The organism is Pseudomonas sp. ZS1P83, from assembly GCF_054897825.1.
In genome coordinates this window covers 4395814-4452208 of the sequence record NZ_CM142706.1, presented here as the reverse complement: position 1 = coordinate 4452208, position 56395 = coordinate 4395814, and the positions used below count along the sequence as shown (strand labels likewise).

The following is a 56395-nucleotide window of genomic DNA, read 5'->3' as shown; positions in this document are numbered from 1 at the left end:
ACGGCCCCAGGACAAAGTTGAACAGCAGGGAAACCGGAAAGAACGCCAACCAGATCGCCACGGCCTGTTTCCAGCGTGGTGGGCGCTGGCCGGCCGCACCGAACCAGCCTTCGATGCCGCTGACCCGATGTTCCGTTGGATGGGCGAACAAGTCGCTGCCGCGTCCGAGCCAAGCGGTGCGCGACACAGAATGCTCCCAAGCGTGCAGGGTCTGCTCATCGGCGAAGCGGAAGATAATCTGGAATTCGTCATCGTCGGGCGGCGGAGCAAGCACACCAGAGCCGAGATAGCCGGGAAAATCGGTAGCCAGTTGTTCGCCTTCGCGCAACCAGGCGATCAGGTCCTGATAGCGCCCATCGGCGACGCGGCGCGCAACCATGAGCGTGACGGGTGAGGTAGACATTGTGTATCTCCGTATTACAAACGCGTCGCTCCGGGTAGGAGTTTCGCCAGGCGCAGCGCCGGGGTGGTGGGCTGCGTCTCGGGACAAGCAAGGATTATTCCTGATTCTGCCTGATGAGTCAGTGACATTCGTCGCCATCAGCGTCTTGAATGGTATGGGGGCAGGAGAGGTAGAATGGGATCCAATTTATACATGGACGTAGACCTTCAAAATGCCTGTCTTGACTGACACTGTCCCTGTATTGCACCCCGGTCTTCCTCTCGAACAGGAAGAGCTGTTTCCGATTCGCGAAATGGCGCGCCTGACCCGGGTCAACCCGGTCACGCTACGCGCATGGGAACGCCGCTATGGGCTGATACAGCCTACGCGCACCGAAAGTGGGCACCGTCTGTATTCGATGGCCGATATCGATCGGGTCCGCAGCATCCTGGGCTGGATCGAACGCGGCGTTGCCGTCAGTAAAGTTGGCAAGATACTGGCCAGGACTGCACCGCTTCAAACGCTGTCGCACATCGTCCCCAATGAACTCGTGCAAGCTGACTACACGCAATGGCAGCAGCAAGTTCAGGCGGTGGTGAGTGCTTTTGATGAGGTTCAATTGGAGCAGGTCTATGGACAGATCTTTTCCAGTTACCCTCTGACTGTCGTGTTTCAGGACATCCTGCTTCCACTCTGGAAGCAATTGCTGCAGCGCCATGACGCGTTCGGTCAGACCAGCGAGTGGCTTTTCCTGGATGGTTTTCTGCGCTCTCGAGTGTTGCAGCGCCTACTGCTGGTGCGTGTCATGCAGCCGCGACAGGTGATTGTCTGTGCCCTGAACGATCAGTGTCGTGAACTCGAACTGCTGGTAACGGCGCTGTTTCTGAGCAGTGTCGATTCGGCCATTCAAGTGCTGGCTATCGGTCAGCCACTGGCTGAATTGACTCTGGTCTGCGAGAGGGTAAAGCCCCAGGCGATGGTGCTGGTTTCCAATCACGCGCCTGCGCTCGAGTTGCCACGGCGTTTGAATCGCCTGGCCTTGAGCCTGGATTGTCATTTGATGCTGGCGGGGGATGCGTCCGATCTGGTGCAGGAGAACCTGGCTGGATCGTCGATTGGATGTCTGGGTAACGAGGGAGTGGTCATGCGTCAGCGACTGAAACAGTTCCTGACAGGCAGCCTGGATACTTGAATCAGAGATGCATGGCCGGATGCGTCAGCCGATGCTGCTGAAGGATGTATTGGCGCAGACGCTCGGTTTCGTCCTTATCATCCTGATTCAACTGATAGGCATAGAAGCCGCTCTCGGTTTCTTTCTCGAAGGAGCCGCGCAACGCAATTCGCTCATAGCCTGACGGGCTGAACCACAAGGCGAAATGTTTGGGCGGTTTGGTCTTGTTGCGAACTTCCACCAAAACTCCTTTGAACGACACTTCGTGCACCCACAACGTCCCGGGTTGGCCACTGGCATTCTCCAGAGCAACCGGTTCTTCGAGTACCAGGCGCCATGGCCGGACCATCGGTCCGTCTTCATAGATGCTGGGGACGCCGAGGCGTAAATGCATCGCGTGAAACTCGTCTTCCACCAGGTGCAGCGGGAAGGTCATTTGCTGATTTTCGAAGTTGGCCTGGATGGTGACTTGCTCATGAGCGGCAAGACGCGTGAGCAAATCACGGATTTGTGAACCACCGTTGACGAGCAGGCTCGACGTCGCATCCCGCACATTGAGTTGCGGGTTGTGTTGCATGGTCTGGATAAAATCCAGCTCATCCTGAGTCAGGAGTGCGTCGCGTTGCATGATCTGCTCGACAGAAATAGTTACAAAGTCACTGGTGATTGTAGTTAATGACAATCAATTCTTCGTTTTGTTTTCGCCGTTCGTCGCTTTTAGTGCGGCAAGCTCGGCCTGGACCTCAGCCAATTGCGCCTCCAACTGCGCGACTCGCTGCTGCGCCTTGACCTGAACGGTGACGTCTTTCTGCACACCGACAAAATAAGTCTGCCCGTCGCTCGGGTTCTTCACCGTCGAAAGGGACAGCTCGTTCCAGAACAGCGTGCCGTCCTTGCGGTAATTCCTGAGGATTTCCCGGAAGGAACCGCCGCTGCTCAACGCCTCGCGAATCAATGGGAGAGCTTCCTGGTCGCGGTCTCCGGACTGAAGAAAACGGCAATCCTGGTAGAGGATTTCTTCGCTGGTGTAACCCGTCAGGCGTTCGAATGCCGGGTTGACGTAAATCAGGATGTTGTCCTGCTCGCCTTCCTTTTCGGCGATCACGATGCCGTCGTTGGAAGCGTTGATCACCATTTGCAGCAGTTGGGCGTTAATCATCGGAGAGTCCTTTCCAATCTGATTGTGGGGTGCATTCTAAAAGAAGCACTGTCTACTGACCATCAGCGTTAATTGAGAGTCAATCGCAGCTTTTTCGCCGTGGCTGTTAATATCCCGGTCTTTTTACTCAGCTTCAGGATCAGATTGATGAAAGTCGCCATCCTTTCCGGCTCGGTGTACGGCACGGCTGAAGAAGTCGCCCGCCACGCCGCGAGCGTTTTGAACGCCGCGGGTTTCGAAGCCTGGCACAACCCGCGTGCGAGCCTCGCCGATGTTCTGGCCTTTGGCCCCGAAGCCTTCCTGGCGGTGACCTCGACCACTGGTATGGGCGAGTTGCCGGACAACCTGCAGCCGTTGTATTTCGCAATTCGCAACCAGTTACCGGCAGCCTGGCGTGGCTTGCCGGGTGCAGTGATTGGTCTGGGCGATGCGAGTTACGGCGACACGTTTTGCGGCGGAGGTGAGCAGATGCGCGAATTGTTCGGCGAACTGGGCCTACGTGAAGTCCTGCCCATGCTGCGCCTGGACGCCAGTGAAAGCGTGACGCCGGAAACCGACGCCGAGCCTTGGCTGGCGGAGCTGGTCAGCGCTCTGCAGGGCTGACCGGACGCTCACGCAGCAAGACGAGCCAGGCTTGCGCGGCTTTAGAGGAGGGCTCGGCGCCGGGGTTAGTCATGGTTCTGACGGGGCTGCTGAACCTGTTCGCCGCACCGTTGTTGGCGGCAGTACTTTGACATGGATCCAGGTTCGTTGGCGTACTGACTCGCTAGGCCATCAAGCTGGCTGCCAATGCAACTACACGATTCCCGGGGCGTGACTAGACTGTTGAAACGCCGGTAAACAATAGAAACCCCAAGAATAAAAATTAGAGGTTCCTTGCCGTGAACGTAGCCCCCGTCCAATCACCACACAGTGTCAAAGACCAGGTCAGCGCCGCCGAATGGCATACCCGCGTCGACCTCGCTGCCTGCTATCGTCTGGTCGCCCTGCATGGCTGGGATGATCTGATTTTTACTCACATCTCGGCCAAGGTGCCCGGTACCGAAGACTTTCTGATCAACCCGTTCGGGTTGATGTTCCACGAGATCACCGCGTCGAGCCTGATCAAGGTCGATCAGGCCGGCAACAAGCTGATGGACAGCCCTTACGAGATCAACCCGGCGGGTTACACCATTCACAGCGCGGTGCACGAGGTTCGTCACGATGTCGTCTGCGTGCTGCACACCCATACCGCGGCGGGTGTCGCGGTATCGGCGCAGAAACAAGGCATTTTGCCGATCAGTCAACAGTCGTTGTTTGTCCTGTCCAGCCTGGCTTATCACGCCTACGAAGGTGTTGCGCTAAACCATGAAGAGAAGGCGCGACTGCAAGTCGACCTCGGCGAAAACAATTTCCTGATGCTGCACAACCATGGTCTGTTGACCTGTGGCGCGACCATCGCTGACACGTTCCTGATGATGTTTACCTTCCAGCGTGCCTGCGATATCCAGGTGCTGGCGCAGAATGGTGGCGCCGAACTGATCGCGATCGAACCGCAGATTCTGGCGGGCGCCAAGGCGATGATCGCTGGCGTCACCAAAAGCGCTCAAGGGATGGGCGGCGCACTGGCCTGGCCAGCGCTGCTGCGCAAACTCGATAAACAAGACCCGGGTTATAAACTCTAATGCCTCTCGCCGAGATCCCTCTGAGTGTCTGGCGCAAACGCGGCCAGACCTTCGTATTCCATGGCCAGATCATCCGTTACTGGACGGCGGGGCAGGGTGAGCCACTGTTGCTCATTCATGGCTTCCCCACCGCCAGTTGGGACTGGCATTTCCTGTGGCAGCCGCTCACCCAGCGCTACCGGGTGATTGCCTGCGACATGCTCGGCTTCGGTGATTCCGCCAAACCGGTGGACCACGAATACAGCCTGCTGGAGCAGGCCGATCTGCAACAGGCCTTGCTGGCCCACGTGAAAGTCGAGCAGCCGGTGCACCTGTTGGCCCACGATTATGGCGACAGCGTGGCCCAGGAATTGTTGGCTCGGCATTACGAGGCGCGCATTCATGTCGCCAGTTGTGTGTTCCTCAATGGTGGTCTCTTTCCCGAAACCCATCGCCCGATACTGATGCAAAAACTCCTGCTCAGCCCCTTGGGCTGGATGATCGGCCGGGCCTTTTCCCGTGACGGTCTGGTGAAGAGTTTCCGGCAGGTCTTCGGTCCGCAGAGCCGTCCCACCGAGAGCGAAATGGATGATTTCTGGAGCCTGATCGAGAGCAATCACGGGCCACGGATCATGCACAAATTGATCACCTACATCCCTGAGCGGCGTGCCCAGCGCGAGCGTTGGGTCAAAGCCATGCAGCGTGGTGAAGTGCAGTTGCGGGTGATCGATGGTGAAGTCGATCCGATCTCCGGCGCGCACATGGTCAAGCGCTATCGGGAACTGATCCCGAATCCGGACACGGTCTTGTTGCCCGGCATTGGCCATTACCCTCAGACCGAGGCGCCGGGGCAAGTGCTCAAGCACTATCTGGAGTTTCGGGATCAGCTGGTTTCACCGCCGCGCAGGGCCGCCTGCTCCTGATTATCCCCCTGCCTTATCGCGCACCATTCAGCTTCACCCCAGTTCATTGTGACCCGCATCGCCGTGCCTGACACTCGGACTCATTGTCCCCTGGCCTGCTGGAGTCCCCCAATGAATGAGTCTGTGCGCTTCGAAGATAAAGTGGTGATCATCACGGGTGCAGGCGGCGGCTTGGGCCGGGCCCACGCGCTGCTGTTCGCCAAACAGGGCGCCAAAGTGCTGGTCAACGATCTCGGCGGCTCGGCTCAGGGCGAAGGCGCAAACGCATCGTCGGCAGACCGAGTGGTGGCCGAAATTCGCGAGGCAGGTGGCATCGCCGAGGCCAACCATGACTCCGTCACCGACGGCGACAAAATCGTTCAGCACGCCCTCGACGCTTTTGGCCGTGTTGACGTGGTGGTCAACAACGCGGGGATCCTGCGGGACAAAACCTTCCACAAAATGGAAGACGGCGACTGGGACCTGGTTTACCGCGTCCACGTCGAAGGCGCCTACAAAGTCACCCGCGCCGCCTGGCCGCACCTGCGCGAGCAAAACTACGGCCGCGTCATCTTCACCGCTTCGACGTCGGGCATTTACGGCAACTTCGGCCAGTCCAACTACGGCATGGCCAAACTCGGCCTCTACGGCCTGACCCGCACACTGGCCATCGAAGGTCGCAAGAACAACATCCTGGTCAACGCCATCGCCCCCACCGGCGGCACTCGCATGACCGAAGGCCTGATCCCGCCGCAAGTCTTCGAACAACTCAAACCGGAATTGGTCAGCCCGCTGGTGGTGTACCTCGCCAGCGAGAACTGCGAGGAAACCTCTGGATTGTTTGAAGTCGGCGGCGGCTGGATGGGCAAGGTCCGCTGGGAACGAAGCCTGGGTGCCGGGTTCGATCCTCGGGTTGGTTTCTCCCCGGAAGAGGTGGCGGCGCATTGGCAGCAGATCTGCGATTTCGAAGGCGCGGTGCATCCGAAGGACAACATTGAGGCGCTGAAGGAAATGATGGGGAATTTGCAGAAGTATTCGGTTTAATGGGAATCAGCAAGGTCACCGTTCTTGACCTTGCTGGTACTTAATCTTCGGACCTGCAGTCTGGTTGGCAGCGGCGATCAAGGAAAATACTTGTGGACCAGTGCCGCCAGACTCGCTGCCGTTTGCGCATCCATGATCCCGTCGTACGTTTCCGGGCGAAAGTGCAACTGAAAGGCTCGAACAAGGTGTGTGAAGCCTTGTTCGGTTGACGCGCCGGAAACGTCATACCCATAAGTCTTGAACAGTTTGAGCAATTCGATTCGGGTTGGAATGCCGGTCTCGTTGTAGTGCTGCAGATAGGTGTCTCGGGTGGCATCGTCGAACCAGGCACCGACGCCTTTCGAGTAAAGGGCATGCCAGGGGAATTTCGGCCCTGGGTCACTCTTTCGTCCGACCGCAATATCAGAGTGGCCCAGAACATGGGTTGGGCTGATATCCGGGTAGCGTTCAAGGATGTTCAATGCCAACTCTTCAATGGCGGCAATTTGTTCTGGCTGATACGGCGGGAAACTGAAAACCCCTTGGCTAAACGTTGCAAGGTTGACGATTTCAACGCCGATAGATGTGTCGTTGAGATTGCTTCTGTTGCCCCAGTGACTGACGCCTGCATGCCACGCGCGCTTGGTTTCGTCGACGAGATTGAACACTTCCTGCCCGGTATAACCGGCTTTCAAGTAGCTCGGATCGGTGATGTCGGGAACCAGATAATGGGCGCTGACATTCGGGCCGGTCAGTGCATTGACCGAACTGGAGAAGTTACCTGCTGTGTAGTGGAAAATCAGAAAGCGTACTCGGCTGTTAAAACTTTTAGTGGCGCGGTATTTGTTGTAATCAATAGGTTTCATAAAAAGAATGCTCGCAATGAATTAGGTTGAAGTCGGCATGCATTTAAAGTGAGTGGCCTGACTTCTAATTAACCTTAATCGCTGGGGCGCTTCACGTGATTACAGAACTATGTAGTCGGTTTCCGAGAAGTGTGTAGGTGGAGGAAAGTCAGCATTGAATTTAGTAATGGGCCTTCATGCAATTCTTCGCCACCGTCACAAAACATCGCCCATAAAAAAGGCCGCTGCAACAGCAGCGGCCAAAGTAAGACGATTGATCAAGGAGCAATAAATCAACGTCAGTGAACACGGTGCGATGAGTCGAAAATCTTCAATTCATCTGAAATCTGTCGCCAATGGCAGGGACGGGGCACTTGCCATTGCTTCGGGCTTTCCGGCCGTTTGCCGTGAAAGCCCGGCAAGAATAAGGGCTTGAGGGCAAGGGAAAAATAGCGATTCCAGATATGCACTGTTGCAGTCTCGGCAACAGTTCTGTTCCTCCGTGTGTGATCACCTCTTGTAGCAGCTGCCGAAGGCTGCGTTCGGCTGCGGAGCAGTCGTAAAACCTGCATGCACGATCATCCTGAAATGCCGAGGTGGCTGATTTAACGATTGCTTCGCAGCCGAACGCAGCCTTCGGCAGCTGCTATGTATGGACTCGCCCCCACTGTCTACCCGCTTTTGAAAAACCGCCGCCCCGTTGCATCTATGTATTAGGCCTATTCGAGGAAGCCGTCTTCGGCTTCTGGCCAAAATTGGAAGAGCTCGTGGTATGCCGATTACAGTCAGGCCTCGAAGGCCAGTAGCAGCTAAGGCATCAATCCACGCCGGTCTTACCTGGGGTCAATTTTTTTTCAGCAAAGGGCCGGACAGTTAGTACCTCGGTGGCAGAACTCTGTCGCTCAGTGGCTCATCGTCGCTTGCTGGCCATCACCAGCCTGGCGACGATAAGTCTGGTCATTCTGTAGAAGCACCCAGACGATTCGCAGGTTGCGGTTGGCTAGCCTGACCGCAGCCTCCTTACGGCCCAGTCGGCTCATCCAGCGCAACAAGCGGCGGTCATCGGGTTGCTGGGAATCAGGTCGTAGTTGTTGCAGTACCGCATGGGCTCCCTGGATCATCAGGCTGCGTAAATAAACATCGCCTCGCTTGGTCATGTCCCCCAGCCGGACCGTCTGCCCGCTGCTGTGCTGGTCAGGCACCATGCCAAAGTACGCGGCAAACTTGCGGGCATTGGGAAATCGCTCAGGCTTGGTTTCCTTGGCCACCAGTGCCGTGGCAGTGACTGGGCCGATGCCGCGCACAGTCATCAGTCGCTTCGCCGTCATGTCGGCGCGGGCGGCCACCTCCAGGCGCCCCGTCAGCACGCTGATGCGTTCGCCCAAATGGCGCCACTCGGCCAACAGTTCGTCGATCAGTTCTCGCAGCAGGCCCGGCACCGGCTGGGTGGCATCTTCCAGTACCCGCGGAATTTTCTGGCTGATCGCAACATCGCCCTGCGCCAAGGCCACGCCGTGCTCGAGCAGCAGACCGCGCATCTGATTACTCACCGCCGTGCGTCGACGCACATAACCTTGGCGGGCGCGATGCAACGCCTGCATTGCCAGCGCCGCAACGCTTTTCACCGGCACTGCGTGGATCTTTTCATCGCGACCAGCCCGCAGAATCGCCAGCGCATCGTTGCGATCATTTTTAGGCCCGCTGCGATGTGTGGCCACCAAACCGGCTGGAAGAATCCGTGCCAGATTGCCTTGGTCTTGCAACTGCCGGGCCCAAGCTTGAGCACCCGGACCGGTCTCCATCAGAACCACGACATGAGGCGGCAACTGGCGGAGAAACTCATAAAACGCCTCGCGCGACTTGATCCGTTGCTCGTAGTGCACCTGGCCGAGGACGTCTTCACCGGCGACCTGAAAGACCTGCTTGGCCAGATCGACCGCCACGGTTGTGCAGGCCGACAAATCGGAAGAAGACAGGGATTGATCAATCGAAGTATGCTTTTTCATGGACTCGCCCTCGCTGTCGTTGGCTAATTAGACTGCCATCGTGGCGCATTGACGCCTCGGCTTGGGCGAGTCCATCCAATTACAGGTGTGCGTTCACAGTGCCCTATGCATCTGACTGATAACCCTCCATCCAGCCGATCCATACTCCGCGCAAATCCCTGTCCCATGCGGGCATTCACCCTTTGGAGGTACATCGCGAATACCTCCTTGGTGCGCTTATCGCTCCCGACGTGCGGCAGTAGGGTGGGGCCTTCTGTCACTCACCGGGGAAGACGCATGACAAAAACAACAATGCGCGCCATCTTCACACCGCAAGCGCTGGCCGCTGCGGTGGCCTTGGGTTGCTGTGCCCAGGCGCAGGCTGTTTCATTCAACATTGGCGAAATCGAGGGGACGTTTGACTCTTCGCTGTCCATTGGCGCGAGCTGGGGCATGCGTGATGCCGACAAATCCCTGGTGGGCACCGTCAATGGCGGGACCGGCCAGTCTTCGACCGGGGATGACGGGCGGCTGAACTTCAAGAAGGGCGAAACCTTCTCCAAGATCTTCAAGGGTATTCATGACCTCGAATTGAAGTACGGCGACACCGGGGTGTTTGTGCGAGGCAAGTACTGGTACGACTTCGAACTCAAGGACGAGGACCGCGAATTCAAGCCGATCAGTGACAGCGGCCGTAAAGAAGGCGCCAAATCCTCCGGTGCGCAGCTTCTCGACGCCTTCGTCTATCACAACTATTCCATCGCCGATCTGCCAGGCACTGTGCGCGCTGGCAAGCAGGTGGTCAGCTGGGGTGAAAGTACCTTCATCGGCAATTCGATCAACAGCATCAACCCGATCGACGTTTCAGCGTTTCGCCGTCCTGGTGCCGAAATCAAGGAAGGCCTGATTCCGGTGAACATGCTGTTCGCCTCCCAAAGCCTGACGGACCAACTCTCGGTGGAAGGTTTCTATCAACTGGAGTGGGATCAGACCGTTCTCGATAACTGCGGCACCTTCTTCGGCGTCGATGTGGCGGCCGACGGCTGCAACAAGAACTACACCGTTGGCAGCCCGGCGATCGCACCGTTGCAACCGATCGCTGCAGCGTTTGGCCAAGGCTTCGAGGTCAGCAGGGAAGGCGTGATCGTCCCGCGTGGTGGTGACCGCGATGCCCGCGACTCCGGACAGTGGGGGACGGCACTGCGCTGGCTCGGCGACGACACCGAGTACGGTCTGTACTTCATGAACTATCACAGCCGTACCCCGACGGTCGGCACTACCACTGCCGGCCTGACAACACTGGCACGGATTCCGGCCATCGTCGGTACCGCCAACAGGATCGCGCCGGGCACCGGTTCGGCCCTGGCCCAGAGCGTGATGCTCGGTCGCGGCCAGTATTACCTTGAATACCCGGAAGACATTCGTCTCTACGGCGCGAGCTTTTCCACCACCTTGCCTACCGGCACGGCGTGGACCGGCGAGATCAGCTATCGCCCCAACGCTCCGGTGCAAGTCAACACCAACGACCTGACCCTGGCGTTGCTCAACCCGATCGCAGGCGGCGCGGCATCGCCTATCGCTACCACGCCAGGTGGCGACAACAAAGGCTACCGGCGCAAGGAAGTGACCCAGATCCAGAGCACCCTGACGCACTTCTTCGACCAAGTACTGGGTGCCCAACGGCTGACCCTGGTCGGCGAAGCGGCGGTGGTGCGCGTCGGTGGTCTGGAGTCGCGAACCAAGTTGCGTTACGGCCGTGACTCGGTCTATGGCCAGTACGGTTTTGGCGGCGATACCGACGGTTTCGTCACCTCGACCTCCTGGGGCTACCGCGCCCGGGCGATCCTCGATTACACCAACGTGATCGGCGGGATCAACCTCAAACCCAACCTGTCCTGGTCCCACGACGTCGCCGGCTACGGCCCCAACGGGCTGTTCAACGAAGGCGCCAAAGCGGTCAGCGTCGGTGTCGATGCAGACTACCGCAACACCTATACCGCGAGCCTCAGTTACACCGATTTCTTCGGCGGTGACTACAACACCTTGGAAGACCGCGACTTCCTGGCACTGAGCTTCGGCGTGAACTTCTGATCTGGCTGAGAAGGATGAATGTGATGCGCAAGATTATTCTGCAATGCGGCGCCCTGGCCCTGAGCCTGTTGGCGACCAACGTGATGGCGGCGGTGTCGCCTGACGAAGCGAACAAACTGGGCACCAGCCTCACTCCGCTGGGCGCCGAGAAGGCCGGCAACGCCGACGGCTCGATCCCGGCCTGGACCGGTGGCATTCCGAAAAACGCCGGTGCGGTGGACAGCAAGGGCTTCCTGGCTGACCCGTTCGCCAGCGAAAAACCGCTGTTCGTCATCACCCCCGCCAACGTCGACAAGTACAAAGACAAGTTGTCGGAAGGTCAGGTGGCGATGTTCAAGCGCTACCCGCAAACCTACAAGATTCCTGTCTACCCGACCCATCGCACCGTGGCCGTGCCGCCGGAGATTTACGAATCGGCCAAGCGTTCCGCGCTGAACGTGAACAGTATCAACGAGGGTAACGGCCTGGCCAATTTCACCGGCAACCGCTACTACGCATTCCCGATTCCGAAGACCGGCGTCGAGGTGATCTGGAACCACGTCACCCGTTATCACGGCGGCAATTTGCGCCGCACCATCACCCAGGCGACCCCGCAGTCCAATGGCGATTTTACCGTGATCCGCTTCAAGGATGAGGTCGCGGTGCCTTCGCTGCTGGGGGATTTGAAACCGGGCAGCGACGAAAACGTCCTCAGCTATTTCAAGCAGGAAGTGACGGCGCCGGCGCGTCTGGCGGGCAACGTGCTGCTGGTTCACGAGACCCTCGACCAGGTCAAGGAACCACGCAAGGCCTGGATTTACAACGCCGGCCAGCGCCGCGTGCGGCGTGCGCCGCAAGTGGCCTATGACGGCGTCGGCACGTCGTCGGACGGATTGCGCACCACCGACAACTTCGACATGTTCTCCGGCGCGCCGGATCGCTACGACTGGAAGCTGATCGGAAAGAAGGAAATGTACATCCCTTACAACAGCTACAAACTCGACTCGCCCAACCTCAAATACACCGATGTGATCAAGGCCGGGCATATCAATCAAGACCTGACGCGCTACGAGTTGCACCGGGTATGGGAGGTCGTCGCCACGGTCAAGCCCAACGAGCGGCACGTGTACGCCAAGCGTCACATGTACATCGACGAAGACAGTTGGCAGGTGGCACTGGCCGATCATTACGACGGTCGCGGTCTGCTATGGCGTGTGGCCGAAGGTCACGCTCAGTTCTACTACGACCACCAGGTGCCGGCCTATACGGTCGAGGCGCTGTATGACGTGATCGCCGGTCGCTACATCGCACTGGGGATGAAGAACGAGGAGAAACGCAGCTTCGAATTCAACATTGACGCGAAAGCGGGGGACTACACGCCGGCAGCCCTGCGGAGTACGGGAGTGAGGTAATCGTCCTACAGGCTCCTACACACAAAGGTGACCCTCCGGTCACCTTTTTTATAGGCGCAAATCAGTGCGCTGAATACTTCTTCAACAAGCTGTGTGGAGAGGACTAGGGTGGCGCCACAACAATAAAAAGGCGCACCACTATGACCGCCATGACCCCGCGTCTGGACCGTCCTGGACTCTTGCCCCGTTTGTCTTGCCACCACCTGTCTCGCAAACGGTTGATCGAGCCGCTACTGACCTCGACCGCGCGGGTGAAATTGCTTTGTGCACCGGCCGGCAGTGGCAAGAGTGGGCTGCTCATCGAATGTCTGTTGCAGGCGCCCGATCAGTGTCAGGTCTGTTGGCTGCCGTTGGCAGGAGCGTCGATGAATGCTGCCGAATTCCGGCAGCGGCTGGCACACGCGTTGGGATTGGCCTCGGCGGACGAATCCGCATTGCTGGCCTCTCTGGCTCAATTGCAAACGCCGACCTGGTTGTGCCTCGATGATTATTGCCGGACGCCCAACCCGGAGCTCGACCTTTTGCTCGACCGGTTGCTGGCCGTCAGTAGTCCGATGGTCACGTGGTGGCTGAGCGGTCGGCGCCGTCCGCAATGCAATTGGCCGCGCCTGTTACTCGCCGATGAACTTTACGACTGCGAGCGCGCCACGCTGGCCTTCACTGAGGTTGAAATCGCACAGCTGTTGCATCACCTGGAGTCGGGGCAGGCGGCGAAACGTGCCCGCAGGATCATCGAACTTACCGGTGGCTGGTGCGCGGGCGTGAGGATTGCGCTGCTGCAAAAATGCGACTGGTCGCGCAACGAGCAACTTTACGGCCGTCCTGACACGTTGCACGCTTACCTCGAACACGAACTGTTTGGCATTCTGGCCCCGGAGCTGACGGAAGCCTGGCGGGTGCTGGCACATCTGCCGCGGTTCAATGCCCGGCTGTGCGATCACCTGTTCGGTGCCGGTGAGGGCGCCCAGTACCTGAGCACGTTGCAGGCGTTGGGCTGCTTCATCGAGCCCTGGCAGGACTCGACCGACTGGGTGCAGATTTTTGCACCCCTCACGCAGTTGATGCGCGAGGAACAATGGCCGGCAGGGCGATCCTGGCATCGTCGCGCCTGTCAGTGGTTCGCCGCCGAACAGGACTGGAAAGCCGCGTTTGAACAAGCCTTGCTGGCAGAAGAGTTTGAGGTCGCGGTCAGCCTGCTTCAGCATTTCAGTTTCGAGCACCTGTTCGAGGAGCAGACGGTGGTGCTCTTGTTGCGTCTGCATGAACAGCAGGGCGAGGCGCTGATGTTGGGCTCGCCGCAACTGGTGGGGCTGATCACCGCGGCGTTGTTGTTTGCCGGGCGGTTCGAGCAAGCAGGCGAATGCATTGAGCATTTATCGCGTTTCATCCCCCAGCCGTCGACGTTGCATCAACGGCAACTGATCGCGCGTTGGCAGGCACTGCAGGGCTGGCTGCTGCATTTGCAGGGGCGCATGGAACCGTCGCGAGCGCATTTTCTGGAGGCGCTCGACGAACTAGGTCCGGGACTCTGGACCGCCCGATTGATGTGTCTGTCCGGCCTGACTCAGCAATCTCTGCTGCGAGGTGAGCTTGACGTTGCGCAGGCCATCAACCGTGAGGCGTTGTGCCTGGCGCGCGCGCAAGGCTCGCTGGTGTTTGAAGGGCTATTGGAGCTTGATCATGCGCAATTGCTCGAGCAACGGGGGGCGCCCGGCAGGGCTGAACTCGTGCTGGCCAACATGCACGGCTTGCTCGTCCAGCAGCAACCGCTGGCCCAACCCTTGTTGGGACGGATTGCTTTGCATCGGGGGCGGTTGTGCCTGTGTCAGGGGCGGGATGCCCAGGCGGCTGAATATTTCGAGAGTGGCCTGCAAATCTGCCTGCGCAGCCAGGACAAACGGGTACTTTATGGATTCCTCGGTCTGGCGCAGTTGGCCGCCAATCGTCTCGACTACGCTCAGGCATTCGTCTTGCTGCGTGACGCCGAGCGGTTGATGCAACAGCGACGGATTCCAGACACGGTCTACCGCGGACTCCTGCTGCACGTCAGCAGCCATTTCTGGCTGCAGCAGGGCCGCCCGCAATTGGCTCATGAAGCCCTGACCCGGGTGCTGCGCCACTATCACGGCCCTCATGCACGTCAGGCGCCGCCGGCCACGCTGGAATTGATACCCGGCCTTGAATACCTGCTGGTACTGACCGAGGTGTACCTGAAACAGGCGCAAACACCAGTGCAACAGCTTGAGTCCCGACTGCAGTGGGCCAGGCAGCGAGGGATGTCGGGGCTGGAAGCGCAATTGCACCTGGCGTTGGCCGAAGTTGCCTGGCTGAGGGGGGATACGCCCATGGCTCGCCAGGCGTTGCAGCAAGGATTGGCCCTGATCGAGCGCTGCAACCTTCAACAAACCTTGCGCGATCTTCAGTTGCGCCAGCCTCGACTGCCGGACGCTATCGGGCGTGCCGAGTCTGGTCACTCTCCCCAGCCGATGGCATCACTGCAGAACAGGTTGAGCCAGCGTGAAATAGAAGTCCTTGAGTTAGTGGCTTTGGGCAATTCCAATCAACAAATAGCTGATCAGTTGTTCATATCGTTACATACCGTAAAAACCCACGCGCGGCGAATTAACGGGAAGTTGGGCGTGGAACGTCGAACACAAGCGGTGGCCAAGGCGAAAGTGTTGGGATTAGTTGTTTAAGGTGGAGGCGATCGTTTCGACGATTACGGCGTAGGCTCATGGCCCATCCGCCAACTCACGGCCCGCGTCGCCGCCAGCAACCGCTGCGCCGCCGGGCCGTTTTCGTCTGCGTGAAACAATGAGGCCGGACCAACAATGGTCATGACCGCCGCTACATTCCCGACCGCATTGAATACGGGAGCAGACAACGCATCGACCCCCGGCATCAGCAAACCATGCACGTGATGAAGACCGCGTTCGCGGATCTGTTCGCACAACGCTGCATAGGCTTGATCGTCCGCCAGCGCATGGGGCGAACTGCGTTGCAATTCCTGCTCGCGCAAGTCCACGGTTTCGCGTTTGGGCAGGTACGCGCCGAACACCAGACCTGTTGATGAACTGAGCAACGGCAACACCGAGCCCAGTTGCGTCACCACCGTCACCGCGCGGACCGCCGGTTCGATATGCACCACGGTTGCGCCCTGATTGCCCCACACCGCCAAAAAGCAGGTTTCGTTCAGTTCATCGCGCAGCTCGGCCAGGGGCAGGGCGCCGACTTTCAGCACGTCCATACTGTTGAGTGCGGCGAGACCGACGCGCAAGGCCTCGCGGCCCAGACCGTAATGGTTGGTGGCAGCATTCTGTTCAGCGAAACCGCTGGCAATCAACGCCTGTAAATAGCGATGAACCTTACTGGCCGGCATCTGTACGTGTTCGGCCAGGCGCGACAGTGAAGTCGATGGCGACAACTCGGCCAAGGCCTTGAGGATATCGGTGCCGACCTCGGCCGAGCGGACTTTCTGTTTATCGTTGCTGCGCGGCGTTTCCATGGAGGCGGTCTGATCCCGGGACGAATGGGCGTCTTTATAGCTTGACGGTCAATACCAATCAAATTACGTTATGCGTAATCGAATTACGATAAAAACAACCCGGGCGTGCCGAGACCTCTCAAGCGGAGCGACAGGCCATTGCCTACTCCCTGTTCAGGAGGCTCCATGAACCTCGATTCAACGGCGCCCGCGCTGGCTTATCAGTCCGGCTTCGGCAACGAATTCAGCAGCGAAGCGTTGCCCGGCGCACTGCCAGTCGGCCAGAACTCCCCGCAAAAGGCCCCGTACGGTCTCTACACCGAACTGTTCTCCGGCACGGCGTTCACCGTGCCTCGCAGCGAAGCGCGGCGCACCTGGATGTACCGCATTCAGCCATCGGCCAATCACCCTGCATTCGTCAAACTGGATCGGCAACTGGCTGGCGGCCCGTTGGGTGAAGTGACCCCCAATCGCCTGCGCTGGAACCCGCTGGATATTCCGAGCGAGCCCACCGATTTCATCGACGGGCTGGTAAGCATGGCCGCCAACTCGGGTGCGGAGAAACCGGCCGGGATCAGCATCTATAGCTACCGCGCCAACCGCTCCATGGAACGTGTGTTTTTCAACGCTGACGGCGAATTGTTGCTGGTGCCGGAACTGGGGCGTCTGCGCATCGCCACCGAATTGGGCGTGCTTGAATTGGAGCCGCTGGAAATCGCCGTGCTGCCACGCGGTCTGAAATTTCGCGTTGAACTGCTCGACCCGCAAGCCCGCGGCTACATCGCCGAAAACCACGGTGCGCCATTGCGCCTGCCGGACCTGGGGCCGATCGGCAGCAACGGCCTGGCCAACGCGCGGGACTTCCTGACGCCGGTCGCCCATTACGAAAACCTCAAACAACCGACCCCGCTGGTGCAGAAATTCCTCGGTCAGTTGTGGGGTTGCGAGCTCGATCATTCGCCGCTGAACGTGGTCGCCTGGCACGGCAATAACGTGCCGTACAAATATGATCTGCGTCGTTTCAACACCATTGGCACGGTCAGCTTCGATCACCCGGATCCGTCGATCTTCACCGTCCTGACCTCGCCAACCAGCGTCCACGGTCTGGCCAATCTGGACTTCGTGATCTTCCCGCCACGCTGGATGGTGGCCGAGAAAACCTTCCGTCCACCGTGGTTCCACCGCAACCTGATGAACGAATTCATGGGCCTGATCAAGGGCGAGTACGACGCCAAGGCTGAAGGCTTCTTGCCCGGCGGCGCGTCGTTGCACAGCTGCATGAGCGCCCACGGCCCGGACGGCGAAACCTGCACCAAGGCGATCAACGCCGAGCTTTCGCCTGCGAAAATCGACAACACCATGGCCTTCATGTTCGAGACCAGTCAGGTGCTGCGCCCAAGCCGTTTCGCGCTCGATTGCCCGCAACTGCAAAACAACTACGATGCCTGCTGGGCCACGCTGCCCGCCACTTTCGACCCGACCCGGAGATAACCCATGACTCAGACTTCCATCACTCGTAGCTGGGTTGCCTCTGCCAACGGCCATACCGATTTCCCGCTGCAAAACCTGCCGCTGGGCGTGTTCAGCGTGAAGGGCTCCGCACCCCGTAGCGGCGTGGCCATCGGCGAGCATATCTTTGATCTGGAAGCAGCACTGGACGCCGGTTTGTTCGACGGTGCGGCGAAAGCGGCAGTCGAGGCCACCCGTGGCGGTCAGCTGAATGCGTTTTTCGAACTGGGCCGCGAGGCTCGCGTTGCCTTGCGCGAACGCTTGCTCGAACTGTTCAAAGACGGCAGCACACTGCACGGCAAGATCGAAGCCCAAGGCGCAAAACTGCTGCCACTGGCGGCGAATTGCGAGATGCACTTGCCGGCGAAAATCAACGACTACACCGACTTCTACGTTGGCATCGAGCACGCGCAGAACGTCGGCAAACTGTTCCGTCCAGACAACCCGTTGCTGCCGAACTACAAATACGTGCCAATCGGTTATCACGGTCGTGCCTCGACCATTCGCCCGTCCGGCACTGGCGTTCGTCGTCCGAAAGGTCAGACCTTGCCGGCCGGTCAGATCGAGCCGACGTTTGGTCCGTGCGCACGCCTGGACTATGAGCTGGAACTGGGCATCTGGATCGGCCAGGGCAACGACATGGGCGACTCGATCGCCATCGGTGACGCTGCCGATCACATCGCCGGTTTCTGCCTGCTCAACGACTGGTCCGCGCGGGACATCCAGGCCTGGGAATACCAGCCGCTGGGGCCGTTCCTGTCGAAAAGCTTTATCACCAGCATCTCGCCGTGGGTAGTGACTGCCGAAGCGCTGGAGCCGTTCCGTCGTGCTCAACCGGCGCGTCCGGAAGGCGATCCGCAGCCGCTGCCGTACTTGTTCGACAAACGCGATCAGGCCGCTGGTGCCTTCGACATCGAACTGGAAGTGCTGTTGCTCACCGAAACCATGCGCGAGCGAAACCTGCCAGCCCATCGCCTGACCCTGAGCAACACCCAACACATGTACTGGACCGTGGCGCAAATGGTCGCGCACCACAGCGTCAACGGCTGCCAGTTGCAGGCCGGCGACCTGTTCGGTTCGGGCACTTTGTCGGGCCCGCAAAACGGTCAGTTCGGCAGCCTGCTGGAAATCAGCGAGGGTGGTAAAAAGCCGATTGAACTGGCGTCCGGCGAAGTGCGTAAATTCCTTGAGGACGGCGACGAAATCATCCTGCGCGCCCGTTGCATCCGCGACGGTTTTGCCTCCATCGGTTTTGGTGAATGCCGCGGCAAAATACTGCCGGCGCGCTAAGAGGATCGGGTCATGGAACTCTATACCTACTACCGTTCGACGTCGTCCTATCGGGTGCGTATCGCGCTGGCGCTCAAGGGGCTGGATTATCAGGCGCTGCCGATCAACCTGATCGCGCCGCCAGGTGGCGAGCATCGACAGCCGCCGTATCTCGCCGTTAACCCGCAAGGCCGGGTGCCGGCCTTGCGCACTGACGACGGTGAACTGCTTATTCAGTCGCCGGCGATCATCGAGTACTTGGAGGAACGTTATCCACAGGTGCCGCTGCTGTCCAAAGACCTCGCCACTCGCGCCCATGAGCGTGGCGTGGCGGCGGTGATTGGCTGCGACGTGCATCCGCTGCACAACGTCAGCGTGCTCAATAAGCTGCGGCAATTGGGGCACGATGAACTGCATGTGGTGGAGTGGATCGGGCACTGGATCAGCCAAGGTTTGGCGACGGTGGAGCAGTTGATCGGCGATGACGGGTATTGCTTTGGTCCGATGCCTGGGCTGGCAGACACCTACCTGATCCCGCAGTTGTATGCGGCAGAGCGCTTCAGCGTTTCACTTGAGGCGTATCCGCGGATTCGTCGAGTGGCGGCGTTGGCAGCCACACATCCGGCGTTCATCAAGGCGCATCCGGCCAACCAGCCAGACACTCCTTAACACCTCACACCGAGCCAATGTGGGAGCGAGCTCGCGAAAGCGGTATTTCAGCTGCATAGATGTTGACTGACACTCCCTCTTCGCGAGCAAGCTCGCTCCCACAATGAATCAAGGATCAGTGGACGATGGAGTTAGGCGGCAAATGCCCCAACCGCTCAGTCAGGCGAATTCGCTGGATCGGGTCGTCACTGAGCAGCAATGCGTGCTCCAGGTCAAAGCGCTCGGCGTTCGGGCAGTCCAGCCGTTGATAGAGACTGGCCCGGGCCAGGTAGTCGGCGGCGTTGGCGTTGCCCAGCTCCAGCACCCGTTCGGCGTCGATCAGGGCGCCGATGTAGTCATCGTGAGAAAGGTGTAACTGACGCAGATTGCGCGACAGCCGCTGCAGCATTTGCACCGGCTCGGCAGTGAGCAAATGCTCGGCGCTGAGCTTCATGTTCGGGCCGTACTGGCGTTGCAGCAATTCCCGGCAATCGTTAGGGTACAACCGGCGTCCACCGCAGGGATCAAGCAAGTGATCGGCCCCCGGAACTCGCAGCAGGAAATGCCCGGGGAAGTTGACCCCGACCAAGGGGATCTCCAGACCTTTGGCCAGTTCCAGGGCAATCAACCCCAGACTCAGCGGCTGCCCACGCCGGCGTTCCAGCACGTGATTGATCAGCGCGACTTGTGGACGCAATGGCGTAAAGTCGTCCTGGGCAAATCCCAGGTCATTCATACGACGTAACAACGGCTGGGCCAACTCGCTCACCGGCAGCATCGGCAAGCTATAGCTGACGCGCTGTTGCAGGTCCTTGAAGTCTTTCAGCACCGCCTCGGGATCTACCTCACTGTCGTGTTCGGCGGCAACCCACAGCGCCGCCTCGAATAGCGCGGACGGTGTTCGTTGCAAGCAGTCGAAGAAGCGTTGGCGCGGGGTCATCAAAATCTCCGGGGAATGCCTCGTTTTAGCCCCGTCTTGGGCATTCGTCCAGTGCCGCACACAGGTGCATTCAGGTTATGACCGAAAGTCTGCATGGCGACGACGCTTATTCCCGTGCGCTTCTGCAATTTTTGGGCGCAAGCCTATACTGGCGACTACAAGTCGTCATTCGGGAGCCCTGCGATGTTCGCTCTCATGCAAAGCACTCGCCTTGAATCGCTGCATCTGTGCGTCGACCCGGTCACCGGGTTGAAGGCGGTGATTGCCATTCATAACAGCCGTCTGGGGCCTGCCCTCGGTGGGTGTCGTTACCTTGCCTATCCCAGCGACGAGTCCGCCGTCGAGGACGCGGTACGCCTTGCCCAAGGCATGAGTTACAAGGCGGCGCTGGCCGGTCTGGCTCAGGGCGGCGGCGTTGCGGTGATTGTCCGCCCGATCCATGTGGAAAACCGTGGTGCACTGTTCGAAGCGTTCGGACGCTGCATCAATCAGCTTGACGGTCGCTACATCACCGCCATCGACAGTGGCACCTCCGTGGCGGACATGGATTGCATCGCCCAACAGACCCAATACGTCACCAGCACCACCTCGGCGGGCGACCCTGCGCCGCACGCGGCGATGGGGGTGTTTACCGGCATTCGCGCCACCGCCATGGCCCGCCTGGGCAGCGATAACCTCGAAGGCCTGCGCGTGGCAATTCAAGGGCTCGGCAACGTCGGCTTTGCCCTCGCCGAACAGCTGCACGCTGCCGGAGCCGAACTGCTGGTCAGTGACATCGATCACGGCAAAGTGCAACTGGCGATGGAGCAACTCGGCGCTCACCCGATTGCCAATGACGCACTGCTCAGTACGCCCTGCGACATCCTCGCGCCCTGCGGTTTGGGCGGTGTGCTCAACAGCCACAGCGTGACGCAACTGCGCTGTGCAGCGGTGGCCGGTTCGGCGAACAACCAATTGACCCATCTGGAAGTCGCCGATCAATTGGAGCGGCGAGGCATTCTGTATGCGCCGGATTACGTGATCAATTCCGGCGGGCTGATTTACGTTTCGCTCAAACACCGCGGCGAAGAGTTAACGACCATCACCGCACACCTGTCGAAAATCAGCTCGCGGCTGACCGAAGTCTTCGCCCATGCTCAGGCGGAAAAACGCTCGCCGGCCCGAGTGGCAGACGAATTGGCGGAGAAAGTGCTGTATCGATGAAGGAGTGAGGGCCTATCCGGCAGACTTGCTCCCAAGGCCTGGCGCCACACGCGTCAGGCTTGACTGACGCACGCTGACACGGCGTGCCAGGAGCCCCAGGGATGCTTCACAAGGTTGAGCTGCCTTACACCCGATTTTTATCCCCTGACGGCCAATTGCTCGGCGAACTTCCTGCCTGGGCCGACGATTTCAATTTGCTGACGCGCCTTTATCGGCAGATGGTCCTGACCCGTCTTTTTGATCAGAAAGCCGTCGCCCTGCAACGCACCGGGCGCATCGGCACTTATGCGCCAACGTTGGGCCAGGAAGCCATTGGCGTCGCCGTCGGCAGCGTGATGCACGCCGAAGACGTGCTGGTGCCGTATTACCGTGACACTGCCGTGCAGTTGATGCGTGGGGTGCGCATGGAAGAAATCCTCCTGTACTGGGGCGGCGACGAGCGCGGCAGCGACTTTGCCGAACCGGCGGCGGCCCAGGATTTCCCGATCTGTGTGCCGATTGCCACCCAGGCCTTGCATGCCTGCGGCGTCGCCAGCGCCTTTAAAATCCGCGGTGAGCATCGGGTCGCCGTCACCACCTGTGGCGACGGCGCCACCAGCAAAGGCGATTTCCTCGAAGCCCTCAACGTCGCGGGCGCCTGGCAGTTGCCGGTGGTGTTCGTGGTCAACAACAACCAATGGGCGATCTCGGTACCACGACGGATTCAGTGCGGCGCTCCGACCCTGGCGCAGAAAGCCATTGGCGCAGGGTTCCACGGCGAACAGGTCGACGGCAATGACATGCTCGCGGTTTACGACCGGGTACAAGCGGCCCTCGAACGGGCACGCCACGGTAAAGGCCCGGTGTTGCTGGAATGCCTGAGCTATCGCCTCGGCGACCACACCACCGCCGACGATGCCACGCGCTACCGGCCGGCGGACGAGGTCAAGCAGGCCTGGCTGGAAGAACCGGTCAAACGCCTGCAACGTTTCATGGTCGGGCAGAGCGTCTGGGACGAAGGCCGCGAGCAGGCCCTGATCAGCGAATGCCAGGGCCTGGTGCAGCGTGCTGTGGATAACTTCGAAGCAGCGGGAACTCAGGCACCCGAATCGGTCATGGATCACGTCTACGCCCAATGGCCGGAGCCCCTCGCCGGGCAGCGTGAAGAGTTGCTCGAAAGGGCGGCGCGCCGCGCGGGAGATTCGAGCCATGAGTAACGGCAAAGTCACGTTGCTGGAAGCGGTGAACCTGGCGCTGCATCGGGCGATGAGCGAAGACGAAAACGTCATCGTTCTCGGTGAAGACGTCGGGGTGAACGGCGGCGTGTTTCGCGCGACTCAAGGGCTGCGCGACAGCTTCGGCTTCAAGCGAGTGATTGACTCGCCGCTGGCTGAAACCATGCTCGGCGGACTGGTGGTGGGCATGGCCGCCCAAGGTCTGAAACCGGTGGTGGAAATCCAGTTCATGGGCTTCATCTACGCGGCCATGGAACATCTGGTGTCCCACGCCAGCCGCATGCGTAATCGCACTCGCGGGCGGATCACTTGCCCGATGGTCATGCGCACACCGATGGGCGCGGGGATTCGGGCGCCAGAACATCACAGCGAAAGCACTGAAGCATTGTTCGCGCACATTCCAGGTCTGCGGGTGGTGATTCCGTCATCGCCGGCCCGGGCCTATGGCTTGTTGCTGGCGGCCATCGATGACCCTGACCCGGTGGTGTTTCTCGAACCGACCCGGCTCTATCGCATGAACCCGCAACCGCTGTTGGACGATGGCAAGCGCCTGCCGCTGGACAGCTGTTTCACCCTGCGCGAAGGCAGCGACATCACGCTGATCAGCTGGGGCGCCTGTGTGATGGAAACCCTGCAAGCCGCCACCGCATTGGCCGAACGGGGCGTGTCGGCGGAAGTGATCGATGTCGCGACTATCAAGCCCCTGGACCTCGACACCCTGGAAGCTTCGGTGCGCAAGACCGGTCGCTGCGTGATCGTCCACGAGGCACCGCGCTCCTGTGGCGTCGGTGCGGAAATCGCCGCGAGTCTCTACGAACGGGTGTTGCTGGACCTGCAGGCACCCATTCAGCGAGTCACCGCGCCGGACATTCCGCCGCCGCTGTATCGACTGGAATCGCTCTACATGCCAAACGTCGAGGACATTCTTCAGGCCTGCGACAACGTACTGCTGCACTACCTCTAAAAAGACGCCTGAACCCAAGGAGGCCGCGATGAAATATTTCAAACTGTCGGATCTGGGCGAAGGTTTGCAGGAGGCGGAAATCGTCCGCTGGCACGTCAGCGTTGGCGATGCCGTCAAGGCCGATCAACTGCTGGTGTCGGTGGAAACGGCCAAGGCGCTGGTGGATATCCCCGCACCCTATGACGGCGTGGTGTCAAAACTCTACGGCGGCGAGGGCGACATCATTCATGTCGGTGAACCGCTGCTCGGTTACGAAGGCGAAGCAGACGCCGGCACCGTAGTGGGGCGACTCGAAGGTGGCGGCAGCAGTCAGGAGGACTCGTTTTTCATCGGTGCCGCACCTTCGACCCGCGAGCATCTGGCGACCCGTGCCACCCCGGCCGTGCGGCAACTGGCTCGGCAACTCGGCGTGGAGTTGAGCGGGTTAACGGGCTCCGGCCACGAGGGGCTGATCACCCGCACTGATGTGGAAAACGCGGCTCAAACTGAACGCGAGCGCTTCGGCGGCGAACGGTTGCGCGGTGTGCGGCGCAGCATGGCGCTGAACATGTCCCTGTCCCATGCCGAAGTCGTGCCGGTGACGATTTTCGGTGACGCCGACCTGCACCGCTGGGGTCAGGCACGCGAACCGCTGATTCGTCTCGCCAAGGCGATGGCGGCAGCGTGCGCCGTGGAACCGGTGCTCAACAGCGCCTTCGACGGCAAAAGCCTGTTGCTCAAACAGCACGAACGGCTCGACCTGGGCATCGCCGTTGACACCCCGGACGGCCTGTTTGTGCCAGTGCTACGCGATGTCGGTCATCGCACCTCGGCTGACTTGAAGGAAGGCGTCACGCGATTAAGAGCCGATGTGCAAGCGCGATCCATTCCGCCCAGGGAAATGATGGGGGCAACCCTGACGTTGTCGAATTTCGGCACCTTGTTCGGTCGCTACGCCAACCCGGTGGTGGTGCCGCCGCAAGTGGCAATCCTCGCCGCTGGCGCCATTCGTGATGAACCAGTGGCGGTCGACGGCGTTGTGGTGGTGCATCCGGTCCTGCCGCTGTCCCTGACTTTCGATCATCGCGTGGTGACGGGCGGCGAGGCGGCGCGTTTCTTCAAGGCGCTGGTCGAGGCGTTGGAACAACCCGACGCATAGGTTTTTTGCAGACATGAAAAAGGCCCTGAGTCATTTGACTCAGGGCCTATTCAATTCGGGTGTTGCTTACTTGGCAGCCTTGGGGGCTTTAGCTGGCTTGGTCGGCTCAGCGTCCGCCACTTCAACAGGTTCAGCGACTTCAGCAGGCGCATTGAGCAATTCGGACAAAGCATCCGGCTGACTCTTGAACGCCTTGGCGAACACATCGCGATTCTTCGCCATGTAGATCCCGGCTTCTTCCACTTGCTGTTCGGTCAGGGACGGAACGGCTTTTTGCAACACTTCAGCCAGCAATTCGGCCAGTTCGAGCATTTTGTCATGACGGTCAGCTTCGGCTTTATCCATGAACAAGCGCTCCAGATCTCGGCTGCTGCGGTATACCACTTCGACGGCCATTCACCACCTCACATGCCTTCACATTAAGTTGTCTTATTCGACTACTGTATTTATATACAGCGAAAAGGATAAGCGAATCCCTGCACTTTGGGTAGTGGCTTTTTAAAGTAGACCGAATTCAGCGTTTGTCAGTTAAACCGTGTCGCTCCATTCGCGGTCCGACTTGCCCGCGAAGGCGTCTGTTCAAACACCGCCGAAGTGTCTCATGTCACGCGGCCATCATCTCAATTCCCAGTCCCTGGCCTTTTTTCTGCATGCAGAACAACCGTCACGTCAAACCCGTATCATCCGCTCGAACCGAGCTAAGGAAGAAACATCGTGAAAATCAACTGGGCCGAGAACCTGCGGCAGAACGTGCATCAACTGGCTGAGTCCCTGGGTAACCTGTTCGTCGAGACCTTCCACTATATGGCGCTGTTCGCCATCGGTGCAGTCACCGCGTGGGCGGCGGTGATGGAGTTTTTGCAGATGATCGAGGCGGGGCACATCAAGATCGATGACATCTTGCTGCTGTTCATCTACCTGGAACTGGGGGCGATGGTCGGGATTTACTTCAAGACCAACCACATGCCGGTGCGTTTCCTGATCTACGTGGCGATCACCGCGCTGACGCGCCTGCTGATCTCCAACGTCTCGCACCACAATCCGCCGGACATCGGCATCATCTACCTGTGCGGCGGGATTCTGCTGTTGGCGTTTTCGATTCTGGTGGTGCGTTACGCGTCGTCGCAATTTCCTTCGGTGAAGATCGAGCACCCGCAGCGCAAGATCGGCGCGGGTTCCGGTGAGCATCCCGACGTCGAGAAGGGCGAGATTTAAAGCCTCATGGCTGGCCGGCTGTGGCCCTTGACGTGTGGCGGTGGCGGGGTGTGGTTGTCGCCGTCGGTCATGGCTTCAAGGATGGCCACGGCGCTGTGGCCCTGTTCGATGGCGATGCCGAATTGAATGCTTTGCACCATGCGTTTGAGGCGCAGGGGGTCGTTGCGTTGTTCGGCGCTGATCATCCGTTTGGCGACCACGCGGCCACTGTTGGAGAGGGTCAGCATGATGCTGCCATCCAGACCCTGAATGCTCAGGTTGATCTGATAATCCGGTGCAAAGGCATCGGTAATGAGCTGAAATGGGTTGTCCATGATGCGTCACCGCCTGATTGAACGTGCAGTTGTTGACCGGCCGTGATCGGGTTGGTTCGCAATACCAGACCATCGGCAGGCCGTTCGCTGAGATTTAAAAAATCCTTTTTGCCTCAGCAGTGACGTAGCAAGGGGCATGCCGAAAAAATTGTCGAACAATAGACTCGGCAAAAAAGAGGCGGGCACTGAGGCCCGCCTTCTTTTTGCCTGCCCGATTCAGGGCAGGAATGAATAGATGATCGCAGACAGTGCAATTAAACCGATCAGCACCACGAACACGTTCGAGGCCTGACCCGAATACTGGCGCAAGGCTTGCACCCGGCGGATGGCGTACATCGGCATCAGGAACAACAGGCACGCAATGATCGGCCCGCCAAGGGTTTCGATCATGCCGAGGATGCTCGGGTTGAAGGTCGCCACGGCCCAGCAGCTGAGGATCATGAACAGCGCGGTCACGCGGTTCAGCGAACGGGCAGACATTACCCGGCCACGGCCGCGCAGGCTTTTTACAATCAGGCCCTGAAAGCCTTCGCTGGCACCGATGTAATGGCCGAGGAAGCCGGGATCGCCAACCACAAGGTGTTGAAGAACAGCGGCATCGGCATCCCTTCACTGGCCGTGGCGAAGAACGCGCCGTTCCAGTTCGGGATCAGGCTGAAACCGAGCAGCAGCAACGCCGCGACGAACGGATAAACCAGCACGCTCATGCATTTGACGATGACGCCTTTGGCCGCAACGCACGATCGCCATCAGGCCGAGGATCAAACCCAGCGACAGCATCGCTCGCGGTGGTGGTGCGATGTGCAACTGATGCTCCATGAAGCTGCTCAAGGTGTTAGTCAGCGCCACGCTGTACACCAGCAGAATCGGGAAGATCGCGAAGAAATACAGCAGCGTGATCAGCTTGCCGGCGCCGATGCCGAAGTGTTCTTCCACCACTTCGGTGATGTCCCCGGAGCGCCCGGACAACACGAAACGGGTCAGGCCGCGGTGGGCGAAGAACGTCATCGCAAACGCCAGCATTGCGGACGGTCAAGGAATGCTCCTCAGCACTCCACCCAGCTCACCGCCAGGCCGCCCCGTGAAGTCTCTTTGTATTTGTCATGCATGTCGGCGCCGGTATCGCGCATGGTGCGGATCACCCGGTCCAGGGAAATGAAGTGTTTGCCGTCGCCGCGCAGGGCCATTTGCGTGGCATTGATCGCCTTCACGGCGGCGATCGCGTTGCGTTCGATACACGGCACTTGCACCAGCCCGCCGACCGGGTCGCAGGTCAGGCCGAGGTTGTGTTCCAGGCCGATTTCGGCGGCGTTTTCCAGTTGCTCCGGCGTGGCGCCGAGGACGTCGGCCAGCCCGGCGGCGGCCATCGCGCAGGCGGAACCGACCTCACCTTGGCAACCGACTTCGGCACCGGAGATTGAAGCATTTTTCTTGCAGAGAATGCCCACGGCCGCAGCGCCCAAAAAGAACGCCACGACGTCATCGTCCGACGCGTCCGGGTTAAATTTCATGTAGTAATGCAGCACCGCCGGAATGATCCCCGCCGCGCCGTTTGTAGGCGCGGTGACCATGCGCCCGCCCGCCGCATTTTCTTCGTTCACGGCGAGGGCGAACAGGTTCACCCACTCCATGGCTGACAGCGTGGAGGTGATGACATTTGGTTTGCCGATTTCCAACAGGCTGCGGTGCAATTTCGCGGCGCGGCGTGGAACATTCAGACCGCCCGGCAGGATGCCTTCGTGACGCAACCCTTGCTCGACGCACTCGCGCATCACTGACCAGATGTGCAGCAGGCCCTGGCGGATTTCGGCTTCGCTGCGCCAGGCCAATTCATTCGCCATCATCAACTCGGAAACGCGCAGGCCGTGCTGGTTGCAGAGCTTGAGTAATTCGGCGGCGCTGGAGAAGTCGTACGGCAGCACCACATCGCTGGTTGGCGCGATACCGGACTCGGCTTCGGCCGCTTCGATGATGAAACCACCGCCGATCGAGTAGTACGTTTGCTCCGACAACTCACCGGTTTCGCCAAAGGCTGTCAGGGACATGGCGTTGGGGTGGTAGGGGAGGCTCTCGTCGAGTAGCAGAAGATCGCTCTGCCAGTTGAAGGCAATGATGGTTTTGCCTGCCAGAGACAGTTCACCGGTTTCACGCAGGGTCTGGATTCGGCTGTCGATGGAAGTGGGATCGATGCTGTCCGGCCATTCGCCCATCAGGCCCATGACACAGGCGCGGTCGGTGGCGTGGCCGACGCCGGTGGCGGAAAGGGAACCGTAAAGGCGGATTTCCACCCGACGTACGGCATCCAGCAATTGCTGGTCAATCAGTGCCTGGGCAAAGGTCGCCGCGGCGCGCATCGGGCCGACGGTATGGGAACTGGACGGACCGATGCCGACTTTGAAGAGATCGAAAACACTGATAGCCATGCTAAAGCCTATACAAGCAATGGAAGAGAAATCGCTGCCATTTTTGTAGGACAAGCGCAATGTCGGCGATACTGCCTACCTCGGTCCTACGTGACCAACGAAACTTCCTAAGAAAGCCTTTAGCAGGACTAAACGATGAGTCGTCAATTGCATGCCCAGACTTATGTCTGGCTGCACGTGTTTTCCTGTGCCGCGCGGCACTTGTCGTTCACTCGATGCGCCGAAGAGCTGCACATCACGCCGGGTGCGGTCAGTCAGCAAATCCGACAACTGGAAGAACGTCTGGGGTTTCGACTGTTCCACCGTCGCGCTCGGGGTGTGGAGTTGAGTGCCGAGGGCCAGCGGCTGGCCATCACGGTCAACGAGGCGTATGGCAGCATTGACGCGGAATTGCGACGACTGGATGCGGGGATGATCAGCGGGATTTTACGGCTGCGCTCGATTCCGTCGTTCCTGAGCAAGTGGCTGACGCCGCGTCTACCGCGTTTGCAGCAGCGCTTTCCGGACATTCAATTGCGCCTGGTGGCCGAGGACAGCAGCGTGCCATTGCACGAAGGCGACTTCGATTTGGCCATCGACCTGAATGACGGCAGTTATCCCGGACTTTTATCCACAACCTTGCTTGACGAACAAATCTTCCCCGTCTGTGCCCCAACCCTGCTGCGCGGCCGCCCGCCGCTGCATGGCCCGATGGATCTGATGCACTTTCCGTTGTTGCACGACATCACAGCCTGGCGCGGCAGTTACGAGTACGCGGAATGGGAGTTCTACCTCAATGCCATTGGCTTCGAAGGTGCGGACGTGCGGCGCGGGCATACCTTCAACCGCAATCACCTGACCATCGAAGCGGCGATTGCCGGGATGGGCGTAGCGATTGCGCGGCGAACGTTGCTGAACGATGAGCTGGAGCGGGGGACGTTAATCGTGCCGTTTGGCCTCGCGGTGCCCAATCACAAGCGCTACGTGCTGCTCTATGCGCCGGGTGCGCTGAGCCATCCGGGCGTGCGCGCGGTGCATGACTGGCTGGTGGAGGAGGCGGGGATTTTTCGTAGCCTGCACCCGCTGGGGGAGCGGCAGATGTGAGCAATTATGACAAAGAAGCGAGGCGACCCAACTCCCGACCTTAACAGCGCTTTTGCTCCTTGTCCGGCTTTTTTTACGAATCAAAAATTATCTTTTTTTAGGGGTTGAATTGTTCTGCGAGCAGACCGATTGTGTAAGTAAGAGGTCACGGTGATGACGCCCAAGGGCCAGCCGAAGTGCCTCTCGCTAGCTAGCTGAAATAAGGGATGAACTATGCAAATCCAAGTCAACAGCGATAACCATATTCAAAGCAGCATCCGACTGGAGGAGTGGGTACGTACTACCATTGAGAGCACGCTAGAACGTTATGAAGAGGACCTGACACGCGTCGAGGTTCATCTGCGGGACGAGAACGGCGACAAGCCCGGTCCCCATGACTTGCGCTGTCAGCTGGAAGCGCGGCCAAAAGGCCACCAGCCGATTTCTGTAACCCATAAAGCCGACTCCCTGGAATTGGCGATCGACGGGGCGGCCGAAAAACTCGAACATGCGCTTGAGCACCTGTTTGGCAAACTGCGGGGCAAACCACGTGCCGCGGTGGTGCCATTCGAGAGAGTCGCTGCCGATGCGTTGCTGGAAGACGAGTTTCTCGAGAACGAACAGGCTGCGCAAAACGGTTGAAGCCTGATTAATTTTTTACCTTTCCACTGACAAACGGGTCTGCTTATGCAGGCCCGTTCTCGTTTGGGCTGATCGTTACTGATCGTTCCCACGCGGAGTGGTCGGCATCCCCCCATCTCAACTATTTTGCATATGAGAATATTTATCATTAGTATTGCGGCCTTGTTGGTCCCGTGACGTTCACGAGGCCTCACCCGTTTCAAGGTCGAAACATGAAAGGCAAAATCACCACGCTCCCCGTTTCCTACCGGCTTGCCGTCACTTCCCGAGTGCTGGCCGCCGTGCTGGGGGGGTACCTCGTCGCGGCATTGGCGAGTGTCAGCCTGACGATGTGGCTGCCCATGGCCCGCGACGAAGCGGTGGTCACTGGGATGATGAGCTCATTTCTGGTCTATCTGGTCGCCGTACTCTGGTACTTTGCCTGTCGCAGTGCGTGGCAAGCCTGGTTCGGATTGATCGTGCCAAGCGTGGTGTTGGCGGCGGTGTCGGGGTTGGCGTACTGGATGGACCTCTCATGAAAGAGGGATTTCGTCAGGCCATGGCCTGGCTGCACACCTGGGCCGGGCTGATCTTCGGCTGGCTGCTGTTCGCGATTTTCCTGACCGGCACACTCGCCTATTTCAAGGATGAGATCAGCCACTGGATGCAGCCGGAAATTCCCGCACGTGCAGTGTCCTCCGAAACGAGTCTGACCCTGGCCCAGCACTATCTTCAGCAGCACGCCGCCGGTGCCTCGCGATGGCTCATCGATTTGCCTGACGCTCGCGAACCCGCGCTGTCGGTGCGGTGGCAGCAAGCACCGGCCAAGCCCGGCACGCGGGGTCAATTCACCGAAAAACTCCTCGACCCGCAAACCGGCGCGCAAGTGCAGGGCCGGGACACACGCGGTGGCGAGTTCTTTTACCGCTTCAACTTTCAGTTGCAGATGCCCTATCCGTGGGGTCGCTGGCTGTCGACCATCGCAGCGATGGTGATGTTCGTCGCGCTGATCAGCGGGATCATCACCCACAAGAAAATCTTCAAGGACTTCTTCACCTTCCGCCCGCGCAAGGGCCAACGCTCCTGGCTCGACGGGCACAACGCGGTGGGTGTGCTGGTGTTGCCGTTTCACCTGATGATCACTTACAGCAGCCTGGTGATTTTCATGTCGATGGTGATGCCCGCGAGCATCGTTGCCTCGTATGGCGGTGACAGCGATACCTTTTACGATGAAGTGTTTCCTGTTTCCAAAACCCCCGAACTTGCCGGTGAACCGGGCCAGTTGGCGCCGTTGGCACCGCTGCTGGAACGGGCCCGAGAGCAGTGGTCGGGCGGGCGAGCCGGGCGGCTGACGGTCAACAATCCGGGCGATGCGAATGCCTCGGTCGTCCTTGCGCGTGACGGCGCCGACCACGTAGTCCACGACTTTGGCAGCGCGGTGACGTTCAACGGGGTGACCGGGCAATTGCTTGGCGCCACGGCGGGACAATCCTTGCCGATGGCCATTGCCGGCAGTTTCTACGGCTTGCACATGGGCCATTTCGCCGGTCCTGTGTTGCGCTGGCTGTACTTCATTTGTGGTTTGGCGGGCACGGCGATGATCGGTACCGGGCTGGTGGTCTGGCTCGGCAAGCGTCAGCTCAAACATGCGAAAAGCGGTGTGATGCCGTTCGAGTTGCGGCTGGTGGAAGTGCTGAACATCGCCGGCATGTCGGGGTTGATGGTCGCGGTGGCGGCGTTCTTCTGGGCCAATCGATTGTTGCCGGTCGGGATGGCCGGGCGGGCAGATTGGGAAGTGAACTGCTTCTTCATCGTCTGGGGTTTGAGTGTGTTGCATGCCATGGTCCGCCGTGGTCGCGCCGCGTGGGTCGAACAGTTGGCGCTGGCGGCGTTGCTGTTCTGTGCGGTGCCGTTGCTGAACGCGCTGACCACGCCTTATCACTTGGGTGTCACGCTGGCGCAGGGCGATTGGGCCATGGCCGGTTTCGATCTGGCATGCTTGGGCAGTGGTCTGTTTTTCGCTTGGGCGGCGTGGAAAATGCAGCGCTCGGGGCAGGCTGGAATCGTCATCCGACCGCGGGCGAAATCGATATCGCATGAGCGAGAGGCGCACTGAATGTTCCTGGCCTTGTTGCTGTGCTACGGCGGTTTCACCGCGCTCTGTTTATCCATGGATCGGCATCACGCCGAACTGCTGGGGCGCAAACCCTCGGCCCGTCGCCGCCAAGGGATGAAACTCAGTGGCTGGCTGTTGCTGGCGTTGTCGTTGTGGGCTGCGGTGTCGTCGACGGGGTGGGGACTTGGGTTGGTGGAATGGTTTGCGGTGTTGATGCTCAGCGCTCTGGTGCTGGTGCTGTTGATGCCGTATCGCCCGCGCCTGGCCCTGGTGTTGGCGGGTTTGAGCCTGCTCGCCAGCCCCGTTGCCGCGTTTGCAAAGGGCTGAGCTGATGATCACCAGCCCCCCGGAATCCCATGACGACGAACATCGCGGTGCACGTGCGCATTTCCTGCAGGTGTTCCTTTCCCAGCGTTCGCAAATGGAAGCGCTGGTGAGTCGTCGTGTCGGGTGTCGGGCGACGGCCGCAGACCTGGTGCAGGACTTGTTCCTGCGCTTCTGGCGTCGGCCGCTGGTGCAGGTCGAAGAGCTCAGCACTTACCTGTTGCGCTGCGCCGGCAACATTGCCATCGACCATTTACGCAGTGAAGGCACGCGGGTGCGGGTCAACGAGGGCTGGATGCCGGATCAACCGGACAGCCACGGTAGCGAACCGCAAGCGGCGTTGGAGGCGGGCAACGATTTGCGTCATGTCGAAGCGGCGTTGCGCGCGTTGCCTGAGCGCACGCGACAGATTTTTTTGCTCAACCGTATCCATGGCCGCAAATACGCCGAGATCGCGAAGGCCATGGGTTTGTCCCAAAGCGCCGTGGAAAAACATATGATGCGCGCCCTCGAGGCTTGCAAGGCCAGCCTGCGGGAACCCGAACCGCGCACGCCAGGGAAAGCACTGTGAACAACACCGAACGCGTCACCCCGACGCCCGCGCAGGAGCAGGCGGCCTTCGCCTGGCTGAGCCTGTTGCATGACCAGCCCAGCAGCGGCGATCAAATCTCGTTCAGTCGCTGGTTGCAGGCCGACCCCGCCCATGCCGAGGCTTACGCCCAGGCGCAAGTGGTGTGGGAGTTGACCGAAGCACCGGCCCGAACGCTGGCCGATGAAGAAGTGTTTGCCTTGCAGGGTTACCTCAACGCCATGAATCGCTCGCGCCGTACCAGCGTCCGGCGTTGGTCCGGTGCGCTGGCGATGGCCGCGTGTCTGGTGCTGATGATCGGTGTCGGTGCTGGCTGGCAACCGTCGCGCTGGGTCAATGATCTGGGGGCTGACTATGTGTCGGCGCCGGGGGAAATTCGCACGGTCACGCTGGTCGATCAGTCGCAAGTCACCCTGGATGCCGACAGCGCGATTGCGGTGGATTTCAGTCGTGGCGAACGGCACGTTGAGCTGCGTCGCGGTGCCGGATTTTTCAGCGTGACCCACAACGGCGAGCCGTTTGTGGTGGACGCTGAAAAGGGTCAGGTGAAGGTGCTGGGGACTCAGTTCGAAGTACGCCTGCAACCTCACGGTGCGCAGGTCACGGTGTTGTCCGGGCGCGTCGGTGTGACAGCGGACAAGAACGCCGCGCAGCAAATTCTGACGGCTGGCCAGCAAGTGGCTTATGGCAATGGTTTGGCGGAAAAACTCCACAGCGTCGACAGTGAAGCGCAATTGGCGTGGCGTCAGGGTTGGCTCAATTACTACAAGGCGACACTCGCCGAGGTGGTGCAAGACCTGGGACGTTATTACCCGGGGCGGATTGTACTGCTCAACGATGAACTGGCGGCGCGGCGAGTCAGTGGCAGTTTCCCGAGCAAGGATCCGCAGGCGGTGTTGAGTTCGTTGCAAGGAGTGTTGGGGTTTGAACAGCGCCAGGTTCTGGGGCAGCTGATTATTTTGCGTTGAAGCTTTTTTCAAATATTTTCAAAATTTCTGGTGAGGTAAACCCCGACGCCATCCGTGTAGTGACTGAAACTGCGAGTCATTCGCATCCCGTAGGTTCTACACAGGTCATGAGCAATGAAGTCCAGGGCAAAATCGGGTTCGGTCAAACAATGGTTGGGTACGTGTGCATTGAGCTTTTCGGCGTTGGCGTTGCTGCCGTTGAGTGTGGCGGTGGCAGCAGAGGCCGGCAGTGCTCGACAGAGTGCGCAGTTCAGCTTCGCGATGGCCGCCAAACCGCTGCCCCAGGCCTTGAGTGACTTCAGCCGGATCACTGGCATCAGCGTGGTCTACACCGATGAGGCGCCGTACGGTCTAACCGCTCCGGCGATCAATGGTCAGTTCAACGCCGATCAGGCGATGCAGCGTTTGCTCAGCGGTTCGGGATTCACCTTCCGTCGTACCGACGGCCACACGTTGGTCCTCGAGCCGTTACCCACCGAAGGCACCTTGAACCTCGGCGCGACCACCATCACTTCCGTGGCCGATCAATCCATGAGCTATCAGCCGCCGCCCATCAGTTCGGTGATGCGCTCCTCGGCCTTGCTCCAGGAAATCCCCCAGACCGTCAACGTCATCCCGGCTCAGGTCATTCGCGATCAGGCGCCGCGCAATCTGGACGATGCGCTGGCCAACGTCAGCGGCATTACCCAGGGCAACACGCTGGCGGGCACCCAGGATTCGGTGATGACGCGTGGTTTCGGCGACAACCGTAATGGCTCGATCATGCGCGATGGCATGCCGATCGTGCAGGGCCGTGGCCTCAATGCAACCGTGGATCGGGTCGAAGTCCTCAAGGGCCCGGCATCCTTGCTTTACGGCATCCAGGACCCGGGTGGCGTGGTGAACATGGTCAGCAAAAAGCCTGAGCTTGAGCAGTACAACGCCTTGACCTTGCGCGGCTCGACCTACGGCGACGGCAAAAACGGCAGCGGTGGCGGCCTGGACAGCACCGGCGCACTCGGTACTTCCGGCCTCGCTTACCGCATGGTCCTGGACCACGAAGACGAAGATTACTGGCGCAACTTCGGCACTCACCGCGAGACGCTGGTGGCGCCGTCACTGGCCTGGTTCGGCGAAAGCACCAAGTTGCTGTTTGCCTATGAACACCGGGAGTTCCTGACCCCGTTCGACCGTGGCACAGTGATCGACCCGCGTGACAATCACCCGCTGGACATCTCCCGTGAACGCCGTCTCGACGAACCCTTCAATAACATGGAAGGGCGCTCGGATCTGTATCACTTCGAGGCCGATCACGAACTCAACGACAACTGGAACGCCCACTTCGGCTACAGCTGGAACCGCGAAACCTACGACGCCAGCCAAGTGCGCATCACGGCCATCGACACCAAGAAAGGCACGCTGACCCGCAGCATGGATGGGACGCAGAACGCGATCAGCACCGACCGTTTCACCACCGCCGGCCTCGAAGGCAAAGTCAACGTTCTGGGCCTGCAACATGACCTGGTGTTCGGCATCGATGACGAGTACCGCAAGATCTACCGCGAAGACCTGATCCGCCAGAAAAGCCTGAGCACCTTCAGTTACCTCGACCCAGTCTACGGCCGCGAAGTCGCCGGCACCACCGTCAGCCCTGCGGACAGTGCGCAGACTGATGAACTGCGCAGCGATTCGGTATTCCTCCAGGACTCGATCCACCTGACCGATCAATGGATTTTCGTCGCTGGCGGGCGTTTCCAGGAATACGACCAGTACGCCGGCAAAGGCGTGCCGTTCCAGGCCAACACCGACAGCAACGGCCAGAAATGGGTGCCTCGCGCCGGTCTGGTGTATCGCTACACCGATGAGCTGTCGTTCTACGGCAGCTACACCGAGTCGTTCAAACCCAACTCGACCATTGCGCCGTTGAGCGGCAGCAGCACCGTGCTTGACGGCAGCATCGCGCCGGAAGAAGCCAAGTCCTGGGAAATCGGCGCCAAGCTCGACATGCCGGGCCGCGTCACGGGTAACGTCGCGCTGTTCGACATCAAGAAACGCAACGTGCTGGTGGCCAACTCCGAAGGCCCGGTGACGATTTACAGCGCCGCTGGCGAAGTGCGTTCCCGTGGGCTGGAAGTGGACTTGACCGGTCAGCTGAGTGATCGCTGGAGCATGATCGGCAGCTATGCCTACACCGACGCCGAAGTCACTGAAGACCCGACCTACAAAGGCAAAAAACTGCAAAACGTAGCGAAGAACAGCGGCTCGCTGTCGGCGGTCTATGACTTCGGCACCCTCGTTGGTGGCGATCAGCTGCGGGTCGGCGCGGGGGCGCGGTATGTCGGTGAGCGCGCCGGTAACGCCGTGAACGATTTCGATCTGCCGAGCTACACCGTGGCCGATGCATTCGCCACCTATGACACCAAGGTCGAAGGGCAGAAGGTCAAGTTCCAGCTCAACGTGAAGAACCTGTTTGATCGCACCTACTACACCTCGGCGGCGAGCCGGTTCTTTGTGTCGATGGGGGATTCTCGGCAAATTTCGTTGTCGAGCACGTTGGAGTTCTAACGGTCGACCGCGTCATCGTTCTTCGCGAGCAGGCTCGCTCCCACAGGGGTAACGCGCTCAAAATGTGGGAGCGAGCCTGCTCGCGATGGTGTCTGCACAGACGCCGAATATCCCAGGACTAGCGCAAAAACGCCTGCCGATACTCCCCAGGCGTTCCACCCAACGCCTGACGAAACCGATTAGTGAAATGACTCGCACTGGCAAACCCGCATGCCAAAGCGATCTCCCCCAACGGCTGCGACGTCGAGCGCAGTAACGCCCGTGCCCGGCTCAGTCGTCGCGACAGCACATACTGATGCGGCGGCAATCCAAAGCTCTCTCTGAACATGCGCGCAAAGTGGTACTCCGATAACGCACAAAGCCCAGCCAACTGCCCCAGGCTGATGGCCTCGGCCAACTGATTGTCGATGAACTCCACCAACTGCCGTCGTTGATGCGCAGCCAATCCACCCTTGAGCCGCAGCCCCTCGCGCATACCGACCTGGCCGAGCAAGACGTGGCTGAGCATTTCGTGGGCCAGGCTGCTGGTGAGCAGGCGTTCGCCGGGCTCGTCCCAGTTCAGCGTGATCAACTGTCGAAAGCGCTTGGTTTGCAGCGGATCGTCTAGAAAGGTGGCTTCGCGTAATTGCAGTTGGCGAGGTTCGCGGTCCAGCAGCGTGACGCAGCCGAGGGCGAACTGTTCGGGGCCGAAATAAACATGTGCCAAACGAATGTCGCCGTTGATCACCCAGGCTGACTGATGCTCAGCGGGCAGGATGCACAGCTTGTCGGGGCCGCCCTTGGTGCCGGGCTGGTCGCGGCGAAAGGTCCCGGTACCGCCGGCGATGTAGCAGGACAGGGTGTGATGGCTCGGCGCTTCGTAGTCCTGAGCATCGTGATGATTGCTCCACAAGGCTGCAGCCATGCCGTCACCGAGCTCGGCGCTGTGCTCCAGACGAGCATTGGGCGAGCGGTTGAGGGCTTGAAAGACTTGCAGTGATTCCAGTGCGGGCATGATCGGTTCTCTCCAACGCCTTGCATCCTACTCCGTGGACGTTCACGTGCCAGCCCCGGCCTGACAAAAGCGCAAGTTTATGCAAGTGCGGCGAGGCTTGGGGCGGGACACTGAGCCTCTATTGAGGAGCCTTTGCCATGAACCTGTCGTTGTATTTGCTGACCGTGCTGATCTGGGGCACCACCTGGATTGCCTTGAAATGGCAACTGGGCGTGGTGGCGATTCCGGTGTCGATCGTCTATCGCTTCGGCCTCGCGGCGTTGGTGCTGTTCGTCATGCTGCTGCTGAGTCGTCGTCTGCAAGTGATGAACCGTCGGGGGCATCTGATCTGCCTGCTGCAGGGGCTGTGCCTGTTCTGCATCAACTTCATGTGCTTCCTGACCGCCAGCCAGTGGATCCCCAGTGGTCTGGTCGCCGTGGTGTTTTCCACCGCCACCCTGTGGAACGCCCTCAATGCGCGGGTATTCTTCGGTCAGAAAATTGCCCGCAACGTGCTGATGGGCGGTGCGTTGGGTTTGTTCGGACTTGGCCTGTTGTTCTGGCCTGAATTGGCGGGCCATACCGCCAGCCCGGAAACCTTGCTCGGGTTAGGTCTGGCATTGCTCGGAACCTTGTGCTTCTCGGCGGGCAACATGCTCTCGAGCCTGCAACAGAAGGCCGGTCTCAAACCCCTGACCACCAACGCCTGGGGCATGGCTTATGGCGCGGCGATGTTGACGGTGTGGTGCCTGGTCAAAGGCATCCCGTTCGACATGGAATGGAATGCACGCTACATCGGCTCGTTGTTGTATCTGGTCATTCCCGGCTCGGTGATTGGCTTCACCGCGTACCTGACGCTGGTCGGGCGCATGGGGCCGGAGCGCGCAGCCTATTGCACCGTACTGTTCCCCGTGGTGGCGCTGAACGTGTCGGCGTTTGCCGAAGGTTATCAATGGACGGCGCCGGCATTGGTGGGTTTGGTGCTGGTGATGTTGGGTAATGTGTTGGTGTTCCGCAAACCTGGGGTACTTCGATTACGCAGAAGCGTGAACGGGGCTGATAAGTACGGGATTTAATCATTCCTCGGTTCTGATGCTTATATAAATGAGTGTGGGTGATGTAAAGCTTAGAATTTTTTGGGCCCATTCATCATAGTTCCAGACATCCGATTGGTCCATGTTGAACCATTCGACACCCACAACCTGTATGCAGATGTAGTAGACGAATATGGCTACTAATAAACCCATCAATGCATATTTTTTAGCCTCGTGGAAATCGTCGGCGCTGGCATTGAGGTTTCTATAGAGCTGATAGGTGCCCATCAGGCAAAGCAGGGTGTAGATAACTTCAAGTGTAATGATGATCCAGTAAATCCGATGTTGAAGCATGGGCGATGTAATGGCCCGAAGGCTATATTTCGACTGGTCGCTGGTGGTGTCCATACTCAATATATGAGCGACATACTCATAATTGGTCGGGTAGTCGGCTAAGTTGCTGTACATCATCAGCAAGCCGAAAAAACTAATAAAAGACATCAGTGCGATTTTGCTGATTCTGATGGTTTGGTTTGTTGTCAGGTTGTTCACGGTTTTGGTTCTCCAGAATGTGTGCCTGTGATGGCAAGTGACTGAAGAAAGTTTATCGCGTAAGTCGTTATTTAAGTTGTTTACTGAATTGCAAGTTGTGTAAGAGGTTGGGATTGGCTTTTGAGTTTGCTCGCCAAGTGTTTTATTCGTTGAACTGGGTGCGGGCAGGCGTTGAAACGTCTGCCTGGCTTTTTCAGTCATTCCACACTTGTGGATTCACCAGATCTTGCGGTCGCTCACCCAACAAGGCGCTGCGCAAGTTAGCCAACGCGCGGTTGGCCATGGCCTCGCGGGTTTCATGAGTCGCCGAGCCGATGTGCGGCAATGTCACCGCGTTTTTCAGTTGGAACAGGGGGGACACGGCCAGCGGTTCGTTCTCGTAGACGTCCAGCCCAGCACCGCGAATCCGGTTGGTTTGCAGCGCTTCGATCAGCGACGGTTCGTCCACTACCGGGCCGCGGGCGATGTTGACCAGAATGGCGCTCGGTTTCATCAACGCCAGTTCGCGGTGGCTGATCAGGTGTTTGGTTTTCTCGCTGAGCGGTACCACCAGGCAGACGAAATCGGCTTCGGCCAGCAGTTGATCAAGGCTGCGGAACTGCGCGCCGAGTTCTTGCTCCAGTTCGGTCTTGCGGCTGTTGCCGCTGTAGATGATCGGCATGTTGAAGCCCAGTCGCCCGCGACGGGCGATGGCTGCGCCGATGTTGCCCATGCCGACGATGCCCAGGGTTTTGCCGTGCACATCGCAACCGAACAACGGTGCGCCGACGGTGGCTTGCCATTGGCCGGCCTTGGTCCAGGCGTCCAGTTCGGCGACGCGTCGGGCGCTGCTCATCAGCAAGGCGAAGGCCAGGTCGGCGGTGCTTTCGGTGAGGACGTCGGGCGTGTTGGTGAGCATGATGCCGCGTTCGTTGAAGTAGTCGACGTCGTAGTTGTCGTAGCCGACCGAGACGCTGGAGACGACTTCAAGTTTGGCGGCGTTTTCCAGCTGTGCACGACCGAGTTTGCGACCGACGCCGATGAGGCCGTGGGCGTGGGGGAGGGCTTCATTGAATTGGGCGTGGATGTCGCCGTTTTTCGGGTTGGGCGCGATGACGTCGAAGTCTTGCTTGAGGCGTTCGACCATTTCGGGGGTGACGCGGCTGAAGGCAAGGACGGTCTTTTTCATGGGAGGAGGGCTCTCGGGCGCAGGTGAATGCCAAGCACGCTAACATTCTTCTGCTGATCGGGTACATATCCATTTTCTTCGCTTCGACCTCCTCTCGATGTGTTCGACTTCGTCGAACGGCGCTACGCGCCTGCCCCCCAGATGAACACCTCCACTCAGCCTCCCGAAGGGCCGGGTGGATCAAGATCAAGGGCTGCAGGCGAGCTAACGCTCGGCCTGTTGAGTGGTGAGGGGCGGGTGTACGCGGTCTGCTTTTGATGTTGTAGGAGCGAGGCTTGCCCGCGAAGACGGCCTGATAGCCGACCAATATCTCGCAGATGTACATCGTTCAAAGGTGGGAGCGAGCCTGCTCGCGATTGCGATGGGTCATTCAACATTGATATCGACTGAAACACCGCTATCGCGAGCAGGCTCGCTCCCACAAGGGATCAGCTGTGTGGCGCAGGTTTTGGTAGGTCGATGTTATCTAGCATCCGATTCACCGAGAGTGTCAGATTTTTTGTGTGCGGGCCGGTAAGGGCCTGCCGTCAGGCAGGCCTTCTTTTCAACAGCTCGGCCTGATGAATCGATCTCCGTACAAGATCGCAAATTGATTCATGGCGCTCTTCCAATCATGGGCCGCACTGCCCCAATTAGCAGTGATATTTTGCAGTGCCAGCCAGATCAATTTCGTCGCTGCATCGTCGGTTGGAAAGTGACCTCTTGTCTTGATGATCTTGCGCAACTGAGCATTGATGCTCTCGATGGCGTTAGTGGTGTAGATCACTTTTCGTATGGCTGGCGGGAAGACGAAAAACGGGATGACTCGGTCCCAGGCACGTCTCCAGGCGGCAACCACCGTCGGATATTGCTTGCCCCAAGGTCCAGCTTCGAACGCATCTAGAGCTTGCTCGGCAACTTCAGCGTTGAGCGCTTGATAGATCGGCTTCAGGGCTTTGGCCAGTTCGCGACGCTTGTCCCACGCCGCGTAATCAAGACTGTTACGGATCAAGTGGACGATACAGGTCTGCAACGTCGTCTGAGGAAATACCGCATTCAAGGCTTCTGGCATGCCTTTAAGTCCGTCAGTTACAGCAATCAAAACGTCTTCGACGCCTCGGGTCTTGAGGTCATTGAAGACCTTCATCCAGAACTTGGCGCCCTCAGTGCTCTCAATCCAGATGCCCAAAATATCTCGGGTGCCGTCCGGTAATACGCCCAGGGCCAAATAGATTGCCTTGTTGCGAACCACCCCTTCGTCACGGATTTTGACCCGCAGAGCATCGAAGAAAATGACCGGGTACATCGGCTCTAGTGGCCGCTGCTGCCAGGCACTGACTTCTTCCAGGACAGCATCGGTGACGGAGCTGATGAAGTCATGGGAGACGTCTGTCCCGTATTGCTCCGAGAGAAATGCACGAATCTCGCGAACGCTCATGCCACGGGCATACATGGCAATGATCTTGTCATCGAAGCCTGTAAAACGGCGCTCGTGCTTGGGGATCAGGATAGGAGCGAAGCTGCCATCCCGGTCTCTGGGGATGTCCAGGCGCAGCGGACCGTCATCGGTGAGCACGGTCTTGCCGCTTTTACCGTTGCGCTGGTTGCTCGAATCCTCAGGGCGCTCCGCGCCCTGAGGATAGCCAAGGTGGTGGCCGAGCTCGGCACCAAGGGCTCGCTCGATCAGCGCTTTTTTGAACGCCATCGAAGCGTCCTGAATGGCTTCCGCGCTCATTGGGCCGCTGACGAACTGATCAATCAGCTCTTTTGGAATGGCTGGAAGGTCTCGCGTGGCCTCACGGGCCGGTTTTTTCTTGATCGGCATACATGCACCTCTGCAACATGTTATGCCCGAACACAAAATTTATGACACTCCCGATTCACCGCCAGCTCAGCCAGCATAACGATCTGCTGAATCGCCATCGCTCCCAAAATCACCGCGTCTGTAGGACCGTGAAATCAGTTCGCCACCCGAACCCCACCCATACTCCCACTCAACTCATAAGCCGCCAATTCCGCCTGATGCGCCGCCAATATCTCCGGCAACGACCCACGCAAATACTCCACCCACGTTTTAATCTTCGCGTCCAAATACTGCCGCGACGGATAGATCGCATACAGATTCAGTTCCTGCGACCGGTAATTCGGCATCACCCGCACTAGCGTCCCGTTGCGCAACCCTTCAATCGCCGCATACACCGGCAACACGCCAACCCCCATGCCGCTGGTGATCGCGGTCTTCATCGCATCAGCAGAGTTCACCAGAAACGGCGAGCTATTAATGGTGACCATTTCCTGGCCTTCCGGGCCGTCGAAAGTCCATTTCTCCAGCGGAATCACCGGGCTCACCAGCCGCAAACAGGCGTGGTTCAGCAAATCGCTGGGCTTTTGCGCGCAGCCGTTGGCTTTTACATAGGCCGGCGAGGCGCAAACGATGCTGTAGGTGATGCCCAAACGCTGGGAGACGAACCCCGAGTCCGGCAGTTCGCTGGCGAGCACGATGGACACGTCGTAGCCCTCGTCCAGCAGGTCCGGCACGCGGTTGGCCATGGTCAGGTCGAAGGTGACGTCGGGGTGGGTTTTGCGGTAACGGGCGATGGCGTCGATCACGAAGTGCTGACCGATACCGGTCATGGTGTGCACCTTGAGCTGCCCGGCTGGGCGCGCGTGGGCGTCGCTGGCTTCGGCTTCGGCTTCTTCGACGTAAGCCAGGATCTGCTCGCAGCGCAATAGATAACGCTTGCCGGCCTCGGTCAGGGCGATGCGTCGAGTGGTGCGGTTGAGCAGGCGGGTTTGCAGGTGGGCTTCCAGGTTGGAGACCGCGCGAGAGACGTTGGCCGTGGTGGTGTCGAGTTGCACGGCGGCGGCGGTGAAGCTGCCAGCCTCGGCCACATAACTGAAGGCGCGCATGTTTTGCAAAGTGTCCATGAGGTGCTCTCGGAGGCGATGGCAAATTGTGACACGAAGTTGCTGATTTTCGACAGGCGACTAAAGATGGACCAAGGGATTATCGCGCTAACGGTAACAAAGATTCACAGGATACCCAGCTTATCGCCAACAAAGCCGACCCCTAGAATTGCGCCCTTGTAGGAGCGAGCGGTGCGGCGATCCGACTTGCCCGCGAAGGGTACGCCGCGGTTTGTCAGGCACACCGCATTATCGTTCTTCGCGGGCAAGTCGGATCGCCGCACCGCTCGCTCCTACAGGATCTTTGTATCTTCCCCACATCAGGAATTTTCAGCAGTGCCGCGTCGCATCAGCAGAGCGCTTCAGACGCTCAGTGTTTTGGCTTTAACCCTGGCAATCAGCGGCTGCATCGGTACCGCAGGTATTGCCCCGCAAGGCAAGGCACTCGAGGCCAATTCATTGGCCACCGACGAAGCTATTCAGAGCGCCGCACAGGACGCTCACTGGCCTACCGCCCAATGGTGGCAGGCGTATGGCGACCCGCAACTGAACCGCTGGATCGACCTCGCCCTGCAAGACAGCCCGAGCATGGCCATGGCCGCCGCGAGGGTGCGCCAGGCCAAGTCCATGGCCGGCATCGCCGAGTCCGCCGAGTCGTTGCAGATAAACGGTGAATCCACGCTCAAACGCCACAACTGGCCCACCGATCAGTTCTATGGGCCGGGTGAGCTGGCCAACACCACCACCTGGGACAACAACGCCGCGCTGGGTTTCAGCTATGCCCTCGACCTCTGGGGCCGCGAAAGCAACGCTACCGAGCGCGCCGTGGACATGGCCCACATGACGGCAGCCGAAGCACGGCTGGCGCAGCTCGAATTGCAGAACAACATCGTGCGCGCCTACATCGAGCTTTCGTTGCATTACGCGCAACGGGATATCGTCGCCGCGACGCTGAAACAGCAACAGCAAATTCTCGACCTGGCACAAAAGCGTCTCAACGGCGGCATCGGCACCCATTTTGAAGTCAGCCAGGCCGAAACGCCGTTGCCGGAAACCCATCGTCAGATCGATGCGCTGGACGAAGAAATCGCCCTGAGCCGCAATCAACTTGCCGCGTTGGCTGGCAAGGGCCCGGGGGCGGGCGCGCAGTTGCAGCGGCCGACACTGTCGTTGGGCGCGCCGCTGAAGTTGCCGTCGTCCTTGCCAGCGCAGTTGCTCGGTCAACGCCCTGACGTGGTCGCCAGTCGTTGGCAAGTGGCGGCCCAGGCGCGGGGCATTGATGTGGCTCACGCCGGGTTCTATCCCAACGTCGATCTGGTCGGCAGCCTCGGCTACATGGCCACGGGCGGTGGAGCGTTGGAGTTCCTGACCGGCAAGAAGCTCAACTACAGCGTCGGCCCGGCCATTTCGTTGCCGATCTTCGATGGCGGCCGTTTGCGTTCGGAGCTGGGTGAAGCCTCGGCCGGTTACGACATCGCCGTGGCCAAGTACAACCAGACGCTGGTCAACGCGCTGAAGAACATCTGCGACCAACTGATACGCCGCGAATCCATGGACAAGCAGCAAACCTTCGCCGCCGAGTCGGTGGCCACCGCGCAGAAGACTTACGACATCGCGATGATCGCCTATCAGCGCGGCCTCACCGATTACCTCAACGTGCTTAACGCCCAGACTTTGTTGTTCAAACAGCAGCAGGTTCAGCAGCAGGTTCAGGCCGTACGCCTCAGCGCTCACGCTGGACTGGTGACGGCTTTGGGCGGTGGACTCGGAGCAGGCAACGATGTGCCGAAAGACAGCCAGACCCAGCCGCCTAAAACCCCGAGCCTTCTTAAGAGCATCGCAAATTGACCACGGACCCTGTGGGAGCGAGCTTGCTCGCGATGAGGGCGTGTCAGTCAATGCTTGTGTCGCCTGACACTCCGCTATCGCGAGCAAGCTCGCTCCCACAGGTTCCAAGTCTCCACGGACATTTTCTGAGCAGGACTTCATGACTCCCTTGCCCGCACCTTTGCGCTGGTTGTATTCCCTTGAATGGCGCCGGGGTTTCTTCGACTGGGCGCGCAGCGATGGCGTGACCTGGGTCTATATTTTCAAGGTGCTGTTCGCGGCGTTCCTGACCCTGTGGCTGGCCATGCGTCTGGAGTTGCCGCAACCGCGCACGGCGATGATCACCGTGTTCATTGTCATGCAACCACAAAGCGGCCAAGTATTCGCCAAGAGTTTCTATCGCTTCCTCGGCACCTTGGCGGGCTCGGCGGTGATGGTCGCGCTGATTGCCTTGTTCGCCCAAAACACCGAGCTGTTCCTTGGTTCGCTGGCGATTTGGGTGGGCATCTGCTCGGCCGGCGCGGCGCGGTATCGCAACTTCCGCGCCTACGGTTTCGTGCTCGCCGGATACACCGCGGCGATGGTCGGTTTGCCCGCATTGGCCCACCCGGACGGCGCGTTCATGGCCGCTGTGTGGCGGGTGCTGGAAATCTCTCTGGGGATTATTTGCGCCACGCTGGTCAGCGCCGCGATCCTGCCGCAAACCGCCAGCGCCGCGATGCGCAACGCCTTGTATCAGCGCTTCGGCGTGTTCGCATTGTTTGTCACCGATGGTTTGCGCGGTCGCAGCAAACGGGAGGCTTTCGAGGCGAGCAACGTGCGCTTCATCGCCGAGGCCGTGGGGCTGGAAGGGTTGCGCAGCGTCACCGTGTTCGAAGACCCGCACATGCGTCGGCGCAACGGTCGGCTCAGTCGTTTGAACAGCGAGTTCATGGGCATCACTACGCGCTTCAACGCCCTGCACCAATTGCTTGAACGCTTGCGCAGCAGCGGCACCGATCACGTGGTCGCGGCGATCAAACCGGGTTTGCAGGACCTCGCCGAACTGCTTGATGGCTTCAGCGGCCGTGCCCTGACCAACGCCGATGCGGGGCGTCTGGTCATCGCACTGACCGCCTATAAAGAAGGTCTGCCGGCGCGCGTTCGCAGCTTGCGAGCAACCTTTCAGGGGAGCAATCCGAGCGACGCCGAGCAGCTGGATTTTCACACTGCCTACGAATTGCTCTATCGCTTCGTCGATGACTTGCACAGCTATGCACAGACCCACGCGTCCCTGGCTGATCACAGCCATGCGCGCGAGCTTTGGGATGAGCCGTTCACCCCGCAAACCAACTGGATGGCGTCGGCCGCTTCGGGTATTCGCGCGGCGTTCATTCTTGTCGTTCTGGGCAGCTATTGGGTCGCCACCGCGTGGCCCAGCGGTGCGACCATGACGCTGATCGCCGCCGCAACCGTGGGCCTTTCAGCGGCGACACCGAATCCAAAACGTATGGCGTTTCAGATGGCGTGCGGGACGTTCCTCGGGGCACTGATTGGCTTCGTCGAGATGTTTTTCATCTTCCCCTGGATCGACGGTTTTCCGTTGCTCTGCGTGATGCTCGCGCCGGTGATCGTGCTGGGTTCGTTCCTGACTTCGCGGCCGCAATATGCGGGCGTAGGGCTCGGCTTGCTGATCTTCTTCAGCACCGGTTCGGTGCCGGACAACCTCACCGTTTACAACCTTTACGCCTTTATCAACGACTACATCGCCATGGTGCTCGGCATGCTGGTCTGCGCAGCCGCCGGGGCGATCATTCTGCCGCCCAACAGTCGCTGGTTGTGGTGTCGGCTGGAGCAGGATTTGCGCGGGCAAGTGGTGTACGCCATCAGCGGCAAACTCAAGGGTTTGGCGTCGAGTTTCGAAAGCAGCACCCGCGACCTGCTGCATCAGGCCTATGGTCTCGCGGCAGGGCAGCCGCAGGTACAACGGGACTTGCTGCGCTGGATGTTTGTGGTGCTGGAAGTCGGCCACGCGATCATCGAGTTGCGCAAGGAACAGGCGATTCTGCCGGTGCATCCGGCCTATGCCGAATCTCAACCCTGGCGTCAATCAATCAGGGTGATGGGCCGCTCGCTGGTGCGGCTGTTTCTGCAACCGAGCCAGAGCAATCTGGAGCGTGGATTGATTGCCGTCGATTACGCGATCAGCCGTGTGCAAGCCACCGACGAGCCTTTCGCGCCGCACTTCGACACCTCGGCCCTGCGTCGGGTGAAGAGCTACCTGCACTTCATCCGCACCTCGTTGCTGGACCCGCAATCACCGCTCGCCGGCTACATACATGCCAACGCCACCACCAAGCAGCAAGGACTTGAACATGCCTCGTGAAATCGCCTTCCACGGTGTGTACATGCCGACCATGACCCTGATGTTTTTTATCGCAGCGGTACTGGCCTGGGCACTGGACCGGTTCTTGTCCGGGTTCGATTTGTACCGCTTCTTCTGGCACCCGGCGCTGTTGCGCCTGAGTTTGTTTATCTGTCTGTTCGGCGCTCTGGCGCTGACTGTTTACCGTTGACTCTCTACCACTGACTCTCTATCACTGAAGAAGGCCCTGATGAAAAAGCTGTTCAGCCTGCTCGCCACTCTGTTGGTGCTGGCCCTTGCGATATGGATCGGCCGGACCCTCTGGGTGCATTACATGGACACGCCGTGGACTCGCGACGGCCGGGTGCGCGCTGACATCATCAACGTGGCGGCGGACGTCACCGGAGAAGTGGTGGACGTGCCGGTGCGTGATAATCAATGGGTGAAGAAGGGCGATTTGCTGATGCAGATCGACCCTGAGCACTACCGCATCGCGGTCAAACAGGCACAGACGCTGGTGGCCTCACGCAAGTCGACGTGGGAGATGCGCAAGGTTAATGCCCACCGCCGCGCCGACATGGACAACTTGGTGATCTCCAGGGAAAACCGCGACGACGCCAGCAACATCGCTGACTCGGCACAGGCCGATTACCAGCACGCTCAGGCGCAACTGGAGGCCGCCGAACTGAACCTCAAACGCACCGAAGTGCGGGCGGCGGTGGACGGCTATGTGACCAACCTCAATGTGCATCGCGGCGATTACGCGCGCATCGGCGAAGCGAAAATGGCCGTGGTCGATATGAACTCGTTCTGGGTCTACGGCTTCTTCGAAGAAACCAAATTGCCCCACGTGCGGGTCGGCGATAAAGCCGACATGCAGTTGATGAGCGGGGAAGTGCTGAAGGGGCATGTGGAGAGTATTTCTCGCGGTATCTACGACCGTGATAACCCGGAAAGTCGCGAGTTGATTGCAGACGTCAACCCGACCTTTAACTGGGTGCGGTTGGCGCAGCGGGTGCCGGTGCGGATTCACATTGATGAAGTGCCGGAGGGTGTGCTGTTGGCGGCGGGGATTACTTGTACCGTGGTTGTTAACTGACCGTAAGACCGAGTCGCCTGCATCGCGAGCTTGCTCGCGATGCAGGCACCACGGTCTCACTCCTTGCAAAACGTCTCATGCAAATGCCGCCAGATCACCTTGCCATTCGCCTGCTTCTCAAACACCACCGTCGATCGCCGATCAGAGTGCAACCCCGTCGCATCGGTCTGCTGCTCGCGATAACTCACCGTCGCGCCACCGTCGGACAGAGCGATGCCACGCAATTCGCTGAGCTCAATTCTGAACCCGAGCTTCTTCCCGCCCGCCATCAGAAACAACTCATTCAGCGCCTCAAAATCCAGCACCCGCCCCAATGGCGAGATCATGGAAAACTGCGGCGAAAAACGTGTCAGCAGTTGTTCAAGCTCTGACGCGTCCCGTTCCTCGGCCAGCCACTGCTCGATGACAATGTGGGCCTGGATCACTTCGTCAAAGTATTCGGTGTAGTCGGTCATGGGAGCTGCCCCTTTAATCCAAACCGCTTCATTAATCCCGCTTCCAGCCAGGCTTTAGGCAACAACCCCGCCAACAACGGCAACGCCCGACTGCCATTGCCGAGACGAATCAGGCGCGGTGGTTTGCTCTGCTGCACAGCTTTGAGCAAATCCTCTGCAAACTCCTTGGCTGGCGTCGGCTTGTCCTGAGAGGCCTTGGCCCGCGCGCGAATACCTTCACGCAACGGAAACCACGGCGATTGTTCGGTGATCAACTGCTCAGCCTCGTGACCGGCATTCTTGGCAAAACTGGAGGCGATAGCGCCCGGCTGGACTTCCATGACCCGCACGCCAAACGGCGCCAGTTCCATACGCAGCGCATCGGTCAAGGCATGCACTGCCGCTTTCGAGGCGCAGTAGGCGCCGGCGAATGGCGTGACCAAAACCCCGGACACGCTGCCGATGTTCACCACCAGACCCTTGGCGCGGCGCAGCACCGGGAACAGGGCACGGGTGACGCCAACGATGGCGAACACATTGGTTTCGAATTGCCGCTGCATGGCCGGCACACCGCCGTCCAGCAACGGCCCCATGGCGCCGTAACCGGCGTTGTTGATCAGCACGTCGAGGCCGCCATGTTGCTGGTTGATCCGCTCGCTCAAGTGCTCGAGTGCCGCACCGTCGTTGACGTCCAGTTGCACGGCGGTGAACCCGGCAGCGGCCAGAACCACCACATCTTCAGCCTTGCGGGCGCTGGCCCAGACTTCGTAACCGGCATTTTTGAACACCTCGGCGAGGGCGCGGCCAATGCCGCTGGAACAACCGGTAATCAACGCAACGGGCATGGCGCGGTCCTTGTGCAAAAAGAGGAAGGGGGTTAGTCGGAGAAACTACCCTGCAAACGCTCGGCGCGAAACTCCAGTGTTTGCGGGCGATAGCCAGGGCGCAACGGCGGCAGAGGCAAACAGTCTTCCCAATTTGCGCCGGCCTGCAGTTCACCGGGGCCGCGATAGCGCGGTGCGGCGTATTGATTGTCGGCCAGATTGACCGTGTCGCCCGGCGCATAGGCTGCGATGCGCCAGCGTAGTTCGGTCAGCGGCACGTCGTTGCCGTTGTTCATTTTCAGTTGCAGTGGACGATCGGTCGGGCACTGTTCGGGCGCATAAGTGATGCGCAGCTCGAGGCGTGCCAGTTGCTTGACCTCGCGGTTGTCCACCCAGATCACCCATGTCGCCACAAGGCCCAACCCAAGGGCCGCCGCCACAGAGACGGGCAATGCCTTGGCCGGGTAGCGCAGTAACAAAATCAGCCAGGTGATGACCAGCAGGACGCCGATGAACATGTTTGAACGCTCCTTGAACTCATGACCACCATCCTACCGAAGGGTCGAAGGAATGGACATTCGTCGATCAAGGTCCTTTGCCGTTGGTCGGCACTGTAATTTCTGACAGTAGCCTTTGCATGCTCCCGAACGGTTAGATGACCGCTGGCAAACAGGAACGCCACCGGCATGCAGGCCTTGACGATGGGAATGCACCACAAAACACCCAGACTGTCGGCTATCGACCCGCGTGGTCTGCCGATCCGCTCGGTTGATTATTGGCGCGAGGTCGAAAATGTTCCCACTCAGGCGCGTATCAACCGTACCTTTTACGATTGCGCAGGACGCGCGGTTGAACAGTGGGATCCGCGGCTTTGGGCGCTGAAACAAGAAGAGCCGCTGGCGCCCGCCAACCTCATGACGGTGTTTTCGCTGTCGGGTAACGCGCTGTTCACTGACAGTGTCGATGCCGGTTGGCAGCTCAACCTGTCAGGTCTGGGGAATGAGGTTTTGCTGGGATGGGACAGTCGAGGTACTCACCGTGAAGTCGAGTATGACGATCTGCTTCGTCCCGTTTCGGTGTTCGAGCAAGGAGGGACGGAGCCAAGCCGTTGTGTTGAACGCATGGCCTATGGCGATCCCGATCATAGCGAGCAGAACCAATGCGGGCAGTTGATCCGCCTTGACGACCCCGCCGGGACGGTGCTGTTCGAGGCATTTTCAATAACCCGCCAATGCGTGAAGCAAGTCCGTCACTTCACTCTGGAGCCTGTTATACCTGACTGGCCGGCGTTGGAAGCCGATCGCCAGCGCCTGCTTGAGCCGGGGGAGGGGGCCGCTTCGATGTGGAATTTCGGTCCGTTGAATGATGTGTTGGAAAAGATCGATGCCAAGCAAAACCGCCAGGACTTCCACCTGACCCTTGACGGTCGCTTGCGTGAGAGTCGCCTGCAACTTCAGGGACAGACCACATGGCAAACGCTGGTCAGCGATATCCAGTACAACGCCGAGGGGCAAGTGACGCACGAAACTGCCGGTAATGATGTAGAAACAACCCTCCTTTATCGCGCTGAAGACGGCTTGTTGATGGAGCGCCGGGCACACGACGCGAGTGCTCGGATGTTGCAGCATCTGATCTACGACTATGACCGGACGGGCAATGTCCTGAGCATCGAGGACAAGGCATTGCCGGTGCGTCACTTCGCCAACCAACGTATCGAACCGATCAGTCGCTTTAGCTACGACAGCCTTTACCAATTGATCGAGGCCTTTGGCTGGGAGGCGGGGACTGCGAATCAGGGACCGGCCTCAGTGGGACGGGTCGATCCGGCAGCAGTCAGCAACTACCACCAGGTCTTCAGCTATGACCAGAGCGGCAATTTGCTGAAGCTAATCCATGTAGGCGCCCAAAACCACGGGCGCGACCTGCAAGCCGCCCGCTTCAGCAACCGTTGCCTGCCCTGGCGCAACGGTGTGCCGCCCGGCGAAGACGAAATCGCGGCTGCGTTCGACGCCAAAGGTAATTTGCTGGAGCTGGATCCGGGCCGCTTTCTGATGTGGGATCTGCGTAACCAGTTGCAGTCGGTCAGCCCGGTGGAGCGCACCTCCGGGGACAATGACTGGGAGTCCTATGTCTACGATGGCGGGGGGCAGCGCGTGCGCAAAATCCGCTCACTGAATACCAATGCCCGAACCGTGGCGGCTGAAGTGCGTTACTTGCCGGGACTGGAAATTCGCACCGACAGTGGCACCGGGAAAGTGCTACAGGTCATCACCGCGCAGGCCGGGCTCAATAGTGTGCGGGTGCTGCATTGGGAAACCGATCCGCCGTCCGGCGTGACCAACGATCAGTACCGCTACAGCCTGGTTGATCATCTGAACTCCTGCACGCTGGAGCTCGCCGACGATGCGCGAATCATCAGTTGGGAAACTTATCATCCCTTTGGTACAACAGCTTGGTCTGCCGGCCCGAACGCCACTGATGGGGATTACAAAACCGTTCGGTATTCGGGTAAGGAGCGAGATGCGACGGGGCTTTACTACTATGGATTTCGGTACTACATCCCTTGGTTGCAGCGGTGGCTGAATCCTGATCCGGCGGGGGTTGTGGATGGTCTCAATCTTTATCGAATGGTCCGTAACAGCCCGTTGACGTTTTTTGACGAGTTGGGAAAGGAGCCGCAGTCCAAGTCGTCATTGACCAGCGCGACCGGTATTTTTGATACGTACAAGGAGGGCTACAGCGATACGGATAGGAATCTTCCCTTCAAAATGATGGCCGATATCACCGATAACAAACTGAATTTCAAAACAGCAAAAGCGTCACCCGGGATGCTTGAAAAGACTCAAACCAAGCGCTTTACATTGAGGCACTACTCCGTTGCCGGAAGTAAAGGCGATGCACCACCCTTTATGGAGATAGCGTCAAACTTTTCGTTGGTCCATAAAAACGTAAAGACGTTGGGTGGGAAAGGTGGGAATACAAACGAGAAGGACTGGACGAAGGCAGGAAATAGCGCTTTTACCTTCTTTCTTCTGGCAGTAGACGGTGAGGTTAACGAACGCAGGTTCCTTAACTCAATGACTCATTTCGCCGAATACGATATTGAGGATGACAAGGCGATGGAGGCTGGTTTGGGGACAGGTTTCAAAGATGTGGAGTTTTTTGCTTCCCCTGATGTACTGGACCCCAAGCATTCCTCGAATCTGGCTACTGTTCCAATGGTGAAAGGGCGATTGAAAGATTTGAAGTCTCTGCTGTTGGGTAATTCAGGAATTTCTCCCGTACAACTAGGAAGAATGGATTCGCGTTCGTTGCTCAATAGTATTGATGGTGCGTTTGGGGGAAGTCTCGAGATCAAGATACCGGGTACGATAAAAGTTAAAACGTGGAATAAAAAAACAACAACGTCGTCCGTTGGGAAAATGGCAGCATGATCGTGCAAAAAAGCCCCCACCCAACCCGCTGCGGATAGGGAAAACGCAGCGAGTTGGACGGGGGCTTCTTGTGTTACAGGTCAATTACCGCGCGATGGTTTTCACCGATATGCCGCGCTCGATCGGGTTAGAGCGACCGTAGATATCTTCAAACCGCTCGATATCGTCTTCGCCCAGGTAGCTGCCCGATTGCACTTCGATGATTTCGAGTGGAATCTTGCCCGGGTTGCGCAGACGGTGGACCGAGGCGATCGGGATGTAGGTCGACTGGTTTTCCGTCAGCAGGAACACGTTTTCGTCGCAGGTCACTTCAGCCGTGCCGCTGACCACGATCCAGTGTTCGGCGCGGTGGTGGTGCATCTGTAGCGACAGGCACGCGCCCGGTTTGACCGAGATGCGCTTGACCTGGAAGCGGCCGCCCATGTCCACCGAGTCGTAGGAGCCCCACGGGCGATAGACTTCGCAGTGGGTCTGGGTTTCGCTGCGGCCTTGTCCGTTGAGGGTGTTGACCATCTGTTTCACGCCTTGGACCTTGTCCTTGTGGGCGATCATCATGGCGTCCTTGGTTTCGACGACCACAATGTTTTCCAGGCCGATCACCGCCACCAGTTTGCCGTTGCCATGGATCATGCAGTTTTTGCTGTCCTGGATGACCACGTCGCCTTTGGTGACGTTGCCGTTGGCGTCTTTTTCATTCACTTCCCACAACGACGACCAGCAGCCAACATCGCTCCAGCCCGCAGTCAGCGGTACGACGCAGGCGCGCTGGGTTTTTTCCATCACCGAGTAGTCGATGGAATTGTCCGGGCAGCAAGCGAAGGTGGCGGCGTCGAAGTCGACGGTGTCGGCATCCTGTTTGCTGCGCTCAAGGGTCAGGAGGCAGGTGTCGTAGATGTCCGGATCATGCTTTTTCAACTCTTCGAGGAAACGGCTGGCGCGGAACAGAAACATACCGCTGTTCCAGAAGTAACCGCCGGACTCGACGAATTCGGTGGCGCGCTTCACGTCCGGTTTTTCGACGAAATGCGAGACGCGGCTGACGCCTTCCGGCAGCAGCGAATCATTGGTCGACTTGATGTAGCCATAGCCGGTTTCCGGTTTGGTGGCCGGTACGCCGAACAGCACCATTTCGCCGTTTTCTGCAGCGACGGTGGCCAGGGCCAGCGCGCGTTGCAGGGCTTTCTGGTCGTCCAGCACGTGGTCGGCCGGCAGTACCAGCATCAACTCGTCGCGACCTTCGTTGACCAGCATCATCGCGGTCAGCGCCACTGCCGGAGCGGTGTTACGGCCGAAGGGTTCCATCAGGATGCGCTGGGTGTCCAGGTTACGGGCGCTCAGCTGTTCGTTGACGATGAAGCGGTGGTCCTTGTTGCAGACCACGATCGGGGTGTCCATGCCATCGAACACCAGGCGTTCCAGGGTTTGCTGGAACAGCGTGTGTTCGCCGGTCAGGGCGAGAAATTGCTTGGGGAATTGCTTACGCGAAAGCGGCCAAAGACGTGAGCCGCTACCACCTGACAAGATCACCGGAATCATGTTGTTACTCCTTGAAAATCGTATGGGTCAGAGCTACTGCGTTCTGTCGTTTCACTCTTGTTCTTATTCCGTGTCCTGTAGGAGCGAGGCTTGCCCGCGAAAGGGATCACGCGGCTCATCTGTTGCACCGCGTTATCGTTCTTCGCGGGCGAGCCTCGCTCCTACAGGCAAAATGATTAGCGCGTCGAAACCGGGCGTTTTACCCAGACTGGTGCCAGGCTGCTGCCGGTACCGGTGACGTACAACACGGCGGCTTCACCACGTTCCAGGGCAACCGGTTTCACGTCGCCGACTTTCTTGTCGCCATCGTATAGAGCCAGGCTGACTTTCACCGGGTTGATTTCACGCTCGCCACGGCCCTTGGCGGCCACGGTCGGGACCACTTCGGTCTTGCCGTCAGCGGTTTTCAGGGTCAGGGCCTTGTCGCTGAGGTTCTGCACGCGAACCAGGGATTTCTGCTTGTTCTTGAACGGCGGTTCTTCGATCAGTTGCGGCGCGCCGCTGGCGTTGTTGACCAAGGTGTAATAGTGATCACCGGCCAGTTTCACCGGCAGCGTCTGGCTGCCGACCTTGGCGCTGTAATCGCCGCCCGGCATGAAGCTGAAGTCACTGCTGGACAGCGGTGCGACTTCGCTCAGGTTGGTAGTACCGACGGTGGCGCTGACTTCAGCGTTACCGGCGTTGTAGATACGCACGAAGCTTGAGCCTTTCGGTGCGGTCGGGCCGTAGAGTGCGGCGTCGCCAGCGAAGGCGGACATCGACAGAACGCTCATGCCAGCGACGAGTGCGACTGCTTTTAAGGAGCGAGCGGCGAGACGGCGAGGAGTAGTAGTGAAAGTCATGGAAGTACCTCTCTCTTTCAGTTTTGCGCCCGGTCGGGCGTCTCGGATTTAGTGTTTGCGGCTACGTTTTGTTGGCGAACGCCGGCTTCTTTGAGCTCTGCGACCCACTGCGGGTCGGCGTCACCGATATCGTTGTTCACAGGCAGATAACGTTCAGGAAACTCCCAGATCAGCACCTGTGGCGGGCTGTTCTTGAAAGCATCACTTTTCAGGTAGGTGAGCATCGGCAGAATCGGGCCGTGGCCGTCTTCGGCGTAATTGACCACGTCGCTGTTCAGCGCTTGTTTCAGCGCACCGACGAAGTT

General features: G+C 59.3%; 50 protein-coding genes and 3 pseudogenes (2 of these 53 running past the window's edge). 31 read left to right on the top strand and 22 right to left on the bottom strand.

Features of this window, described 5'->3' with window-relative positions; genetic code table 11:
* A protein-coding gene (locus tag ACYZT0_RS21110) for an antibiotic biosynthesis monooxygenase (protein ID WP_462042848.1) crosses the window boundary here: on the bottom strand, window positions 1-403 show its 5' portion. 167 nt of this gene lie to the left of the window's left edge; the window shows 403 of its 570 coding nt (coding positions 1-403); its start codon is at window positions 401-403; the stop codon falls past the left edge of the window.
* Window positions 404-614: 211 nt separating this feature from the next.
* Between ACYZT0_RS21110 and ACYZT0_RS21105 the strand changes: the two genes are divergently transcribed.
* Window positions 615-1574 (top strand): MerR family transcriptional regulator, encoded by a 960-nt coding sequence (locus ACYZT0_RS21105; protein ID WP_462042847.1) that lies wholly within the window; start codon window positions 615-617, stop codon window positions 1572-1574.
* Window position 1575: 1 nt separating this feature from the next.
* Here the strand turns inward: ACYZT0_RS21105 and ACYZT0_RS21100 are convergent, their stop codons facing one another.
* Together ACYZT0_RS21100 and ACYZT0_RS21095 are read right to left on the bottom strand one after the other, a co-directional pair.
* Window positions 1576-2181 carry a hypothetical protein gene (locus ACYZT0_RS21100; protein ID WP_462042846.1) on the bottom strand — a complete coding sequence of 202 codons (606 nt, stop codon included), beginning with the start codon at window positions 2179-2181 and terminating at the stop codon, window positions 1576-1578.
* Window positions 2182-2235: 54 nt separating this feature from the next.
* Window positions 2236-2712, bottom strand: coding sequence for a PAS domain-containing protein (locus ACYZT0_RS21095; RefSeq protein WP_462042845.1), 477 nt, complete (start codon window positions 2710-2712; stop codon window positions 2236-2238).
* A gap of 147 nt (window positions 2713-2859) precedes the next feature.
* Here ACYZT0_RS21095 and ACYZT0_RS21090 point away from each other — a divergent pair, with 147 nt between their 5' ends.
* The 5 genes and pseudogenes from ACYZT0_RS21090 (at window position 2860) to ACYZT0_RS21070 (ending at window position 6301) form a co-directional block, all read left to right on the top strand.
* Window positions 2860-3315, top strand: a complete 456-nt coding sequence (locus ACYZT0_RS21090; RefSeq protein ID WP_462042844.1) for a flavodoxin — start codon at window positions 2860-2862, stop codon at window positions 3313-3315.
* 44 nt (window positions 3316-3359) lie between these two features.
* Window positions 3360-3446: pseudogene (locus tag ACYZT0_RS21085) on the top strand (LrgB family protein); the annotation flags it as partial.
* Window positions 3447-3593: 147 nt separating this feature from the next.
* Complete coding sequence (locus ACYZT0_RS21080; protein WP_462042843.1) at window positions 3594-4376, top strand: class II aldolase/adducin family protein; 783 nt, start codon at window positions 3594-3596, stop codon at window positions 4374-4376.
* Window positions 4376-5278 carry an alpha/beta fold hydrolase gene (locus ACYZT0_RS21075; protein ID WP_462042842.1) on the top strand — a complete coding sequence of 301 codons (903 nt, stop codon included), beginning with the start codon at window positions 4376-4378 and terminating at the stop codon, window positions 5276-5278. The genes ACYZT0_RS21080 and ACYZT0_RS21075 overlap by 1 nt, the downstream gene beginning before the upstream one ends.
* Window positions 5279-5389: 111 nt before the next feature.
* Window positions 5390-6301, top strand: coding sequence for an SDR family oxidoreductase (locus tag ACYZT0_RS21070; protein WP_462042841.1), 912 nt, complete (start codon window positions 5390-5392; stop codon window positions 6299-6301).
* 77 nt (window positions 6302-6378) lie between these two features.
* Here the strand turns inward: ACYZT0_RS21070 and ACYZT0_RS21065 are convergent, their stop codons facing one another.
* Both ACYZT0_RS21065 and ACYZT0_RS21060 read right to left on the bottom strand, forming a co-directional pair.
* Entirely contained in the window at window positions 6379-7146 is a 768-nt protein-coding gene (locus ACYZT0_RS21065) for an N-acetylmuramoyl-L-alanine amidase (RefSeq protein WP_462042840.1), read from the bottom strand.
* An 881-nt stretch (window positions 7147-8027) separates the two neighbouring features.
* A complete protein-coding gene (locus ACYZT0_RS21060) occupies window positions 8028-9086 on the bottom strand; it encodes an IS110 family RNA-guided transposase (protein ID WP_462046497.1) in 1059 nt (352 codons plus the stop codon).
* Between the two features lie 321 nt (window positions 9087-9407).
* On the opposite strand from ACYZT0_RS21060, the gene ACYZT0_RS21055 reads away from it, so the two are divergent.
* The 3 genes from ACYZT0_RS21055 (at window position 9408) to ACYZT0_RS21045 (ending at window position 15288) form a co-directional block, all read left to right on the top strand.
* Window positions 9408-11201 carry a DUF1302 domain-containing protein gene (locus ACYZT0_RS21055; protein ID WP_462042839.1) on the top strand — a complete coding sequence of 598 codons (1794 nt, stop codon included), beginning with the start codon at window positions 9408-9410 and terminating at the stop codon, window positions 11199-11201.
* A gap of 23 nt (window positions 11202-11224) precedes the next feature.
* Window positions 11225-12592 carry a DUF1329 domain-containing protein gene (locus tag ACYZT0_RS21050; protein WP_462042838.1) on the top strand — a complete coding sequence of 456 codons (1368 nt, stop codon included), beginning with the start codon at window positions 11225-11227 and terminating at the stop codon, window positions 12590-12592.
* A 140-nt stretch (window positions 12593-12732) separates the two neighbouring features.
* Complete coding sequence (locus tag ACYZT0_RS21045; protein ID WP_462042837.1) at window positions 12733-15288, top strand: LuxR C-terminal-related transcriptional regulator; 2556 nt, start codon at window positions 12733-12735, stop codon at window positions 15286-15288.
* A 23-nt stretch (window positions 15289-15311) separates the two neighbouring features.
* On the opposite strand, the gene ACYZT0_RS21040 is transcribed toward ACYZT0_RS21045, so the two are convergent.
* On the bottom strand, window positions 15312-16097 hold the full coding sequence (locus ACYZT0_RS21040) for an IclR family transcriptional regulator (protein ID WP_462042836.1): 786 nt from the start codon (window positions 16095-16097) through the stop codon (window positions 15312-15314).
* Window positions 16098-16262: 165 nt separating this feature from the next.
* Here ACYZT0_RS21040 and hmgA point away from each other — a divergent pair, with 165 nt between their 5' ends.
* From hmgA to maiA, 3 genes are read left to right on the top strand one after another with little or no spacing between them, the layout of a single operon-like run.
* Window positions 16263-17567 carry a homogentisate 1,2-dioxygenase gene (gene hmgA / locus ACYZT0_RS21035; protein WP_462042835.1) on the top strand — a complete coding sequence of 435 codons (1305 nt, stop codon included), beginning with the start codon at window positions 16263-16265 and terminating at the stop codon, window positions 17565-17567.
* A 3-nt stretch (window positions 17568-17570) separates the two neighbouring features.
* A complete protein-coding gene (gene fahA / locus ACYZT0_RS21030; protein ID WP_462042834.1) occupies window positions 17571-18875 on the top strand; it encodes a fumarylacetoacetase in 1305 nt (434 codons plus the stop codon).
* 12 nt (window positions 18876-18887) lie between these two features.
* Window positions 18888-19523 carry a maleylacetoacetate isomerase gene (gene maiA / locus ACYZT0_RS21025; protein ID WP_462042833.1) on the top strand — a complete coding sequence of 212 codons (636 nt, stop codon included), beginning with the start codon at window positions 18888-18890 and terminating at the stop codon, window positions 19521-19523.
* A gap of 115 nt (window positions 19524-19638) precedes the next feature.
* Here maiA and ACYZT0_RS21020 read toward each other — a convergent pair whose 3' ends face one another.
* A complete protein-coding gene (locus ACYZT0_RS21020; protein ID WP_462042832.1) occupies window positions 19639-20442 on the bottom strand; it encodes a SirB1 family protein in 804 nt (267 codons plus the stop codon).
* Between the two features lie 183 nt (window positions 20443-20625).
* Here ACYZT0_RS21020 and ACYZT0_RS21015 point away from each other — a divergent pair, with 183 nt between their 5' ends.
* The 4 genes from ACYZT0_RS21015 (at window position 20626) to ACYZT0_RS21000 (ending at window position 24961) form a co-directional block, all read left to right on the top strand.
* Entirely contained in the window at window positions 20626-21645 is a 1020-nt protein-coding gene (locus ACYZT0_RS21015) for a Glu/Leu/Phe/Val dehydrogenase family protein (RefSeq protein WP_462042831.1), read from the top strand.
* Window positions 21646-21746: 101 nt separating this feature from the next.
* The gene (gene pdhA / locus ACYZT0_RS21010; protein WP_462042830.1) at window positions 21747-22841 is read left to right on the top strand and encodes a pyruvate dehydrogenase (acetyl-transferring) E1 component subunit alpha; all 1095 of its coding nucleotides are present in this window, start codon (window positions 21747-21749) and stop codon (window positions 22839-22841) included.
* A complete protein-coding gene (locus ACYZT0_RS21005) occupies window positions 22834-23823 on the top strand; it encodes an alpha-ketoacid dehydrogenase subunit beta (RefSeq protein ID WP_462042829.1) in 990 nt (329 codons plus the stop codon). Before pdhA ends, ACYZT0_RS21005 begins: the two co-directional genes overlap by 8 nt.
* Before the next feature lie 28 nt (window positions 23824-23851).
* Window positions 23852-24961, top strand: coding sequence for a dihydrolipoamide acetyltransferase family protein (locus tag ACYZT0_RS21000; RefSeq protein ID WP_462042828.1), 1110 nt, complete (start codon window positions 23852-23854; stop codon window positions 24959-24961).
* Between the two features lie 141 nt (window positions 24962-25102).
* Here the strand turns inward: ACYZT0_RS21000 and ACYZT0_RS20995 are convergent.
* Window positions 25103-25357, bottom strand: a pseudogene (locus tag ACYZT0_RS20995) (YebG family protein); the annotation flags it as partial.
* 318 nt (window positions 25358-25675) lie between these two features.
* Here ACYZT0_RS20995 and ACYZT0_RS20990 point away from each other — a divergent pair.
* Window positions 25676-26176: a phosphate-starvation-inducible protein PsiE gene (locus tag ACYZT0_RS20990; RefSeq protein WP_462042827.1), complete on the top strand. Its 501-nt coding sequence runs from the start codon at window positions 25676-25678 to the stop codon at window positions 26174-26176.
* On the opposite strand, the gene ACYZT0_RS20985 is transcribed toward ACYZT0_RS20990, so the two are convergent.
* The 3 genes and pseudogenes from ACYZT0_RS20985 to ACYZT0_RS20975 all read right to left on the bottom strand — a co-directional run bounded on the left by ACYZT0_RS20985 (window position 26173) and on the right by ACYZT0_RS20975 (window position 28913).
* Entirely contained in the window at window positions 26173-26490 is a 318-nt protein-coding gene (locus ACYZT0_RS20985) for a DUF3509 domain-containing protein (protein WP_462042826.1), read from the bottom strand. The two genes, ACYZT0_RS20990 and ACYZT0_RS20985, sit on opposite strands and share 4 nt — an antisense overlap.
* Window positions 26491-26706: 216 nt before the next feature.
* A pseudogene (locus tag ACYZT0_RS20980) lies at window positions 26707-27516 on the bottom strand (SLC5/6 family protein); the annotation flags it as partial.
* Between the two features lie 20 nt (window positions 27517-27536).
* A complete protein-coding gene (locus ACYZT0_RS20975) occupies window positions 27537-28913 on the bottom strand; it encodes an L-serine ammonia-lyase (protein ID WP_462042825.1) in 1377 nt (458 codons plus the stop codon).
* A 135-nt stretch (window positions 28914-29048) separates the two neighbouring features.
* On the opposite strand from ACYZT0_RS20975, the gene ACYZT0_RS20970 reads away from it, so the two are divergent.
* From ACYZT0_RS20970 to ACYZT0_RS20935, 8 genes are all read left to right on the top strand, one after another.
* The gene (locus tag ACYZT0_RS20970; RefSeq protein ID WP_462042824.1) at window positions 29049-29996 is read left to right on the top strand and encodes a LysR substrate-binding domain-containing protein; all 948 of its coding nucleotides are present in this window, start codon (window positions 29049-29051) and stop codon (window positions 29994-29996) included.
* 213 nt (window positions 29997-30209) lie between these two features.
* On the top strand, window positions 30210-30617 hold the full coding sequence (locus tag ACYZT0_RS20965) for an HPF/RaiA family ribosome-associated protein (RefSeq protein ID WP_462042823.1): 408 nt from the start codon (window positions 30210-30212) through the stop codon (window positions 30615-30617).
* 212 nt (window positions 30618-30829) lie between these two features.
* The gene (locus tag ACYZT0_RS20960; RefSeq protein ID WP_462042822.1) at window positions 30830-31135 is read left to right on the top strand and encodes a DUF3649 domain-containing protein; all 306 of its coding nucleotides are present in this window, start codon (window positions 30830-30832) and stop codon (window positions 31133-31135) included.
* Window positions 31132-32712, top strand: a complete 1581-nt coding sequence (locus ACYZT0_RS20955; protein WP_462042821.1) for a PepSY-associated TM helix domain-containing protein — start codon at window positions 31132-31134, stop codon at window positions 32710-32712. The genes ACYZT0_RS20960 and ACYZT0_RS20955 overlap by 4 nt, the downstream gene beginning before the upstream one ends.
* Complete coding sequence (locus ACYZT0_RS20950; protein WP_462042820.1) at window positions 32713-33039, top strand: DUF3325 domain-containing protein; 327 nt, start codon at window positions 32713-32715, stop codon at window positions 33037-33039. It begins immediately after the preceding gene.
* A 4-nt stretch (window positions 33040-33043) separates the two neighbouring features.
* Window positions 33044-33607, top strand: a complete 564-nt coding sequence (locus tag ACYZT0_RS20945) for an RNA polymerase sigma factor (protein ID WP_008150603.1) — start codon at window positions 33044-33046, stop codon at window positions 33605-33607.
* Window positions 33604-34593: a FecR family protein gene (locus ACYZT0_RS20940; protein WP_462042819.1), complete on the top strand. Its 990-nt coding sequence runs from the start codon at window positions 33604-33606 to the stop codon at window positions 34591-34593. Before ACYZT0_RS20945 ends, ACYZT0_RS20940 begins: the two co-directional genes overlap by 4 nt.
* 114 nt (window positions 34594-34707) lie before the next feature.
* Window positions 34708-37137 carry a TonB-dependent siderophore receptor gene (locus tag ACYZT0_RS20935; protein ID WP_462042818.1) on the top strand — a complete coding sequence of 810 codons (2430 nt, stop codon included), beginning with the start codon at window positions 34708-34710 and terminating at the stop codon, window positions 37135-37137.
* Between the two features lie 118 nt (window positions 37138-37255).
* Here ACYZT0_RS20935 and ACYZT0_RS20930 read toward each other — a convergent pair whose 3' ends face one another.
* A complete protein-coding gene (locus ACYZT0_RS20930; protein WP_462042817.1) occupies window positions 37256-38131 on the bottom strand; it encodes a helix-turn-helix domain-containing protein in 876 nt (291 codons plus the stop codon).
* A gap of 137 nt (window positions 38132-38268) precedes the next feature.
* Between ACYZT0_RS20930 and ACYZT0_RS20925 the strand changes: the two genes are divergently transcribed.
* Window positions 38269-39186 (top strand): DMT family transporter, encoded by a 918-nt coding sequence (locus ACYZT0_RS20925; RefSeq protein ID WP_462042816.1) that lies wholly within the window; start codon window positions 38269-38271, stop codon window positions 39184-39186.
* Here ACYZT0_RS20925 and ACYZT0_RS20920 read toward each other — a convergent pair whose 3' ends face one another.
* The 4 genes from ACYZT0_RS20920 to ACYZT0_RS20905 form a co-directional block, all read right to left on the bottom strand.
* Window positions 39187-39696, bottom strand: a complete 510-nt coding sequence (locus tag ACYZT0_RS20920; RefSeq protein ID WP_462046614.1) for a DUF2165 domain-containing protein — start codon at window positions 39694-39696, stop codon at window positions 39187-39189.
* Window positions 39697-39889: 193 nt separating this feature from the next.
* Window positions 39890-40864 (bottom strand): 2-hydroxyacid dehydrogenase, encoded by a 975-nt coding sequence (locus tag ACYZT0_RS20915; RefSeq protein ID WP_462042815.1) that lies wholly within the window; start codon window positions 40862-40864, stop codon window positions 39890-39892.
* Window positions 40865-41408: 544 nt separating this feature from the next.
* A complete protein-coding gene (locus tag ACYZT0_RS20910; protein ID WP_462042814.1) occupies window positions 41409-42668 on the bottom strand; it encodes an IS256 family transposase in 1260 nt (419 codons plus the stop codon).
* A 134-nt stretch (window positions 42669-42802) separates the two neighbouring features.
* Complete coding sequence (locus ACYZT0_RS20905) at window positions 42803-43771, bottom strand: LysR family transcriptional regulator (RefSeq protein WP_462042813.1); 969 nt, start codon at window positions 43769-43771, stop codon at window positions 42803-42805.
* Between the two features lie 315 nt (window positions 43772-44086).
* Here ACYZT0_RS20905 and ACYZT0_RS20900 point away from each other — a divergent pair, with 315 nt between their 5' ends.
* From ACYZT0_RS20900 to ACYZT0_RS20885, 4 genes are all read left to right on the top strand, one after another.
* A complete protein-coding gene (locus ACYZT0_RS20900; protein ID WP_462042812.1) occupies window positions 44087-45598 on the top strand; it encodes an efflux transporter outer membrane subunit in 1512 nt (503 codons plus the stop codon).
* 139 nt (window positions 45599-45737) lie between these two features.
* Entirely contained in the window at window positions 45738-47942 is a 2205-nt protein-coding gene (locus ACYZT0_RS20895) for an FUSC family protein (RefSeq protein ID WP_462042811.1), read from the top strand.
* Window positions 47932-48132 (top strand): DUF1656 domain-containing protein, encoded by a 201-nt coding sequence (locus ACYZT0_RS20890; RefSeq protein ID WP_462042810.1) that lies wholly within the window; start codon window positions 47932-47934, stop codon window positions 48130-48132. Before ACYZT0_RS20895 ends, ACYZT0_RS20890 begins: the two co-directional genes overlap by 11 nt.
* Window positions 48133-48171: 39 nt before the next feature.
* Entirely contained in the window at window positions 48172-49020 is an 849-nt protein-coding gene (locus ACYZT0_RS20885) for an efflux RND transporter periplasmic adaptor subunit (RefSeq protein ID WP_462042809.1), read from the top strand.
* 56 nt (window positions 49021-49076) lie between these two features.
* Here ACYZT0_RS20885 and ACYZT0_RS20880 read toward each other — a convergent pair whose 3' ends face one another.
* Genes ACYZT0_RS20880 through ACYZT0_RS20870 form a run of 3 tightly spaced genes read right to left on the bottom strand, consistent with a single transcriptional unit; the run spans window position 49077 to window position 50796 of the window.
* Complete coding sequence (locus tag ACYZT0_RS20880; protein ID WP_462042808.1) at window positions 49077-49475, bottom strand: DUF4440 domain-containing protein; 399 nt, start codon at window positions 49473-49475, stop codon at window positions 49077-49079.
* Entirely contained in the window at window positions 49472-50299 is an 828-nt protein-coding gene (locus tag ACYZT0_RS20875; protein WP_462042807.1) for an SDR family oxidoreductase, read from the bottom strand. Before ACYZT0_RS20875 ends, ACYZT0_RS20880 begins: the two co-directional genes overlap by 4 nt.
* Before the next feature lie 32 nt (window positions 50300-50331).
* Complete coding sequence (locus tag ACYZT0_RS20870; RefSeq protein ID WP_462042806.1) at window positions 50332-50796, bottom strand: multidrug transporter; 465 nt, start codon at window positions 50794-50796, stop codon at window positions 50332-50334.
* A gap of 168 nt (window positions 50797-50964) precedes the next feature.
* Here ACYZT0_RS20870 and ACYZT0_RS20865 point away from each other — a divergent pair, with 168 nt between their 5' ends.
* Entirely contained in the window at window positions 50965-53712 is a 2748-nt protein-coding gene (locus ACYZT0_RS20865) for an RHS repeat domain-containing protein (RefSeq protein WP_462042805.1), read from the top strand.
* Window positions 53713-53796: 84 nt separating this feature from the next.
* Here the strand turns inward: ACYZT0_RS20865 and ACYZT0_RS20860 are convergent, their stop codons facing one another.
* From ACYZT0_RS20860 to ACYZT0_RS20850, 3 genes are all read right to left on the bottom strand, one after another.
* Entirely contained in the window at window positions 53797-55248 is a 1452-nt protein-coding gene (locus ACYZT0_RS20860; protein WP_462042804.1) for a mannose-1-phosphate guanylyltransferase/mannose-6-phosphate isomerase, read from the bottom strand.
* 176 nt (window positions 55249-55424) lie between these two features.
* The gene (locus ACYZT0_RS20855; RefSeq protein ID WP_282375203.1) at window positions 55425-56090 is read right to left on the bottom strand and encodes an alginate O-acetyltransferase AlgF; all 666 of its coding nucleotides are present in this window, start codon (window positions 56088-56090) and stop codon (window positions 55425-55427) included.
* A 17-nt stretch (window positions 56091-56107) separates the two neighbouring features.
* Window positions 56108-56395, bottom strand: the final stretch of a protein-coding gene (locus ACYZT0_RS20850; protein WP_462042803.1) for an alginate O-acetyltransferase. 888 nt of this gene lie beyond the right edge of the window; only the last 288 of its 1176 coding nucleotides appear in the window; the start codon falls outside the window, past its right edge; the stop codon is at window positions 56108-56110.

Excerpts from the sequence above, each read along its gene's own strand:
- ACYZT0_RS21105 (WP_462042847.1), top strand. The coding sequence starts at position 615 with ATGCCTGTCTTGACTGACACTGTCCCTGTATTGCACCCCGGTCTTCCT.
- ACYZT0_RS21100 (WP_462042846.1), bottom strand. The coding sequence starts at position 2,181 with ATGCAACGCGACGCACTCCTGACTCAGGATGAGCTGGATTTTATCCAG.
- ACYZT0_RS21095 (WP_462042845.1), bottom strand. The coding sequence starts at position 2,712 with ATGATTAACGCCCAACTGCTGCAAATGGTGATCAACGCTTCCAACGAC.
- ACYZT0_RS21090 (WP_462042844.1), top strand. The coding sequence starts at position 2,860 with ATGAAAGTCGCCATCCTTTCCGGCTCGGTGTACGGCACGGCTGAAGAA.
- ACYZT0_RS21075 (WP_462042842.1), top strand. The coding sequence starts at position 4,376 with ATGCCTCTCGCCGAGATCCCTCTGAGTGTCTGGCGCAAACGCGGCCAG.
- ACYZT0_RS21070 (WP_462042841.1), top strand. The coding sequence starts at position 5,390 with ATGAATGAGTCTGTGCGCTTCGAAGATAAAGTGGTGATCATCACGGGT.
- ACYZT0_RS21065 (WP_462042840.1), bottom strand. The coding sequence starts at position 7,146 with ATGAAACCTATTGATTACAACAAATACCGCGCCACTAAAAGTTTTAAC.
- ACYZT0_RS21055 (WP_462042839.1), top strand. The coding sequence starts at position 9,408 with ATGACAAAAACAACAATGCGCGCCATCTTCACACCGCAAGCGCTGGCC.
- ACYZT0_RS21050 (WP_462042838.1), top strand. The coding sequence starts at position 11,225 with ATGCGCAAGATTATTCTGCAATGCGGCGCCCTGGCCCTGAGCCTGTTG.
- ACYZT0_RS21045 (WP_462042837.1), top strand. The coding sequence starts at position 12,733 with ATGACCGCCATGACCCCGCGTCTGGACCGTCCTGGACTCTTGCCCCGT.
- ACYZT0_RS21040 (WP_462042836.1), bottom strand. The coding sequence starts at position 16,097 with ATGGAAACGCCGCGCAGCAACGATAAACAGAAAGTCCGCTCGGCCGAG.
- hmgA (WP_462042835.1), top strand. The coding sequence starts at position 16,263 with ATGAACCTCGATTCAACGGCGCCCGCGCTGGCTTATCAGTCCGGCTTC.
- fahA (WP_462042834.1), top strand. The coding sequence starts at position 17,571 with ATGACTCAGACTTCCATCACTCGTAGCTGGGTTGCCTCTGCCAACGGC.
- maiA (WP_462042833.1), top strand. The coding sequence starts at position 18,888 with ATGGAACTCTATACCTACTACCGTTCGACGTCGTCCTATCGGGTGCGT.
- ACYZT0_RS21020 (WP_462042832.1), bottom strand. The coding sequence starts at position 20,442 with ATGACCCCGCGCCAACGCTTCTTCGACTGCTTGCAACGAACACCGTCC.
- ACYZT0_RS21015 (WP_462042831.1), top strand. The coding sequence starts at position 20,626 with ATGTTCGCTCTCATGCAAAGCACTCGCCTTGAATCGCTGCATCTGTGC.
- pdhA (WP_462042830.1), top strand. The coding sequence starts at position 21,747 with ATGCTTCACAAGGTTGAGCTGCCTTACACCCGATTTTTATCCCCTGAC.
- ACYZT0_RS21005 (WP_462042829.1), top strand. The coding sequence starts at position 22,834 with ATGAGTAACGGCAAAGTCACGTTGCTGGAAGCGGTGAACCTGGCGCTG.
- ACYZT0_RS21000 (WP_462042828.1), top strand. The coding sequence starts at position 23,852 with ATGAAATATTTCAAACTGTCGGATCTGGGCGAAGGTTTGCAGGAGGCG.
- ACYZT0_RS20985 (WP_462042826.1), bottom strand. The coding sequence starts at position 26,490 with ATGGACAACCCATTTCAGCTCATTACCGATGCCTTTGCACCGGATTAT.
- ACYZT0_RS20975 (WP_462042825.1), bottom strand. The coding sequence starts at position 28,913 with ATGGCTATCAGTGTTTTCGATCTCTTCAAAGTCGGCATCGGTCCGTCC.
- ACYZT0_RS20970 (WP_462042824.1), top strand. The coding sequence starts at position 29,049 with ATGAGTCGTCAATTGCATGCCCAGACTTATGTCTGGCTGCACGTGTTT.
- ACYZT0_RS20965 (WP_462042823.1), top strand. The coding sequence starts at position 30,210 with ATGCAAATCCAAGTCAACAGCGATAACCATATTCAAAGCAGCATCCGA.
- ACYZT0_RS20960 (WP_462042822.1), top strand. The coding sequence starts at position 30,830 with ATGAAAGGCAAAATCACCACGCTCCCCGTTTCCTACCGGCTTGCCGTC.
- ACYZT0_RS20955 (WP_462042821.1), top strand. The coding sequence starts at position 31,132 with ATGAAAGAGGGATTTCGTCAGGCCATGGCCTGGCTGCACACCTGGGCC.
- ACYZT0_RS20950 (WP_462042820.1), top strand. The coding sequence starts at position 32,713 with ATGTTCCTGGCCTTGTTGCTGTGCTACGGCGGTTTCACCGCGCTCTGT.
- ACYZT0_RS20945 (WP_008150603.1), top strand. The coding sequence starts at position 33,044 with ATGATCACCAGCCCCCCGGAATCCCATGACGACGAACATCGCGGTGCA.
- ACYZT0_RS20935 (WP_462042818.1), top strand. The coding sequence starts at position 34,708 with ATGAAGTCCAGGGCAAAATCGGGTTCGGTCAAACAATGGTTGGGTACG.
- ACYZT0_RS20930 (WP_462042817.1), bottom strand. The coding sequence starts at position 38,131 with ATGCCCGCACTGGAATCACTGCAAGTCTTTCAAGCCCTCAACCGCTCG.
- ACYZT0_RS20925 (WP_462042816.1), top strand. The coding sequence starts at position 38,269 with ATGAACCTGTCGTTGTATTTGCTGACCGTGCTGATCTGGGGCACCACC.
- ACYZT0_RS20915 (WP_462042815.1), bottom strand. The coding sequence starts at position 40,864 with ATGAAAAAGACCGTCCTTGCCTTCAGCCGCGTCACCCCCGAAATGGTC.
- ACYZT0_RS20910 (WP_462042814.1), bottom strand. The coding sequence starts at position 42,668 with ATGCCGATCAAGAAAAAACCGGCCCGTGAGGCCACGCGAGACCTTCCA.
- ACYZT0_RS20905 (WP_462042813.1), bottom strand. The coding sequence starts at position 43,771 with ATGGACACTTTGCAAAACATGCGCGCCTTCAGTTATGTGGCCGAGGCT.
- ACYZT0_RS20895 (WP_462042811.1), top strand. The coding sequence starts at position 45,738 with ATGACTCCCTTGCCCGCACCTTTGCGCTGGTTGTATTCCCTTGAATGG.
- ACYZT0_RS20890 (WP_462042810.1), top strand. The coding sequence starts at position 47,932 with ATGCCTCGTGAAATCGCCTTCCACGGTGTGTACATGCCGACCATGACC.
- ACYZT0_RS20885 (WP_462042809.1), top strand. The coding sequence starts at position 48,172 with ATGAAAAAGCTGTTCAGCCTGCTCGCCACTCTGTTGGTGCTGGCCCTT.
- ACYZT0_RS20880 (WP_462042808.1), bottom strand. The coding sequence starts at position 49,475 with ATGACCGACTACACCGAATACTTTGACGAAGTGATCCAGGCCCACATT.
- ACYZT0_RS20875 (WP_462042807.1), bottom strand. The coding sequence starts at position 50,299 with ATGCCCGTTGCGTTGATTACCGGTTGTTCCAGCGGCATTGGCCGCGCC.
- ACYZT0_RS20870 (WP_462042806.1), bottom strand. The coding sequence starts at position 50,796 with ATGTTCATCGGCGTCCTGCTGGTCATCACCTGGCTGATTTTGTTACTG.
- ACYZT0_RS20865 (WP_462042805.1), top strand. The coding sequence starts at position 50,965 with ATGCAGGCCTTGACGATGGGAATGCACCACAAAACACCCAGACTGTCG.
- ACYZT0_RS20860 (WP_462042804.1), bottom strand. The coding sequence starts at position 55,248 with ATGATTCCGGTGATCTTGTCAGGTGGTAGCGGCTCACGTCTTTGGCCG.
- ACYZT0_RS20855 (WP_282375203.1), bottom strand. The coding sequence starts at position 56,090 with ATGACTTTCACTACTACTCCTCGCCGTCTCGCCGCTCGCTCCTTAAAA.